Consider the following 57,048-nt stretch of genomic DNA (forward strand, 5'->3'; position numbering starts at 1 on the left):
CCTCGAACGTGGAGTTCGGGCGCGGCACCCCCGCCCTGGTCCCGCAGATCCGCCGCCTGCGCCCCGACCTGGTCTTCGTCGAGGAGTGCGAGTACACCTGCCAGGCCACGCTGGAGCGGGACTTCGCCCGCGCCTACCCCCACCGGCAGGCGGTGGCCGCGGGCGGCTCCCACGGCTCGCTCATCCTGAGCCGCTTCCCGCTGAAGGGCACGGCCGGCGTCCGCGGCACGATGGGCATGCCCGGCGCAGTGGCCGACGTACGCGGCCACGCCGTCCGCGTGCAGCTCGCCCACCCCATGCCTCCGCTCGTCCGCCAGGTGGGCCTCTGGCAGCGGGAGCTGGGCCGGCTCCGCGCCTTCGCAGCCGCCGACCCGCACACGCCCACGATCCTCGCGGGCGACTTCAACGCCTCCCAGGACCACGCGGCCTTCCGCCGCGTCCTGGACGCCGGCCTGACCGACGCCGCCCGCCTCGACGGCCACGACCGCACCCCCAGCTGGCCCGCCCGCACGTCCTCCGTCATCGGCGCCCAGATCGACCACGTCCTGCTCTCCACCCCGGACTTCTCCGCGACCGACGCCCGTTTCCTGCGCCTGACCGGTACCGACCATCGCGCCCTCGTTGTCGACATCACGCTCCACCAGCGCAGATGACCCGGGGCGGGCCGGACCGAAGCGGTCATAATGGGCGCATGTCCAGCGAGTTCCCCATCGGCCTCACCCCTCCCGACTGGCTGGTCCGGAACCTCAAACCCCACCGGGCACCCCTCAACTGGGCCGCGATGGCCCGGGCCGCACTCGCGATGGCACTCCCGCTGGCGATCGGACTCGCGGCCGGTCGGCCGACCTACGGCGCGCTCGCCTCCATGGGCGCCCTGTCCGGCGTCATCAGCGACACCGCCGACGCCTACCGCATGCGCATCGTCAACATCGCCGTCCCCCAGCTCTTCGGCGCGGTGGGCGTCACCGTGGGCACCCTGGTGTACGGCCAGGGCTGGTACGCGGTGGCCGCCGTCACCGGCGTCGCCCTGGTGTCCGGAATGATCTCGACGATCGGCGTGGTGTCCTCCGTGTCGGGACTGCTGCTGCTCCTGAACGCCGTGATCGGCGCCGGACTTCCGCTCCCCGGCCCCTGGTGGCTGCCCCCAGCCCTGATGAGCGGCGGCGGCCTGCTCGTCCTCGCCCTGGCGCTGCTCGCCTGGCCACTGCGGGCCGGGGTGCCGGAACGCGCGTCGGTGGGGACCGCGTACCGCACGGTGGCCGACCTGCTGGCAGCCTGCGCCGACCCGGACCCGGACCGCTACACCGCCATCCGCTTCGAGGTCACCCAGTCCCTCAACCAGGCCTACGACCTCATCCTCGCCCACCGCGCCCGCCACCACGGCCGCAGCCGCGAACTCACCCGGCTCCTAGCCCAGTTGAACGCGATCACTCCGGTGGTCGAGGCGGCCCCCGCCGTCCACCTCGCCGGCCGCCCGCTCCCGCCGGAGGTTCCGGAGGCGGTCCGCCACCTGGCCGAGGCCATCGAGACCGGCTACACCGGCCCGATAGCCCTGCCGCACCTCCCCGCCCCCACCACGGAGACGGCCCGGGCCGTCGACCACGCCCTGCGCCACACGGCCGAGGTCGTCACGGCCCCCGACGTGGACCCCCGGGGAATCGACGACCGCCTGGGCCGCCCCGCCACCCCGAGCATCCGCACGGCCCGCGCGGCCCGCAACGTGGTCCTCTCCGCGAACTCCTGGCGCTACGGCCTGCGCCTCGCGCTGTGCATCGGCATCGCGCAGGCCCTGGTCTCCCTCATCCCCGTCCCGCGCTCCTACTGGGTGGCCCTGACCATCACCTTCGTCCTCAAGCCCGACTTCGGCTCGGTGTTCTCACGGGCCCTGCTGCGGGCGCTGGGCACGGTGGCGGGCCTGGTGATCGCGGCGGCGGTACTGGCCGAGGTACCCCCCGGCTGGTGGGACGTCCCCGTCATGCTCGTCCTCGCCCCGCTGATCCCTGCCCTGACCCCCAGGGGCTACGGCTACCAGACAGCAGCGATCACCCCGGTGATCCTCCTCCTCTCGGACATCCTGAACCACAAGGGCACCGCCCTCCTGCTTCCCCGCCTCCTGGACTCCCTCATGGGCTGCGCGATCGCCCTGATCGCCGGGTACCTCCTGTGGCCGGAGAGCTGGCACACCCGGGTCGGCGACCGCCTGGCGGACGCCGTCGCGGACACGGCGGTCTACGTCGAGGCGGCGTTCCGCGCGGACACCGACCCCGCCGGCCGCGCCCGCATGCGCCGCCGCCTCTACCGCGACCTCTCGACCATCCGCACGGAGTTCCAGCGGGCCTTGACGGAACCCCCACCGACCGGTCGCCGCGCGGCGGCCTGGTGGCCCCTGGTGGTCGCGGTCGAGCGCATCGTCGACGCGACGACAGCGGCCCGAGTGCGGGTAAGACACGGAGCCCCGCCCCCGTCGGCAGCCGAAATCTCCCAAGTGTCGCTACAGCTGAGGGAGCTGTCGGACGGAGTACGAGAGGCGGAGACCCTGGTGGCAGTCCGCACAGACCTCACGGGCCCGTCGGGGAGCGTCCTGGAGCCCCTCCGTCAGGAAGTGGCTGCGGCGAGGGCGATCGCGTCGCCACACTGACATGCGGTCGAGACTCGGCTGAGACTCGCCCCTCCCCAAGATTGCAATCCCAGGCCGCTAACCTTACGTGTCCGTCCTGGCCAGGGATTGACGGGCATCAACTCACGCGAAGGGTTGCGCACATGGGCATTCTCACTCTCCTGCGGAACGCGTTCGGCCGGTCACGCAAAGCGCGTGCCGCCGACGCAGAGGGTGCGGAACAGGTTCCTTCGCAGGAGCAGCACCAGGAGCCGGCACCAATTCCCTCCCCGGCTACCGAGCCGACCCCCACCCCGACCCCCGAGATCCCCGAGCCCCGCTCGGCCTCGCCGGACGAGCACGATCTGGTCTCGGCAGCCTTCGACAACATCTCGGCCCCCAAGCCGGCAGAGGCCGAGCCGGCGGCCGAGGCCGAGCCCGAGCCGGTGGCGGAGCCCGTCACCGAGGTCGAGCCGATTGCGGAGCCCGAGCCGGTGGCGGAGGCCGAGCCCGAGGCGGCGGCTGAGACGGTAGCCGAGGTCGAGCCGGTGGCTGAGACGGTGGCCGAGCCCGAGCCGGTGGCCGAGGCCGCTCCGGAGCCCGAGCCGGTTGCGGAGACGGCGACCGAGCCGGTGGCCGAGGCCGAGCCGGCGGCGGAGCCCGTCGCCGAGGTCGAGCCTGTGGTGGAGACGGTGGCCGAGCCCGAGCCCGTCGTGGTGCCGGAGCCGGCCGCGGAGGCCACCCCGGAGCCCGAGCCGGTGATCGAGCCGGCGATCGAGCCGGAGCCCGCCACCGAGGCGGCACCGGAGCCCGAGCCCGTCTCAGAGGCCGCCCCGGCGGCTGAGCCCGAGCCCGTCGCGGTGCCGGAGCCGGCCGCCGAGGCCACCCCGGAGCCCGAGGCTGAGGCTGAGGCTGAGCCGGAGCCCGCCGCCGAGCCGGAGCCGCTGGCAGCCGAAGGCGAAGCCGAGGCGAAGGCCGCGAACGACGAGCCGCAGGCCGCCGACGGCGAGGACGCCCCGCAGGGGCCACCCGCACCCGACAACGAGACCCGCACGGGTGGTGCGGGTGGGAACGAGACCGCCGAAGGCGAAGCCGAGCCGGAGCCGGAGCCGGAGCCGGAGCCGGAGCCGGAGCCGGAGCCGGAGGCAACCTCCGAGGCGGAGCCGGAGCCGGAGCCGGAGGCAACCTCCGAGGCGGAGCCGGCCACGCTCAGCCCCGCAACCCCCCTCACCCGGGTCAAGTCCAGCACCCCCTCCCTCACCACCGCCTACAAGGCAGCCACCACCACCCTCAAGAAGACCGACCTCACCGGCACCCGAGCGAAGCTCTACCTCGTGCTCGACCGCTCAGCGAGCATGCGCCCGTACTACAAGGACGGCTCCGCCCAGGCCCTCGCCGACCAGACCCTCGCCCTCGCCGCCCACCTCGACCCCGAGGCCACGGTCCACGTCGTCCTCTTCTCGACGGAGGTCGACGGCACCACCGACCTCACCCTCACCCCGGACCACGAGACCAAGATCGACGACGTCCACGCCGCCCTCGGCCGCATGGGCCGTACCAGCTACCACGCCGCCGTGGAAGCCGTACTCACCCACCACGAGAAGACCGGGGACACCACCCCCGCCCTGGTGATCTTCCAGACGGACGGCGCCCCCGACGCGAAGACCCCGGCCACCCAGTCCCTCACCGAGGCCGCGAAGAAGCACCCCTCCGTGTTCTTCTCCTTCGTCGCCTTCGGGGAGCACGACAACAAGGCCTTCGACTACCTCCGCAAACTGAAGACCGACAACACGTCCTTCTTCCACGCCGGCCCGACCCCGCGCGAGCTGACGGACACGGAGCTGTACGAGGGCGTACTGGCGAACTGGCGCCCGTAAGCAACCACAACCGGCCGTAACGCCACATAACGCTCCGCACCCCCGTGCCGCCCGCTTCTCACCCCGTAAAACGGGAAGCGGGCGGCATACACATGTCGGCTACGATTTCAAGGTTCGTACACACAGCGACCGCGACCTGGGAGCAGCCCCCGATGGCTCGACACCTCATCACCAGCGCCCTTCCGTACATCAACGGGATCAAGCACCTGGGCAACATGGTGGGGTCCATGCTCCCGGCGGACGTGTACTCCCGGTACCTCCGCCAGCGCGGACACGACGTCCTGTACATCTGCGCGACCGACGAGCACGGCACCCCCGCCGAGCTGGCCGCCAAGGAGCAGGGCCTCCCGGTCGACGAGTTCTGCGCCCAGGCGCACGACGCGCAGAAGGCGGTCTACGACGGCTTCGCGCTGGCCTTCGACTACTTCGGCCGCAGCTCCAGCGCCGAGAACCGCGACATCACGCAGCACTTCGCCCGCAAGCTGAACGAGAACGGCTTCGTCGAAGAGCGCGCGATCCGCCAGGTGTACTCGCCCACCGACGGCCGCTTCCTCCCGGACCGCTACGTCGAGGGCACCTGCCCCCACTGCGGCTACGACAAGGCCCGCGGCGACCAGTGCGAGAACTGCACCCGCGTCCTCGACCCGACGGACCTGATCAACCCCCGCTCGGCGATCTCGGGCTCCACGGACCTGGAGGTCCGCGAGACCAAGCACCTCTTCCTCCTCCAGTCCAAGCTGGAGAACGAGGTCCGCGAGTGGGTCGCCCGGCACGACAAGGACTGGCCGCAGCTGGCCTCCTCCATCGCCCACAAGTGGCTGACCGAGGGCCTGCACGACCGCGCGATCACCCGTGACCTGGACTGGGGCGTCCCGGTCCCGGCGGACACCTGGCCGGAGCTGGCGGCCGCGGGCAAGGTCTTCTACGTCTGGTTCGACGCCCCGATCGAGTACCTGGGCGCGACCAAGGAGTGGGCCGACCAGGACCCGGAGAACCGCGACTGGAAGTCCTGGTGGTACGACGTCGACACCGACGTCCGCTACACGCAGTTCATGGCCAAGGACAACGTCCCGTTCCACACGGTGATGTTCCCGGCCACCGAGCTGGGCGTGCGCGAGCCCTGGAAGAAGGTCGACTTCGTCAAGGCCTTCAACTGGCTGACGTACTACGGCGGCAAGTTCTCCACCTCGCAGAAGCGAGGCGTCTTCACCGACCAGGCCCTGGAGATCCTCCCCGCCGACTACTGGCGCTACTTCCTGATCGCCAACGCGCCCGAGTCCGACGACTCGTCCTTCACCTGGGAGCACTTCACCGCCACGGTGAACAAGGACCTGGCCGACACCCTCGGCAACTTCGTCAACCGCGTCCTGTCCTTCTCCCGCAAGCGCTTCGGCGACGAGGTCCCCGCGGGCGGCGAGCCGGGCGAGGCGGAGACGCGGCTCGGCGAGGAGATCGCGCGCCTGCTCGCGGAGTACGAGGAGCACATGGAGGCCCTCCAGTTCCGCAAGGCGGCCGCCGCGCTGCGCGCCCTGTGGTCGGCCGGCAACTCCTACCTGGAGGAGAAGGCCCCCTGGCTGGAGATCAAGACCGACAAGGACGGCGCGGCCCTCACCCTGCGCACGGCGATGAACCTCATCCACCTCTACTCGGTGATCTCCGAGCCCTTCATCCCGGCGACGGCGAAGACCATGCGGGAGGCCTTCTCCCTGGCGGACGACACCGCGGCCTGGGCCACCCCGGAGGCGGCGAAGTCCCTCACCTCCGTCCCGGCCGGCACCCCCTTCACGGTCCCGCCGGTCCTGTTCGCCAAGCTGACGGACGAGGACCTGGAGACCTACAAGGAGCGCTTCGGCGGCCAGGAGGGGTGACGCCGTAACGGCCCCGCACCCGTCGTCGTACTACGTCACCACCCCCATCTCCTACGTCAGCGACGCTCCTCGCCCGGCCCGTGGCAATGAGGCCCGGAACCGCCATACGGTTTCGGGCCGCTAGGCTCCACCCCCGTGTCGCAACTCCCGAGCCTCGAACAGGCCACCATCGATGCGGTTCTCGGCCACGCAAGCCGTGCGACGCTGCCCTTCCAACGGGCCAACCGCCCGGGGCCGTACGCGACGGCCTTCTGGTTCAACGAGCTGGTGGCGAGCGACGGGGATGACGAAACGGTCCGCCAGTACCTGGTGACCGCCGCCGAGCAAACCCGCATGGAACTGGCCGAGGTGACCATACGGCCGGAGCTGTGCGACCCGGCACCCAGCGCGGAGAAGCTGCTGATGACCTCCTTCGCCGAAGGCTGGACGCACCTCGACGGTCTCGGCGTGGCCGTGATGCCCACCGGGGGCCTGCACACGTACGCGGACAGGAAGGGCTGGCGCTGGCGGACCGACGAGATAACCGACGGCATCGCGGCGCGCGCCGAGGACATCGCCAGTATCACGGCCGAGCCGGTCACGGCGTACGTCCTCGCCCACGACGTGGGTGCGGAGGGGGAACGGGACCAGGCGGTGGTGGTCGGCGCCCTCGCCCGCGCCGCCGACGGAACGATCCGCTGGAGCACCGAACTCCCGCAGGGCTGCGTGGGAGCCCCGGTCTTCTTCGGTCTCCGCCTGGAGGGCGACAGCTTCAAGCTGGTCTGCGCGGGAGTGGCCCTACCCACGGACGACCACGGGTTCGGCCATCACCCCGTAGCCACGTTCGACCGCATCCGAGCGGCCCTCGGCACCGCCGTCGCCCCCGGGGAGCGGCGCCGCTGGTGGCGCCGCCGCTCCTGAGGGGCCGCGGACCCATAGCCCCTCTCGGCAGGGACACGGACAGTGCCGGGGGCTGTAGCCACCTCGACGCAGGGGCACCGTCTGGGCCGAACTCGATGTCTCCGCACCGGAGCATGAAGAACCACGCTCCGGTGCGACCGGCCCTCTTCCCTGAGAAACCCGGGGAGAAAGAAACCCTGCCAAGCCCCACCCCTCCCGCCCGCCGCGCAAACTCACTCCAGCGAGTGAATATGCCCAACTCAGCTGGATTTGGGCCCGGTTGCCTGCCCTACGCTCAGCACCGGGAGTTGTCCCTGCTGGCGATCGGACTGGCCTGCCACATCCAGTCGCTCCCCACCGGCACCGCCATCGACAAGCCCCCGCCCCGCAAGCTCCTCCCCGCCGTACCCCAGCCCGCGCACCCCAGCCCCACCCTCAACCGCACGGCCACCGACCTCCTCGCCGGCCTCCGCCGTACAGACCCCCGCCTCCTCCTCTCCGTCGCCGACGCCGAACACCTCGCCCCCGGCGTCGCCGCCTGGCTGGAACGCGACCTCACTCCCACCGCCGTACGCCACGCCCTGACCAGGGACCTCCCCCAGGACCCGCTGCGCCGTCCGGCCGCCCTCCTGGCCCACCGCCGCGCCGCCCAGCTCCCGCCCCCACCGCCGTTCCGGACGCCGGCCGCGCGGCCCCCGGACCCACGGCACCCGTTCCAAACCTGCGACGGCTGCGCCTTCCGCTCTCCCCTGCCCGGCCACTGCCGCGACTGCCGATCCGACCTGATGGAGGCCGCCTAGCATGAACGTGGCCGACCACGGACGCGAGCTGATCCCCCGCCCCGAGCAGACCCCTGACGCCCTCCGTGCGGCCCTCGCCGTCGTTGCCCCAGGGCGCCTGGACGAGATGCAGGCCACGAAGGACGACGCCTTCGCCAAAGCCGTCGAGTGGCAGTCTTTGAGCCCTGTGCAGAGCTGGGTCCTCATCTGGGCCCGGGATATCGAGATCGCCCGCCGCCCCGACCTGTCCTCCCGCTTCGCTCAGGCGCAAAACACGCTGGAACACGAGGACCCTGCCACGGCTCAGGAAGCTCTGCGGCAGCTGAGCGCCGTCCTGGACGACGCCATGATGGCAGTACGCGGTTGAGCTGGAAGCGGGAGTACGCCTTCGGTGCGGAGAAAGCCGCCCGCACCGCTCCCGCCGGCGAACGTGTCTACGTCGTTCAGATCACCTGTCTGGGTTTCTGAACCACCGGAACGGACATGCGGTTGTGCCCAGTGGACAGCCGGAACGAGCGCAGGCCCGTATGCACTGCTGAAGCGACGGCCGGGGGCCAGGGGAAGGGATCAGTTGCTTCTGTCGGCGCTTCCCCCGGCCCTGATCGCTCAGCCGACGGACAGCACCCCGGCGCCAGTCGTCGTCGCCAGCTCGGTCGGCAGGTTCTTCGCGGACGTCTCCAGGCCCGCCGTCAGCGTCGGCGTCCAGTTCACCGTCGTCCTGATCTTCTTGGACGAGGCGGCGTTGTACGCGGCGACGAGGTCGGTGGCGGTGCCGTTGACGAGGTTGCCGCTGCCCGCGACGGAACCGGTGCCGTCGCCGCTCAGCAGCTTGGAGACCTTGCCGCCGCTCGGCACCTTCCAGTAGTTGTCCTCGGCGACGACCTGCGCCTTGGCACGGGAGTTGATGCTGTACAGCGGGGCGTACCCGTCGAGGGTCGTCGTGTCGTACACGTTGTTGTACACGTGGATCTGGCCGATACGGGCGAGCGGCGCCCGCTGCACGATGCCCTTCCACACGTTGTGGTGGATGGAGACGCGCAGCTTGCCGGTGCTGTCCGTGTCGCTGCTGCCGATCAGCATCGTCTTGTCGTGGTCGACGAACCGGTTGCGCTCGACGGTGACCAGGTCGGAGCCCTTGGTGATGTCGAGGGCGCCGTCGTGGATCTGGTACTCGCGGCCGTAGTACTTGGGGTTGGCGCTGTCGAGGCGGGGCGCGTCGGTGAACGTGTTGTGGTCCGCCCACACATGGCCGGCCCCACGCAGGGTCACGGCGTCGTAGGCGGAGTTCCAGTTGCCGTCGTCCCCGTCGGTCGGGTCCCACTGCGGGAAGCAGTCCTCGGTGGCGGAGAAGGCGAGGTTGCGGACGATGACGTTGTCGACGTCCTTCACCTGGAGGCTGCCGCCGGTGATCCCGGCGTTCGTCCCGGGCACGCCCACGATGCTGGTGTTGGCGGGCACCCTGAAGACGATGTTCTTCGCCTGCTTGGCCTGGGCGGCGGCGCGGGCCTTCTCCTGCGTACCGGAGGGCAGCTTGGATCGGCCGTAGGTGGCGAGGTCGTACGCCTTCAGGTAGGCGGAGAGCGAATAGCCGGTCCCCACCGCGTAGTCGGCGCAGGACAGCTTCTTGCCGCTGTCGTCGGTGTTGGCGTCGATGGTGCCCTTGATCTTGATGATCCGGGGCGTGGTGTCGGAGGCCGACCCCAGCGCCTTCACGAGCTGCGCCCGGGTGGAGACGGTGAAGGTGTGCGCGGAGTCGGCCTTCGCGCCGCCGGTGGTCCCCGTGCCGGAGGCGGCCCAGCCGTCCTTGGCGGGCAGCGTCTGGTGGTAGAGGTCGGCGGCGGTGGCGTTCGCGTTCATCACGAACACACCGGCGCCGACACCCGCGGCCACGACGGCGGCGGACACGGCAAGGGTGCGCCGCTTGCGGAGGGACCGGCGGTGGGAGGGAGCTGCCACGGAGGAGTCCTTAGGGTCTGCTGAAGATGCCTTACGACCCCTCAGTGGCCGCCGCTCCCGGGAAAGTTGCCGCGCCGTACCCATTTCCTTCCGGCTAGGCCAGGTACCCGAGGACGAGCGCTCCGACCACGGGCGCGGCGTAGACGAGCGGAAACGGAACGTGCGAGTACCACCGGGCCCGGGCCACGGTCACGGCAGCGCCGAGGAAGTACGCCACCAGCCCGGTCCCCGCCAGCACCCCGACGAACGGCACGAACAACCCCACCACCAGCCCCACGGCGCCGGCGGTCTTGGCCACCCCCAGCAGGGTCCACCACCCCTGCGGCACCCGGTAGTCGGTGAGCGCCTGCACGATCCACTGCGCCCGCAGGAGCAGCACGGTCCCGGAGAACCCGGCCATCAGTGCGGCGAGCAGGGTGACGACGATGTGGGCGGTACGCATGAGAGGCTCCCAACGAGCGATCACTGAGTGACGGACACCCCTCTGAACCGCGTCGTCGCGCGTGTGTGACAGGAAGCCAGAAAAATTCTCCCGTGAACATTCCCGAACCCCACCGCCGGCTCCTCGCGGACGTCGTCTCCGTCGGCAGCCCTTACGTTCTCGTGCTCGCCGGCGGTTACGCCCTGCAGGCGCACGGGCTGCTGGAGCGGCCGCACGCCAACCTGGACTTCGCGACCGAGAGCGCCGAGGCCATGGACCGGATCGCCGCTGCCGTCGGCGCGGCGCTGGAGGCGCGGGGGCGGCAGGTGCGGGCCGGGGCCGTCACCGCGCTCACCGCGCAGCTGACCGTCACGGACCCGCCGACCGGTGAGCCGTGCGTGCTCGCGCTGCACAAGGAGGTCTTCTGGCAGCCTCCGGAGCTGACCGAGTACGGCCCGGCCCTCTCCCTGGAGGATGCCGTCGGCACGAAGATCCGCGCCCTGTACGACCGGGGCGCGGCGGTCGACCTGATCGACGCGCAGGCGGCGGCGACCCGCTTCTCCCTCCCCGGCCTGGAGGAACTGGGCCGCCGGCACGCCCTCGACCCCTTCGACCTGCCTACCCTCCAGTCCCGCCTCACCGGCACCGACTGGTACGCGGATGCGGACTTCGTCCGTTACGGATTGGCCGAACAGCAGGTCACCGCCCTGCGCGCCTGGGCCCAGCACTGGTCCGACGACATCGCCGAGCGGCTGCTGGAGGACGGTGCCTCACCCGACACGGAGAACGGCATGGAGCACGACCCGGACGGTGAGGAGGACGGTGACGGCTGACGTGCACGACGGCGTCAGCTGCCGCTGTTCGTCTCGTCCGGGGCCACACCCAGGGTGAGACGGCCGCGCACGCCCCGCGCCATGTGCTTCTTGTCGTACGTCAGATACAGCAGCCCGCCCGCGTGGCCGTTGCCCGGGTAGATCGTGTCCTCGTCGAGCGTGGTGCGGGTCGTGGTGTTGGTGGAGTACGGCTCCACGTCCCCCGTCAGCAGCACCGCCTTCTCGGCGAAGAACAGCTGGCCGGTGTGGCAGGTGTGTCCGCCCTCGTAGCCGGCGTCGGTCCAGGTCCCGTCGACGTGCACCTTGACGTGGATGTGCACACAACGGCCCTGGTACCAGCCGGGGAAGACCGTCCGGAAGGTGACGTGGCCGTGCCGGTCCGTGCGCCAGGTGCCGCGCAGGTAGCGCTCGTCGTCGGTGGGCTCCTGGTGTCCGCCGCCCCCGCCGCCGGGTCCGCCGGAGGGCGGTGCGCCGGTCGGGGTGCCCGTGGGAGTCTCCGTCGGGGTGCCCGAGGGCGCCGGGCCGCCGCCCCCGCCTCCGCTGCCCATGGCCTCGTACCCGGAGTAGACGCCCAGGGCGTTGCAGTGCCAGATGTCGACCGCCGCGTCCCGCAGCGGCTTGCAGGTCTCCGCGTCGATCACTTTGAGCGTGAGCGCGAGGGGGATGCCCTCCTCGTCCTCGGTGACGTCCTGCCGGATCTTGTCGGCGTCGATGTAGTACGGGCCCTCGACCAGCTCGGAGGTCAGCGTGTAGCACGTGTCCTCCGCGGCCTCCTCCTGCGCGGAGGCGTTGACGGCGAAGGCGCCGCCGACCCCCACCGCCGTCACGGCCACGCCGCCGGCCGCCAGCACCGTACGGCGCGTCAACTGTCCTTTGTCCTGTACTTCCTGAGTCTCCGTCATGGCCAGGACCGTAGAAGCCGGGGGCCGCGCGGGAACATCGGAAAGAGCTGTGAATCGAGGTGCGCATGGGAAAGGGCTCGAAACCGATGCCGGTCTCGAGCCCTTACCGCCCTGCTTGTGCCTTACTTCGGCTGCGGCTTCCGGATGTTCAGGTGCAGCTCCCGCAGGCGGGTCTCGTCCAGCTCGGTCGGGGCGCCCATCATCAGGTCCTGGGCGTTGCCGTTGAGCGGGAAGGCGATCGTCTCGCGGATGTTGGGCTCGTCGGCGAGGAGCATGACGATGCGGTCCACGCCCGGGGCGATGCCACCGTGCGGCGGGGCGCCGAAGCGGAAGGCGCGGAGCATGCCCGCGAACTTCTCCTCGACGGTGTCCCGGTCGTAGCCCGCGATCTCGAAGGCCTTGAGCATGATCTCGGGCTCGTGGTTCCGGATCGCGCCGGAGGACAGCTCGACGCCGTTGCAGACGATGTCGTACTGCCAGCCGAGGATGTCCAGCGGGTCCTGGGTCTCCAGGGCCTCCAGACCGCCCTGCGGCATCGAGAAGGGGTTGTGGGAGAAGTCGATCCCGCCGGTCTCCTCGTCCTTCTCGTACATCGGGAAGTCGACGATCCAGCAGAAGCGGAAGACGCCCTCCTCGAAGTGGCCGGCGCGACGGGCCGCCTCGACGCGGACCGCGCCCATGATCTTGGAGACCTCGTCGAACTCGCCCGCGCCGAAGAAGACCGCGTGGCCGGGGGCCAGCGACAGACGCTTGGTCAGCTCCGCGACGTTGCCCTCGGTCAGGAACTTCGCGATCGGGCCGGACAGCGAGCCGTCCTCGGCCACGCGTACCCAGGCCAGACCCTTGGCGCCCTGCTCGACCGCGTACTCACCGAGCTGGTCGAAGAACTTGCGGGGCTGGGCGGAGACGTCCGGCACCGGCAGCGCACGCACGTGCTTGCCCGCGAACGCCTTGAACTCCGAGCCCTCGAAGACATCGGTGATGTCCACCAGCTCCAGCTTGGCGCGCAGGTCCGGCTTGTCGGAGCCGTACTTCAGCATCGCCTCGCGGAACGGGATGCGCGGGAAGGGGGAGGTGACGTGACGGCCGCCTCCGAACTCCTCGAAGAGTTCCGTCATCAGCTTCTCGACCGGCTGGAAGATGTCCTCCTGCTCGACGAAGGACATCTCGATGTCGAGCTGGTAGAACTCGCCCGGCGAGCGGTCGGCGCGGGCGTCCTCGTCGCGGAAGCAGGGCGCGATCTGGAAGTAGCGGTCGAAGCCGGAGATCATCAGCAGCTGCTTGAACTGCTGCGGGGCCTGCGGCAGCGCGTAGAACTTGCCCGGGTGCACGCGGGAGGGCACCACGTAGTCGCGGGCGCCCTCGGGGGAGGTGGCGGACAGGATCGGCGTCGCCATCTCGTTGAAGCCCATCGCCGCCATCTTGTGCCGCATGGCGGAGATCACGGCCGTACGCAGCATGATGTTGCGGTGCATGCGCTCGCGGCGCAGGTCCAGGAAGCGGTACTCCAGGCGCCGCTCCTCGTTGACCCCGTCCTCGGCGTTGATCGTGAAGGGCAGCGGGGCGGCCGCGCCGAGCAGCTCGACCTCGCCGACCTCGACCTCGATCTCACCGGTGGGCAGGTCGGGGTTCACGTTCTCGGTTCCACGTGAAACAACCCGGCCGTCGACGCGGACCGAGGACTCCTTGGAGATCTTGTCCAGGGCCTCGTAGGCGGGCGTGCCGGGACGGGCCACCAGCTGCGTGATGCCGTAGTGGTCACGCAGATCGATGAAGAGGATGCCGCCCAGGTCGCGCCGATTGTGCAGCCAGCCACTCAGCCGGACGTCGGTGCCGACGTCAGAGGCGCGGAGCTGGCCGCAGGTGTGGGACCTGTACCGATGCATCGTCGTTCATCGTCCTTCGTGGTGGGGTGATGAGTGCCGGGGCTGCCGCCCCGGCGGTAGCCGGACACGGGGCCCGGACCCATCAAGGGTACCGGCCAGGCCAAGATCGGCTCCCCACCATTTCCCCCGCCGGCCCGGCATCCGCTCCGGGCCCTCGGTGACACCTCCAACAGCGAAGCCCACCCCTCGGATCTTCCTACAGTGGCGCCTATCCAGACGATCTTCATAAAGTGGGGCAATGCGCACAGGCGAGTCCCTGCCGCCCGTGAACGACGTACTCGCATCTCTCGCGACCGGACTGTGGCACTGGGACACGGCCACCGGGCTGGTCACCGTGGACGCGGAGGCGGCGCGGCTGCTCGGTCTGCCCGCGGAGCCGGCCTCGCTCACGGAGGCCCAGACCCGGGCCCGCCTTCATCCGGTCGACTGGAACGAGATCACCGGGGTGGTGCAACTGGCGGTCGCCGAGGGCACGCTGGCCGAGGTGCGCATCCGGATCATGGACGAGCAGGGGCGGATCGTACGGGTCGTACGCAGCCGCTCGAAGCCGTCCTACGACCCCGAGCGGCACGCGTACGAGCTGATCGGCACCCTGCAGGAGGTCACCGAGCCGACCCCGGGCTCGCCGGCGGGCCGCAGGGCGGTCACGGGGGACTGGCGGCGCTCCCGGGAGGCCTTCCTGCTGGACGCGGGCCGGGCTCTGGCCGAGGCGCGGTCGACCGCGGAGGTGCTGCGGGTCGCGGCCGGACTGTCGATGCCCGGGTTCTCCCCGGACGGGCTCGCGGTGTTCGGCGTGGAGGGCGACCGGCTGACGATCATCGGCCACCACGGGCACCAGCCCGGCGACGACGGCCCGTTCTCCCACATGTCGCTGGCCACGGACTACCCGGCCGCCGAGGTCGTACGCACCGGCCGGGCCGTCTATCTCTCCTCCCCCGGGCACTACAAGAACCGCTACCCGGTCACCTGGCCGCTCGCCGAGAAGTTCGGCCGGCACTCGTGGGCGTTCCTGCCGCTGACGGCGGCCGGGCGCACGATGGGCGCCTGGATGGCGGCCTTCGCCTACCCGGTGGCCTTCACGCCCGACGAGCGGGCCGTCCTGACCACGGTCGCCCGGATGCTCGCGCAGGCCCTGTCCCGGGCCGGTGCCGCCGACTCCCAGCGGGAGCTCGCGGAGGGCCTGCAGCGCTCCATGCTGCCCTCGCTGGGCCCGGAGATCCCCGGGATGGGCATGGCCGCCCGCTACGTCCCTACCGGCGGCGGACTGCAGGTCGGCGGCGACTGGTACGACATGATCCCGCTGCCTGGGGGCACCAGGTCCGGGGGAGGCCGTTTCGCGGTGGCCATCGGGGACGTCCAGGGCCATGACGTGCGGGCGGCCGGCCTGATGGGCCAGCTGCGGATCGCGCTGCGCGCCTACGCCTCCGAGGGGCACCGCCCGGACGCCGTGCTCTCCCGCGCCTCCCGCTTCCTGCACGGCATCACCCACGACGAGCACATGACCGACGTGCGCTTCGCGACCTGCCTGTACGTGGAGGTCGACCCGGCGACCGGGAAGCTGGAGATCGCCCGCGCCGGGCACCCGGACCCGGCGATCCGGATGGCCGACGGCACGGTGATGATGCGGCCGACCACGGGCGGGCTGCCGCTGGGCATCGACCCGGACGCCGACTACCCGACGACCCGGTTCACGCTGCAGGCCGGCGAGACCATGATGATCTGCACCGACGGGCTGATCGAGACCGGCGGGCACGACATGGAGAGCGGCTGGCGGCGCATCCGCGCGATCCTGGAGGACCACCGCGGCGACATGGAGTCGCTGGCCGACGCGCTGGTGCAGGGCGTGCACGGGCCGTCCTCGCACCACACCACCGGCCCGCTGGCCGACCGCCGCGAGGACGACATCGCCGTACTGCTGCTGTGCCGGCCCGGGGACGACACGGCCGTACGGTCCGCGGTGCGGCGCACGCTGCTGTCGGTGGCGCAGGACGAGCCGGAGCGGATCGCCGAGGCCCGCCGGCACCTGCGCGAGCTGCTGCACGACTGGGCCTCGGGCGAGCAGGTGGACTCCGCGGTGCTGCTGGTCTCCGAGATGGTCACCAACGTCCTCGTCCACACCGACGCCGACTCGCTGCTGCTCGCCGAGGTCACCGGGGAGCCGGGCGGGCGCCGACTGCGGGTGGAGGTCACGGACGCCGGCGACGATCTCCCGCACCGGCGCCACCCGGGCGAGCTGGCCTCCTCCGGCCGCGGCCTGCTCCTGATCGAACTGCTCGCCCACGCATGGGGGGTGGACCCTCAAGGGGAGGGCAAGAGCATCTGGTTCGAGCTCTACGAGTCCGACGGCGCGGGCGCGCCGTAACGCGTGCGCAGTTCGTGGAAGACGGCGAAGGCGGCGGCGGTCAGAGGCACCGCGAGGAGCATGCCGAGGATGCCCGCCACGGACGCGCCGGCGGTGATCGCCAGCATCACCACCGCGGGATGCATCTGCACGGTCCGGCTCTGGATCACCGGCTGGAGCACATGCCCCTCGAGCACCTGCACCGCGACCACGACCCCGAGCGCCCACAGCGCGATGACGAAGCCGCGGTCGGCGAGCGCGACCAGCACGGAGATCGCGCCGGAGAGGAAGGCGCCGAGGTAGGGGATGTAGGCGGTGACGAAGACGAGCGCGGCGAGTCCGACGGCGCCGGGCACGCGCAGGATCAGCAGGCCGATGCCGATGAGGGTCGCGTCGATGAGGGCGATGACGGTGGTGCCGCGCATGAACCCCTCGACGGCCTCGTAGGAGCGCCGCGCCATGGCCTCCAGAGTGTCGGCGGTGTCCCCGGGCGCGACGGCCCGCAGGTTGTCGACGACGCGGTGGGAATCGCGCAGGAAGAAGAAGACGAGCAACAGCGCGAGAACGGCGATGGCGATGCTCTCGCCGACGACGCTGACCCCGCTGATGACGTTGGAGGCCGCCGTCCCGCCGAACTTGCTGAGCAGCTTGCGCGAGTTGGCGGCGAGGTCGTCGAGCCCGGTCCCCGCGGCTCCGAAGTGCTGCGCCACGGACCTGGCGGCCTCCCGGAGGGAGGCGATGATCTGGTCGCCGGTGTCGATGAGCGCGGCGACGACGATGTAGACGGCGCCACCGACGACGGCCACGACGGCCACACAGGTCACCCCGGCCGCGAGCGACCGCTGCACGCCCGCGGCCACGAGTCTGCGGTGCAGGGGCCCGAGCAGGGCGGACCCGAGCAGGGCGAGCAGCACCGGAATGACCGCGGTCCTGAACTCCCCGCACAGCAGCACCCCGACCCACCCGACGCCGGCGACGAGCAGCAGCACGACACACCAGGCGGCGAGCCGGCGGACGGGCTCGGGCAGCAACGACACGCTTCCAGCGGATCATGGGGGGCCACGGCTGTCCTGCCGCGGGACTCCGGGCGGGTGAGGCCGGGCGGGAGACACGGGCCGGGGGCCCAGGGGGCCGGAGCCTCCTGGACCCCCGGGGTGCAGCCCCTGGTCCTGGTACGTCAGTCCTGCGGGCCGGTCTCCGACATGCCGTGGACGGCCGGGATCGTGCCCAGGCGGCCCTTCTGGAAGTCCTCGAAGGCCTGCATCAGCTCGTCCTTGGTGTTCATGACGAACGGGCCGTAGTGGGCCATGGGCTCACGGATCGGCCGGCCGCCGAGCAGGACGACCTCGAGGTCCGGGGTGTGCGAGTCCTGCTTCTCGTCCGCGCGGACGGTCAGCGAGGAGCCGGTGCCGAACACCGCGGTCTGGCCCAGCTGGATCGGGCGGCGCTCGGTGCCGACCGAGCCACGGCCCGCCAGGACGTAGGCCAGGCCGTTGAAGTCCTCGCGCCAGGGCAGGGTGATCTCGGCGCCCGGGGCGAGGGTCGCGTGGATCATCGTGATCGGGGTGTGGGTGATGCCGGGGCCCTGGTGGCCGTCCAGCTCGCCCGCGATGACACGCAGCAGCGCGCCGCCGTCGGGGGACGTCAGCAGCTGGACGCTGCCACCGCGGATGTCCTGGTAGCGCGGGGCCATCATCTTGTCCTCGGCCGGGAGGTTCACCCACAGCTGCAGGCCGTGGAAGAGACCGCCGGACATGACCAGCGCCTCCGGCGGGGCCTCGATGTGCAGAAGGCCCGAGCCCGCGGTCATCCACTGCGTGTCACCGTTGGTGATCGTGCCGCCACCGCCGTTGGAGTCCTGGTGGTCGAAGATCCCGTCGATGATGTAGGTGACGGTTTCGAAGCCGCGGTGAGGGTGCCACGGGGTCCCCTTGGGCTCGCCCGGCGCGTACTCCACCTCGCCCATCTGGTCCATCATGATGAACGGGTCGAGGTGGCGGTAGTTGATCCCGGCGAACGCCCGGCGGACCGGGAAACCCTCGCCCTCGAAACCGCTCGGCGCGGTCGTGACGGCCAGCACGGGGCGTGCCACGGCGTCGGCCGGCGCGCTCACACGGGGCAGCGTCAGCGGGTTCTCGACGGTCACTGCAGGCATTTCGGTACCTCCTTGTGCGCCCACTTTAGTTGAGCGTTGAACTTTCTGCTACCCCCAACATCGACGGCCCGGAGGGCATTCCCTCCGGGCCGTCGATGTCGCACGGGCAGCCGGGCGCGTGGGTCGGCTGGGTCAGTTGCTGAAGTACAGGTACTTCCACGAGCCGTACGTCGTGGAGTTCACGGAGTCGCCGGACGAGCCGTTGACGTACACCGAGCGCATGCGGGCCCGGATGCCCGACTCGCCGGGCGCCCCGAGCTGGACGGCCGACTTCCCGCTCGTACCGAGCGGGAAGTACTGGGAGTCCCCCGAGTGCCACGAACCCTGGTAGTAGACCTGGAGATCGAAACGCTGCTTACGGCCCGGGTAGTAGCTCATCGTCGTGGTGAGCAGGGGGTCGGTGCTCTTGTGGAACCAGTAGTACGACGTCGAGCCGATCTTGGCCGTCCTGTAGTGCCTGGAGACGGCGGTGGAGATCTTGACCCGGGCGTACGCCGTGACCTTCGTGGTCTTCGGCTGGTAGCGGGAGTCGCCCGCGAAGACCGCGGTGACGGCGGTATCGCGGGACATGTCCAGGGTCACGGACAGGTTGCCGCTGGTGTTGACGGTGCCGGACTTCACCAGCCTCTTCGGCTTGTCCGAGCCGAAGGGGTCCGCGTAGATCTCGACCTTGCGGTTCTTGTACGTCGTGCCGAGGTGCGCGGTGAACCTCACATCGGCGCCGTAGTTGTACAGCTTGCCGTTGTTGTTCAGGGTCAGCGTCGTCGCGGCGCGGGAGACCGCGACCTTGTCGGAGGCGGTGGCCGATGTGTGCTCGGCGTCGCCCGCGTAAGTGACCTTGTACGTGACCGTGCCGCCGGCCGGCGGGGTGTCCGTGAAGGAGTAGGTGCCGTCCGCCTTCACCGTGACGGCGGGCAGCGCCTTGCCGCCGGGGCTGTCCAGGTCGGTCCGGGTGACCGCGAGCTTCGCGCCCGTCGGGAGCGGCACGTTCGCCGTGATCTTTCCCTTGACCGTGAGCTGCTTGGCACGGGTCGCGGAGGTGGGCGCGTCGGCCGTGAGGGTCGGCACGCTGAGCGTCGGGCCGGTGAACGCCTTCAGGGTGAAGGTGTTGCCCGTACCGGCGAGGGCGAACAGCCGCGAGGAGTCGGGGGCCCACGCCACCTCGCCGATGCTGGACGACGTCCCCGTCTCGAAGCGGCGCACCGGTACGTCGGCGCCCTGCTTGTAGACGTTCACATGACGGTCGTAGGCCTGGGCGACCAGACCGCTCGGCGAGACGTCGGCGGACCAGCCCGTCTCCGTCAGGCCCCCGGCCTCCGTGAAGGTCCCGTCGGCGTACGAGAGCTTCCGGGAGCCGTTCAACAGCACCTGGGAGCCGCCGGCCACGAGGTCGACGTCGGCGAAGTTGTACCCGCCGTCGCTCTTGGCGACCACCTGCGGGGTGGCTCCGGAGACGTCGAGCACGTTCACCGCGCCCGGGCTGTCGCCGCTGTCGAGGAAGGCCAGCCGACCGGGTGCGGACGGGTCGGCGTCGAGGACCGCCGCGTTGTAGTACGGGGCGACCGTGTCCGGGAGCTGTCCGAGTGTCACCGCTGCGGCCGCGTCGGCGGCGGGGTCGACGGAACCCAGGTTGCCGTGGAAGGCACTGTCCTCGCCCGTGATCCGGTACGAGAACCAGAGCCGTCCGCCCGCGAAGGCGACCTCGCGTGGGTCGACGCCGTCGCCGAGGGCGTAGTGGGTCTTGACCTGCAGGGTGGCGGCGTCGAGGGCGACGATCTCGTGGCTGGTGGGCAGCGCCGCGTACAGGGTGAGGCCGTCGTCGGAGAGCGCGAGATCGCTGGGGCGGCCGAAGCCGACGTTCACGCCGACCAGGGTGCCCTTGTAGTCGGTGGCCAGGATTCGTCCGTTGTCCTGGTCGGCGACGAAGACACGCTGGAGAGCGCCGTCCGTGACGAGCCCCACGGGCTGGGTGAGGACTGCCGACTCGGCCGAGGCGGAGCCCGCCGCGGCAACGCTCAGCGCGACCGAGCCGAAGAGGACCGCGAGCGCCGTCGCGGCCGAGGTGCTGCGCATGCGCACAGTGATGAACCCCCACAGGAGATCCCGGGGTCGCCGGGAGATGAGAGCGCCGCGCGACACCCGGACGCGACCGCGGAAGAACGGTGGCACGCGGGGCGCGGCTGCCTGAGGCACCCTATGGCATGCCTGTGACAAACGAGGGAGCGCATGTCCGCCGGACCGGCGGTCGGCCGTCTGCGCAGCGGTGGCGTCTAGCCGTACATGCGCCGCATCGCGAAGTCGACCATCTGCTCCACCGCCTTGGCGTCGAACACCATCCGGTGCTCGCCCTCCATGTCCAGGACGAAGCCGTACCCGGTCGGCAGCAGGTCGATCACCTCGGCGCCGGTGATGACGAAGTACTTGGACTCCTTGCCCGCGTACCGGCGCAGCTCCTTGAGCGAGGTGAACATCGGGATCACCGGCTGCTGGGTGTTGTGCAGGGCCAGGAAGCCGGGGGTGTCACCGCGCGGGCAGTACACCTTCGACGTGGCGAAGACCTGCTGGAAGTCCTCCGCGGACACCTGCCCGGTGGTGAACGCGCGCACCGCGTCCGCGAGCGAGGGCGGGGACGGCTCGGGGTACAGCGGCGCCTGCTGGCCGTAGCCGCCGACACCGCCGGGCATCGGCTGCTGCGGCGGGGCGTACTGCTGCTGAGCGCCAACGTTCTGGTCGTAGCCGTACATGGGCGCAAGAGTACCGAGCCGCGACGCCACCCGAACGGCCGTAGCTTGAGACGTGTCACAGATGACCGGATCGGGGTTGCTTCTTATTACCGACGGGTAGCATCATCGGAGCTACTTGTTGGTACGTGAACGATGCGAGGAGTCAGTGCCTCGCCGAGTCCTATACGGAGCCGTCACCATGGGGCACTACAAGTCCAATCTCCGCGACATCGAGTTCAACCTCTTCGAAGTACTCGGCCGCGACAAGCTGTACGGCACCGGTCCCTTCGAGGAGATGGACACCGAGACCGCCAAGAGCGTGCTCGAGGAGCTGACCCGCCTCGCCGAGAACGAGCTGGCCGAGTCCTTCGCGGACGCCGACCGCAACCCGCCGGCCTTCGACCCGGAGACGAACACCGCGCCGGTCCCGGCGTCCTTCAAGAAGAGCTACAAGGCCTTCATGGACTCCGAGTACTGGCGGCTCGGCCTGCCCGAGGGCATCGGCGGCACCACGGCTCCCCCGTCCCTGATCTGGGCGTACGCGGAGCTGATCCTCGGCTCGAACCCGGCCGTGTGGATGTACTCCTCCGGTCCGGCGTTCGCCGGCATCCTCTACGACGAGGGCAACGACGTACAGAAGAAGATCGCGCAGATCGCCGTGGAGCGGACCTGGGGTTCGACCATGGTGCTCACCGAGCCCGACGCGGGTTCGGACGTCGGCGCCGGCCGTACCAAGGCGGTCCAGCAGGAGGACGGCTCCTGGCACATCGAGGGCGTGAAGCGCTTCATCACCTCCGGTGAGCACGACATGGAGGAGAACATCCTCCACTACGTGCTGGCGCGTCCCGAGGGTGCCGGCCCGGGCACCAAGGGCCTGTCCCTCTTCCTCGTCCCGAAGTACCACTTCGACTTCGAGACCGGCGAGCTGGGCGAGCGCAACGGCGTCTACGCCACCAACGTCGAGCACAAGATGGGCCTGAAGGCCTCCAACACCTGCGAGATGACCTTCGGCGACCGCCACCCCGCCAAGGGCTGGCTGATCGGCGACAAGCACGACGGCATCCGCCAGATGTTCCGCATCATCGAGTTCGCCCGCATGATGGTCGGCACGAAGGCGATCTCCACGCTGTCGACGGGCTACCTGAACGCGCTGGAGTACGCCAAGGAGCGCGTCCAGGGGCCCGACCTCGCGCAGTTCATGGACAAGGCCGCGCCCAAGGTCACCATCACGCACCACCCCGACGTGCGCCGCTCGCTGATGACGCAGAAGGCGTACGCGGAGGGCATGCGCGCCCTCGTCCTCTACACCGCCTCCGTCCAGGACGCCATCGCGGTCAAGGAGGCGGGCGGCGAGGACGCCAAGGCCGAGCACGCGCTCAACGACCTGCTCCTGCCGATCGTCAAGGGCTACGGCTCCGAGAAGGGCTACGAGCAGCTCGCCCAGTCGCTGCAGACCTTCGGCGGCTCCGGCTTCCTGCAGGAGTACCCGATCGAGCAGTACATCCGCGACGCCAAGATCGACACCCTGTACGAGGGCACCACGGCGATCCAGGGCCAGGACTTCTTCTTCCGTAAGGTCGTCCGCAACCAGGGCGCGGCCCTGAACTCCCTCGCCGAGGACATCAAGAAGTTCCTGGCGCTCGGCACCGGCGGCGAGGAGCTGGCGGGCGCCCGCGAGCACCTCGCGAAGGCGGCCGTGGAGCTGGAGGCGATCGTCGGCCTGATGCTGACCGACCTCGCGGCCACCGAGCAGGACGTCAAGAACATCTACAAGGTGGGCCTGAACACCACCCGCCTGCTGCTCGCCACCGGTGACGTGATCGTCGGCTACCTGCTGGTCAAGGGTGCCGCGGTCGCCGCCGAGAAGCTGCAGACGGCCACCGCCAAGGACAAGGCGTTCTACACGGGCAAGATCGCGGCGGCGAAGTTCTTCGCGGCCAACGTCCTGCCGGGCGTCACCCTGGCCCGCAAGATCTCGGAGAAGGTCGACCTGGACCTGATGGAGCTGGACGAGGCCGCCTTCTAACCTTCCCGAGGACCCGCTCCGCACCCACTGATCGCCTGCGTGGGCCCGCTCCCGTACCGGGGGCGGGCCCACGCACGTCGTTAAGGTAAGCCCATGAGCGCACCAGCCCGCTTCGACCGCGGCCACACCGACGACCTGATGTCCTTCCTGGCGGCGAGCCCGTCGCCGTACCACGCCGTGGCGAACACCGCCGAGCGGCTGGAGAAGGCGGGCTTCAGGCAGGTCGCCGAGACGGACGCCTGGGACGGGTCGAGCGGCGGCAGGTACATGCTGCGCGGCGGGGCGATCATCGCCTGGTACGTTCCCGAGGACGCCCAGCCGCACACGCCGTTCCGGATCATCGGCGCGCACACCGACTCGCCCAACCTCAGGGTCAAGCCGCAGCCGGACGCCGGGGCGCACGGCTGGCGGCAGGTCGCGGTGGAGATCTACGGCGGCCCGCTGCTGAACTCCTGGCTCGACCGGGACCTGGGCCTGGCCGGGCGGCTGACCCTGCGCGACGGCAGCACGGTCCTGGTCGACGTGGACCGGCCGCTGCTGCGGGTGCCCCAACTCGCCATCCACCTGGACCGTTCGGTGTCCTCGGAGGGCCTCAAGCTCGACAAGCAGCGCCATCTGCAGCCGGTGTGGGGGCTCGCCGACGACCTGCGCGACGGCGAGCTGATCGCCTTCCTGGAGGTGGAGGCGGGTCTCACGGCCGGCTCGGTGGCGGGCTGGGACCTGATGACGCACCCGGTGGAGCCGCCCGCCTACCTCGGCCGGGACCGCGAGCTGGTCGCCGGTCCCCGGATGGACAACCTGCTGTCGGTGCACGCGGGCGCGGCCGCCCTGGCCTCCGCCGCGACCTCCGGCGCCCCGCTCACCCACATCCCCGTGCTGGCCGCCTTCGACCACGAGGAGAACGGCTCGCAGTCGGACACCGGCGCGGACGGCCCGCTGCTCGGCACCGTGCTGGAGCGCTCGGTGTTCGCCCGCGGCGGCTCGTACGAGGACCGGGCCCGCTCCTTCGCCGGCACGGTCTGTCTGTCCTCCGACACCGGCCACGCCGTCCACCCCAACTACGCGGAGCGGCACGACCCGACGCACCACCCGCGGGTCAACGGCGGCCCCATCCTCAAGGTCAACGTCAACAACCGCTACGCCACGGACGGTTCGGGCCGTGCGGTGTTCGCCGCGGCCTGCGAGAAGGCGGGCGTGCCGCTGCAGACCTTCGTCTCCAACAACTCGATGCCCTGCGGCACCACGATCGGCCCGATCACCGCGGCCCGGCACGGCATCCGGACCGTCGACATCGGCGTGGCGATCCTGTCGATGCACAGCGTGCGCGAACTGTGCGGCGCCGACGATCCGTTCCTGCTCGCGAACGCGCTGACGGCGTTCCTGGAGGACTGAGTCCCACCGCCCGTTCCCCTGCGAAACCGTTATTTTTGAACCTGTTCAAACATGGTTGCCGCAGCGTACGATGCGCTTCATTCTTCAACGATCTGCGTATCCGGTCTCGTGGGGGGACTACACGTGCGAAAGAGATCCCTGGCGCTCGCCTGCGCCTCCGTCGCTGCCGGCCTGCTGCTCGGGCCGGTGCCGGCCGCGCACGCGGCGGTGGCGCCGGTGCTGTACTGGGCGGGCAGCGGCGAGAGCCCGGCCTCCGGCCTGGTGTCACTGTCCGCCTCGTCCGACAGCGCCATCACGTCCATCACGGCCCATCTGTACGCGCCGGACTCCGCCGCCGACGCCCCGGAGGTCGCCGAGGTCAGTGACTTCACCCTGACCTCCGGCACCGACCAGCAGGGCACCTGGCAGACCTCCAGCCCGCTGCGCATGGCCGACCTCGGCACCTACCGTGTCGTGGTCGACCTGACCGACGCCGACGGGGACACCTCGTCGACCGAGGACAAGTGGGGCTACGACTACTGGCTCCGGGCGAACCTGACCGGCTACCAGGTCACCCCCGATCACCCGGACTACGAGCACCAGGACGTCTCCGTCTCCGGCCGCTACACGGTCACCGACCCGCGCACCGGCGAGACGACCGTGCCCGACGGCCAGGTGACCGTCGCCACCGGCAACACGGGCGAGCAGCAGAAGGTCCCGCTGGACGCCGACGGCCGCTTCTCCCTGACGTACCGGCAGACCTACGAGTACGGCGGCACCGTCAGCCCGTGGCTGTACCTGGCACAGCCGGAGCCCATGTACCAGGGCAGCAACTCCGACAACGTGAGCGTCACACCCGTCCGGTCCGACACCCGGGTCACCCTCGACGCCGCCGAACTGGACGTCAAGGAAGGGAAGGCTGCGACCGTCTCCGGCACGGCCGAGGTGTACGTCGGCGGTGTCTGGAAGCCGCTCGCCGGGGCCGACGTCGACGAGGTGTGGCAGAGCGACATCGGCAGCGCGGGTGCTCACCCCGTCACGGGCGCCGACGGCCGCTTCTCCGGGCAGCTGACCATGTCGAGCACCGGCTCCGTCGAGGTAGAGGTCCGCAGCGGCACCTATGTGAAGACGAGCCCGCTGCAGAAGGTCAAGGTCTACGTCGCCGAGAAGACGTCCCTGACCAACTTCACGGCGAGCCTGAACAAGTACTCCGAGCTGACCGCCAAGGGCATGCTGCACACCGGCTCCAGCGTCCCCGCATACATGGACAACAAGGTCGAGCTGCAGTACTCGGCCGACGGGAAGACCGGCTGGAAGACGGTGAAGACCGTCGTCCCGGGCAGCTCCGACCCCGAGTCCGGCGCGCCGTTCAAGGGCACGTTCGACGCGCCCTACAAGGGCTACTACCGGGCGCACTTCAAGGGCAGCCGCAACTGGCAGGAGTCGTACAGCTCCGTCGTGTACGCCAAGCGCACCCCGACCCGGATCACCGGCGGCAACGCCTCGCCCGAGCCGGTCCACAAGGGCCGCACCATCACCTACAAGGGCAAGCTGCAGTACTACGGCTCGGGCGCCTGGAAGGCCTACGGCGGCCAGAAGGTGAAGATCCTCTTCCGCCCCAAGGGCTCCTCCAGCTGGTACGACATGGGCAACGCCACCACCCGCTCCGACGGCACGTTCAGCAAGGGCTCCACGGCGTCGAAGGACGGCACCTGGGTCGCGGTGCTGCTGTACCCGAACAGCACGCACCTGGTGAGTTCCGGATACGAGGACTACGTGGACGTGGTCTGAGCCGCTGTCAACAGCCGCCCCGGGCATGACCGGGGCGGCACCGGGTACCCGGAAGGCTCCGCAGATTCCGGACCGGAAGGGGAGGCGACGACTCATGGGCCTCGGCGGATGCATCATCCTCATCGCCGTGGGAGCCATCCTCACGTTCGCGACCGACTGGCACATGCAGGGAGTCGACCTCAACATCGTCGGCCTCATCCTGATGGCCGTCGGGCTCATCGGCACCGCCACGTTCAGCGGCATCGCACGGCGCCGACGGATCGTGGTGCCGTCGACACCGGTGGTCGAGGAGGAACCCCACCACCACCATCACCGCGGCGACGGCTACAGCGACGGGTACGGCGTGTGAGCTTCCCCGGTCACCGCTCGGCTACGGCCTGTCCGTCCCGGGCAGAACGAGCGGCAGCCGGTCCGCCCCGCCCTCGGTGAGGCGGACCGGCACGCCCCAGTCCTGCTGGTGGACGTGGCAGGCCGGGTACTCGACGGACGGATCGTCGTCGCAGGACGCCGCCACGGCGGAGACGTGCAGGACACCTTCCGTGACGGCCGGGCTGAACTCCAGGGTGCGGGACAGGTCCGTGCCGGTGCCCTCACCCGTCAGGAGCAGCGCGGGCGGGGTCGAAGAGACCAGGAGCCGGGTCGAGGGGCTGGATCGGGTGTCGAGCTTCTGGCCCGACGGGACCTGGAAGACGACGTCCAACCGGATTTCGCCGGGGGCGACTTCGGTGGCCGCACGCCGGGTGCGAGGGGCGGCCGCCGCCACCCGTACCACCTCCTCCGGCAGCCGCAGCCGGGTCGGACGGTGCCGGGCCGACTCCACGACCACGTCTGCTTCACCGCCCGTGTCGTGGGGGGACCCCGACCATCTCGGAGGAGAGCACGGAACTCCGCTTCGTGGGCCCTGAAGAACTCGACTCCCTGCCCATGCACCACACACAGCGCCTGCGCATGACCCACTTCCTTGAGCGCCGACCCACTCCGTACCGAGGGTGATCTTCCGGTCTCCGATCCCGGCACGGCGTGAGCCGTCCCCCTAACGAGACTGCGCCCAATGAACGGACATCGTGCTGGGATCGGGACCGCAGGGCACGAGCCGCCTGAACTTCGCGGCACTTCGTCACCGCTGTTCTGCCGATGGCTTCGGCAGTTGGCCCGGACAAGCTCACTTGGCCGTGTCCGCAGCTGCCGACGTCGCCCAGTGGATCTGGATGCGCTGCTCAGGGATGATCCTTTGACCCCGAACTCCCTTGCTCACCTCTACTCGGTCGATGGCGAGAGACAACCGACCGCGCCTGTCATCGTTCGTTGCTTCCTTCCATGCCTCTCGCAAGGTGACGACGTCGAGCATCGGAGAGACGTCCACTGACGGTGTGGGGAGCTTGAGGAGCTCTCTGCGCAGGCCGTCGATGCGCATCCCGAGCCACCCTGTGAGCCGGTCGTAACGCTCAACGGCCGCAGCGCCCTTGAACTCACCGCGCACATAGCGTGCGTCTTCAAGGTCCGCCAAGCGGGCTTCCTCATCCTGGATTTCGGCGTTGAGAGCATCACGTTTGGCGAATGTCTCCGGATCAATCCGGTGGACCCAGCGGTCAGCGATCGTGACAAGGAGTGGGTCATCCGGTTCGAGCGCCGGAAGCTTGGTGAGGAATCGCTCGGTCACATAGCTGTCCACGGCATCAGCCAGCGCCGAGGCTCCGACGCATTGATTGCCCGCGCGACGCGCCATGCATTGGTAGCTCAGACCCACTCGGTGCATACGGCGTCCGCAGTCAGCGACCCCGCAGAAGATCAGGCCCGTGAGCAGCGCTGTGCCCTCCGGCCTCGGTCGTCGTTTACCCGCGTGCACGAACGTCCGCGACTCGAGCTGCCGGACGATCTGGTCCCGCTCACCAAGGGTGATGATCCCCTCCCCGATCTCCACGGTGTTCAAGGTCTCCGGGTCCCGGTACGGGAAGACCCTGCCCGTGTACTTTCGCTCACCGTCGTCCGACTCCACGGTCTCGGTTTCCGGCATAAGGCCGGCGAAGGCAGGTGAGCGGAGAAGCTGCATGATGCTTGCCGCGTTCCATTGCCCTCCGCGCGGAGAGAGGATCTCGTACTCGTTGAGCAAGCGAGCGATCTTTACCAGTGACGTACCGGTCAGCGCTTCATCCGCGATCAAGCGTGCGTAGACGGCGTGTTCGGGGTCATGGACGAGCTTCTTGGTCTTCGAGTCGATGAGCAACCCGTACGGGGGTTGCCCGCCGATCCACTGGCCCTTGCTGCGCAGGTACCGCTTCGCGTGTCCGACCCGGGTGCCGAGGTTCTTGGACTCCGAACAGGCAAGTTCGGCGAGCATCGCGACAACCATGCGCGCCGAGTCATTTGAGGTGTCCAGCCCGTCGACAACCGAGACGAGACGTCCCCCGGCCTTCTCAATGTCATCCAGCACCTTGCCGACCAGGCCGATGCCCTTGCGGGACAATCGGTCCAGCTTCCAGACGATCAACGTGCCGACGACACCGGCTGTGACTGCAGCAAGTGCAGCATCGAAGCCCTTGCGTTCAACGGTCTTGTAGCCGGAGCGCCCTCTGTCCATGTGGACCTTGCGGACGGTCAGTCCGCTGCGTTCGGCCCAGGTACGGCAGTCGGCTTCCTGGCGTTCGATTGCGGTCTTGCCGTCGCGATCGAGGGACAGGCGTAGGTACAGATCACAGATCGTGTCTTGGTGCACACACTCAGTGTGGTGAAGAGTTCGGTGCCCTGTTGTCTATTTCTAGAAAGTCCAGGACGACGATGCGTCCGCGCAAGTCGGCCAGGGTGTACTGCTTGTCGCCCGTGTTCAACCAGCCCCGCACCCCGCCGCCCCTCAGCCCCTCGGGTCCGCAGCCCCTCAGTCCTGGCGGATCACGTCCGTGCCGGGGCCGCCGGAGAGCGTGTCGCGGCCGGGGCCGCCGTACAGCTTGTCGTTCCCGCTGTTGCCGTAGAGCTTGTCGTTGCCGCCGTTGCCGTACAGGACGTCGTTGCCCTTGCCGCCGTACAGCGTGTCGGCGCCCGATCCGCCGGAGATCCTGTCGTTGCCGTCGTCGCCGGACAGGTACTGGCCGTGGGCGCCGCCGCGCAGCACGTCGTCACCCTTGCCGCCCTGCGCGATGACGAGGTCGCCGTCGGCCCGGACGGTGTCGTCGCCGTCACCGCCGAAGGCCAGCGCCGTCGCCCCCACCGTGAGCGTGTCGTCGCCCGCGCCGCCCGAGACGTCGCTGCCGTCGAGGCGTCCGGTGTCGGTGATCCTGTCGTTTCCGGCGCCCAGGGAGATCCGGGCGAAGTAGTACACCTGGTCGGTTGCGTTGTCGTAGGCGACCGTGTCGTCGCGGTCGCCGAGATCCATCGTCAGGGCGGCGTACGGGTCCTGGCTCTCCTCGGTGGTGACCGTGCAGGAGACCTTCGTGCGGTCCGCGCTGTCGGGGTGGGCGCAGCCGTGGCCCGCGGTGATCGGGACGACGTCGTCGATGACGTAGGTGATGCCCGCACCGCCGCCGGTGAGCGACGCGGTGACCGTGGCCTTGTTGGTCTGGCCGGCGGCGGCCTTGTAGGCGAGCTGCCAGCCGTACTGGTTGACCGCGGCGGTGGCCGGAGCCGTCGCGGCCCCCGCGCTGCCGGCCAGGGTGAGCGGTACGGCCAGTGCCGTGCCGAGGGTCAGGGTGACGGCTCGTACGACCCGGCGGCGGGCGGGACGAGAGGACATGGGCGGACCTCCGGAAGGAACGTGCGGAGCCTGTGCGACTTGTGCAACGTCCGACTCGGCGCCCATCGGCTTGGTTGGGCAACTTCCTTGCAGGAACTGGAAGTTCACCTGCGCGACACCTCTCGTCCCGCCGGATTCCGGTGCCGGGTCAGGTGAGCGCGTGGCCGGTGGTCGCGTCCACGTGGTCCGGCACCTCGTCGTGCCGGTCGCCCACCGAGAAGGTGCCGGTGGGCTCGAAGACCAGCATCTCGGTGGGCACCGGCGCGTACGGCTTGTGCCAGGTGCCGCGCGGGACGGTGAACACCGAGCCCTCGAAAAGGACGACCGTGCGCTCGCCGGCCGGCTCCCTGAGGGAGATGTGCAGTTCGCCGTCGAGGACCAGGAAGAACTCGTCGGTGTCGTCGTGCACGTGCCAGACGTGCTCGCCCTCGACCTTGGCGACGCGGACGTCGTAGTCGTTGACCGCGGTGACGATGCGCGGGCTCCACTGCTCGGAGAAGGAGGCGAGGGCCGCCTGAAGGGAGATCGGTTCCATGCGTTCATCGTCCGGGGGGCCGGGCCGGCCGACGAGTGCTAGAAATCGCACATGTCGCAAGAATCCTCGCACCGCGTCGTTCTCGTCGTCGACGAGAACTCCAACCCGTTCGAGATGAGCTGCGCCATCGAGGTCTTCGGGCTGCCCAGGCCCGAACTGGGGCGGAAGCTGTACGACTTCCGGCTGTGCGCCGCCGAGCCGCACACCCGCATGCGGGACGGTTTCTTCACGCTGACCGGGGTCGCCGGACTGGAGGCCGCCGCCGAGGCCGACACACTGATCGTGCCGAACCGGCCCGACACCGAGGTCCCGCGCGCGGAGCGCGTCCTGGACGTCGTACGCCGGGCACACGCGCGTGGCGCCCGGCTGGTCGGCTTCTGCTCGGGCGCGTTCACGATCGCCGAGGCGGGGCTGCTGGACGGGCGCCGGGCGGCCTGCCACTGGATGTGGGAGCAGTCCTTCCGGGCCCGTTTCCCCGAGGTGCGTCTGGAGCCGGACGTCCTCTTCGTGGACGACGGCGACATCCTCACGGCGTCGGGCAGCGCGTCGGCGCTCGACCTGGCCCTGCACGTCGTACGGCGCGACCACGGCGCCGAGATCGCCAACCACGTCTCCCGCCGCCTCGTCTTCGGCCCGCACCGGGACGGCGGCCAGCGGCAGTTCGTGGAACGCCCGCTGCCCCCGGTCCCCGACGAGTCGCTCGGCCCGCTGCTGGCCTGGGCGCAGGAACGGCTGGGCGAGCCGCTGACGGTGGCGGACCTGGCCGCCCGCGCGGCCGTCTCCCCCGCGACCCTGCACCGCCGCTTCCGCGCCCAGCTGGGTACGACCCCGCTGGCCTGGCTCACACGGGAGCGGGTCGCGCTCGCCTGCCGGCTGATCGAGCGGGGAGAGGAGCGCCTGGACGTCGTGGCGGCCCGCAGCGGCCTGGGCACGGCGGCCAACCTGCGGGCGCGGCTGCGCCGCGAGACGGGGCTGAGCCCGTCGGACTACCGCAGGCGGTTCGGACCGGAGCCCGTCGCTCCTCCGCCCGGCCCCTCTTCCTCCGGCTCCTCTTCCTCCGGCCCCGTTCGCCGCGGGTCTGTGCCCCCCGGTTCCCTTCCCTCGGGTTCCGTGATGATCCCGCCGGGCCGGGGAACGGTACCCGCATGAGACTCCTCGTACGCGACCGGCTCCTCGGCGTCGGTGACGACTACTGGATCGAGGACGAGCACGGCCAGAAGGTCTTCCTCGTCGACGGCAAGGCCATGCGGCTGCGGGACACCTTCGAGCTGAAGGACGCCCACGGGCGCGTCCTGATCGACATCCACCAGAAGATGTTCGCCCTGCGCGACACCATGGTGATCGAACGGGACGGCGAGGGCCTGGCCACCATCAAGCGCAAACGGCTGTCCCTGCTGCGCAACCACTACCGGGTCGCGCTCGTGGACGGCACCGAGCTGGACGTCAGCGGCAAGATCCTCGACCACGAGTTCGCCATCGAGTACGACGGCGAACTCCTCGCGGTGATCTCCCGCCGCCGGCTGCACCTCAGGGACACGTACGGCGTCGACATCGTGCGCGACGACGCGGACCCGGCCCTGCTGATCGCGGTGGCGGTGTGCGTGATCCATCTGGCGCAGCGGGAGCGGGAGGACGACTAGGGCCTGTCTGACAATTCCCGTCGTCCGCCCGGAGGGCGGGACCCGCGGCGTCTGGTGCGTGCGATCGCAAGGCGCCGGAGCGCCCTCGTGGCGGAGCCACGTGGGCGGTTCGGCAACGCGGCGAGCGTGCGTGCCAGACGCCGCGGGGCAGGCGGGAATTGTCAGACAGGCCCTAGGGCTCCGCCCCGGCTGTTCAGCGGCGCGGCGGTTCCAGGCCCAGCATCCGGTCCTTCAGGGCCGGGAACTGTTCGCGGGTCGCCGTCACCTTCGCCGGGTCGAAGTCGACCGTGAGGATCTCCTCGCCGGCGCCCGCCTCGGCGAGCACCTCGCCCCAGGGATCCACCACGATCGAGTGACCCGCCTGGGGAACTCCGGCATGCGTCCCGGCCGTTCCACACGCGAGCACGAACGCCTGGTTCTCCACCGCCCGCGCCTGGGCCAGCAGCGTCCAGTGCGCGCGTCGCCGCTCGGGCCAGCCCGCCGGGATCACCAGCGTCTCGGCGCCGGCGTCGACGAGGGAGCGGAAGAGTTCGGGGAAACGGAGGTCGTAGCAGGTGGCCACGCCGAGGGTGGTCCCGGGCAGCCGGACCGTCACCAGGTCACGCCCGGCGCTCATCAGCACGGCCTCGCCCTGGTCGAAGCCGAAGCGATGGATCTTGCGGTAGGCCGCGGCCAGCTCGCCGGAGGGGGAGAAGACGAGAGAGGTGTTGTAGAGGGGGCCGTCACCCGCGGCGGAGCCGCGGTCGGATGCGGTCCGTTCCGGGATGGAGCCGGCGTGCAGCCACACGCCCGCGTCACTCGCCGCCTTGGCCATCACCTCGTACGTCGGCCCTTCGAGCGGCTCGGCCTCCGGGCCGAACTCCTCGTAGGCGAAGGCGCCGGTGGTCCACAACTCGGGCAGAACGACCAGGTCGGACCCGGCCTGCTCGCGGACCAGCGAGGCCACCCGCTGCCGCCGTTCGGCAACCGATTCGTCCTCGTCTACGGCAATCTGGATCAGCGAGGCGCGCACACTACCACCGCCCTGGCATTCGAGTCGTCCACACGGGCCTACGATCGTCACACGAAAGCACTGCCGGGGTGCCTCACAGCAGCGTAACTTGGGGGTCCCCCCGGTTCGAGCGAAGCCGAGAATTGGGGGAGTCTCAAGACACCCGCCGAGTGCAGCCACCTCCCACTGGCAACGCCGCCACAACCACCCGAGTACCAACCGCCGAGGGGTCCCGTTCCGTGAGTCTGCATCCCACCCTCCAGCCCTACGCCGACGCCTGGACCCACTCCATCGACGCGATATCCGAGTTGGTCGGCACGCTCCCGGAGGGCGAGTGGAACCGGCGGACGCCCTGCCCGGGCTGGTCCGTCCGTGACGTGGTCTCGCACGTCATCGGCCTGGACTGCGAAATGCTCGGCGACCCGCGTCCCATCCACACCCTCCCCCGTGACCTCTACCACGTCACCAACGAGCACCAGCGCTACATGGAGATGCAGGTCGACGTCCGCCGTCACCACACGGCGCCGGAGATGACGGCCGAGCTGGAGTACACGGTCATCCGCCGCAACCGCCAGCTGCGCAACGAGTCCCGCGACCCCGGCACCAAGGTGCGCGGCCCGCTGGGCACCGAGGTCACCCTCGAACAGGCGATGCGCACCCGCGCCTTCGACCTGTGGGTCCACGAGCAGGACCTGCGCGCGGCCCTCGGCCGCCCCGGCAACCTCGACTCGCCGGGCGCGCACATCACCCGCGACGTCCTGCTGTCCGCGCTTCCCAAGGTGGTCGCCAAGGACGCGAACGCGCCGCGCAGTTCGGCCATCGTCTTCGACGTGCACGGCCCGATCGAGTTCCTGCGCACCATCCGCGTGGACATCCAGGGCCGCGGCACCCTGGAGACGGCCCCCGCCCTGGGCCCCGCCGCCACGTTCACCCTCGACTGGGAGACGTACGTCCACCTGGCCTGCGGCCGCGTGACCCAGGAGGCGGTCGCGGACCGGTTGAAGACGGAGGGCGACCCGGACCTGACGGCGGCGATCCTGCGCAACTTCACGGTGACGCCGTAGGCCTGCCGGCGGCCGGACGCCGCGGCCGGGCCGGGTCGATGCTCCGCGTGCTCCGAGCGGCACCGGGCGCCCGCGGGCTCGGCCTCGGCGTCGGGCACCTGGCGAGGGGCCGGCGGAACTCCGCGGCGCGGGGCCCCTCGGACCGCGCGGAGCCCGCCGTCGACGAAGGATCCTCGACCGACCGCACGACGGACAGCCGCCGGCGGCGAACACCCCCACCGGTTGCTCAGCCTCTCTGCCGACCGGAAACGGGCGGTGCGCGGGCGGGAGAACGCACTCACGCGGGCACGTGCACCGTCTCCACCCGGCTCGCCACCAACCGCTCCCGCTCCCGCCGGGCCGCCCGCCCCCGCAGCCGCAGAATCTGACTCACTCCCACCGCCTGCAGCACGAACACGACGGAGAAGGCCACCGAGTAGTCGTCCCCGGTCGCGTCCAACAGCACCCCGACCGCGAACAGCGTCGTCATGGAGGCGACGAATCCACCCATGTTGGTGATTCCCGACGCCGTCCCCTGTCGCTCGGGCGGGTTGGCCGGCCGCGCGAAGTCGAACCCCAGCATCGACGCCGGCCCACACGCTCCGAGCACCGCGCAGAGCACCACCAGCAGCCACATGGGCGCACGCTCACCGGGCCAGAGAAGGGTCAGCGCCCACAGTGCCGCCGTCGCCCCGACCGTGCCCAGCGCCAGCGGCAGCCGGGCGGCGTGGTGCCGGGCGACGATCTGGCCGTAGACCAGACCGATCACCATGTTGCACAGGACGACGAGCGTCAGCAGCTCACCGGCCGTGGCCCGGGACAGCCCCTGCGCCTGGACCAGGAACGGCAGCCCCCACAGCAGCAGGAACACCATCGCCGGGAACTGGGTCGTGAAGTGCACCCACAGCCCCAGCCGGGTCCCGGGTTCCCGCCAGGCCGCGGCGATCTGCCGGCGGACGTAGGCCGCACCCTGGTGCGGGACCGGCTCCGGCTCGTGCCCCTCCGGGTGGTCCTTCAGGAACAGCAGCGTCAGGACGAGCACGACCACTCCGGCCAGCGCACTGCCCGCGAACGCCGGGGTCCAGCCGAGGCCGTGCAGCAGCCGGGCCAGCACCAGGGTCGAGACCAGGTTGCCCGCCATGCCGACCAGGCCCGCGAGCTGCGCGACCAGCGGCCCGCGCCGGGCCGGGAACCAGCGGGTGCCGAGCCGCAGCACGCTGATGAAGGTCATCGCGTCACCGCACCCGAGCAGCGCCCGCGAGGCGAGCGCCGTGCCGTAGGAGGGCGAGAAGGCGAAGCCGAGCTGACCCGCCGTGAACAGCACTGTGCCGATGCCGAGCACCTTCTTGGTGCCGAGCCGGTCGACGAGCAGGCCCACCGGTATCTGCATGCCGGCGTAGACCAGCAGCTGGAGGATCGAGAAGGTCGAGAGGGCGGAGGCGCCCACGTGGAAGCGGTCGGCCGCGTCCAGCCCGGCGACACCCAGCGACGTACGGAAGATGACGGCGACGAAGTAGACCGAGACACCGATGGACCACACCGCGACGGCGCGGCGGCCACCCGGGGGGTCACCCGGCAGGGTGGCGTTGCTCATCGGACCTCACCCCGCGCGAGGTGCGAGAACCAGCTCACATGCCGGTGCACGACCCCGACGGCCGCCTCCGCGTCCCCGGAGCGCAGCGCCTCGAGGATCTCCTCGTGCTCGGCGAGCGTCTTGGCGATCCGGTCGGGGTGCGAGTGCATGACCGCGACGCCCATCCTGAGCTGCCGGTCGCGCAGCTGGTCGTAGAGCCGGGACAGGATCTCGTTGCCGCCGCTGCGCACGATCTCGGCGTGGAAGCAGCGGTCGGTCTTCGCGGCTGCGGCCAGGTCACCGGCCGCGGCCTGCGTCCTCTGCTGCTCCAGCAGCTCCGCCAGCCGCTCCAGCAGCACCGGCGGGGCGGGTACGGCCTTGCGGGCCGCGTGCTCCTCCACCAGCAGCCGGGTCTCCACCACGTCGGCGATCTCCTGCGCGGAGACCGGCAGGACCAGGGCGCCCTTCTTCGGGTACAGCCTGATCAGGCCCTCCACCTCCAGCCTGAGCAGCGCCTCCCGTACAGGTGTGCGCGAGACCCCCACGGCCTCGGCCAGTTCCCCCTCGGTGAGCAGCGTCCCGCCCTCGTAGCGGCGGTCCAGGACGCCCTGCTTCACATGGCTGTAGACACGGTCGGCGGCGGGTGGTTGCTTCGTGGGCGTGGCCATGCCCACAGGATAGATACAACACGTACGCATGGGTGGGCTCGTCCATCATGCGGACGTGACGCACATCTCTCCCAGCGACTGCACAACCATCTGTGCTACTTACGTGTCACACACGTGCGGCCTTGCTCCCTTGCCACCTCAACTCGGCCGCACTTCTGGGGCATTTAAGACAATCGGGGTATATCACTTTGATTACCGGAATTAAGAGCATCCGCGTCCGCAGAGCCGCCGCCGTCGCCGTCACGGCCGGCGCAGTGCTCGCCACCGGAGCTCTCACCGCGGCTCCCGCACAGGCCGTGACGACGCCCACCATCACCGCCAAGAGCGGGTTCCTGATGAACAGCGCCACCGGCACGACTCTCTTCAAGAAGTACGAGAACACCCACCGGCTCACCGCCTCCACGACGAAGATCATGACCGCGAAGGTCGTGCTCTCGCAGTCGAACCTGAACCTGGACACCAAGGTCACGATCAAGAAGGCTGTCAGCGACTACATGGTCGACAAGGGCTACCCCTCGTCGGCCCACCTGATCGTCGGCGACAAGGTCACGGTCCGTCAGTTGCTGTACGGGATGATGCTGCCGTCCGGCTGCGACGCGGCGATGGCCCTCGCCGACAAGTTCGGCTCCGGTACGTCGGTCAGCGCGCGCGTGAAGTCGTTCATCTCGAAGATGAACACGACGGCCAAGAACCTCGGCATGACGAACACGCACTTCGACTCGTTCGACGGCCTCAGCAACGGCTCCAACTACTCCTCGGCGAAGGACCTGACGCTGCTCGCCCGCAGCGCGATGAAGAGCACCACGTTCAAGACCGTCGTGAAGACCAAGTCGTACACGGCGAAGACGATCGCGAGCTCCGGCGCCACGCGCACGATGGGCACGTGGACCAACACCAACACCCTGCTCGGCTGGAACGGCGTGCTTGGCATCAAGACTGGATCGGGCACCGAAGCCCACTACTGCCTCGTCTTCGCCGCCACGCTGAACGGCAAGTCGGTCATGGGCGCCGTCCTGACCGCACCCTCAGCGACCGATCGCACGTCGGACGTCAAGAAGCTCGTCAACTACGGCTACGCCAGGATCAGCTGACGCCACCCGGGGTACGGGGCCCGTCGCACGGAACCACGGATGCGGCGGGCCCTTCGCATGCCCGGGGCACTAGGGTGACCCCGACATGGACATGCAAGGGGGCAGTTCCGAGCCGTGGGAGACGGCCGCCGTGCTCGTCCGGGCCGCGCAGGGCGGGGACGCCCTGGCCATGGACGAACTGCTGACGCTGGTGACGCCGTACGTGACCCGGCTGTGCCGCCCGATCGCGCCGGACGACGTGCCCGACGCCGTACAGGAGTCGCTGGTCGCGGTCTTCAAGGGCCTGCGCGGCCTGCGCGACCCGCTGGCCCTCTACGGCTGGGTGCGCACGGTCGCCGTCCGCGAGGCGGTCCGGGTCGCCCGGCGCACCGCGGTCGAGGAACCGGCCGACCCCGCCGACCTGTCCCGGCTCGGCGGACTGCGCACCGGCACCGACGGCGAGCTGCCCGCCGACGTCCGGGACGTGCTCGGCCGCCTGCCGGTCCGGCACCGCGCGGTCCTGGTCCTGCGCGAGCTGGAGGGCCTGGACGAGGCCGCCGTGGCCGAACTGCTCGGGGTCCCCACGGGCACCGTCAAGTCCCGGCTGCACCGGGCCCGTTCCGCGTTCCGGAAGGCGTGGTCGCGATGAACACCGATCCCGTACGGCGCCTGCGCGTCCTGGCCGCCGGTCTGCATGCCGGCCTGTACAGCGAGGAGCACCTCGCGCTCCCCTACGAGCAGGTCTGGGCGGTCGCCTCCGACCTCTCGGCCGAACTGCCCCATCTGGTCCCTTTCCTGAGAGAGTTCCGCGTCCCACCGGGCGACACGGACCGCAAGCCGGCCCTGGCCGTGGGCCGCTCGGGCCTGCGCGAGGCCTTCGAGGTACGCCTCGCCCCCGGCTGGTGCCTGATGCAGTCCCGTCTGATCGTGGGCGGCATGGCGGCCGTACCGGAGGGCGCCGGAACACGCTTCGCGGTCCTCGGCGCCACCCGCCCCACCGCCCTGCGCCCGGTCCAGTGGCTCTACGGCCGGACGCTCGGCGAGCCGCGCGGGCGGGCGTTCGTCCACCGGCTCACCGAGCGGGCGGCACTGCGCTAGCGCGGCACGGCGAACAGTTCCCCGATCCCCTCGACGACCGCCGCCGGCCGCTCCTGCGGCAGGAAGTGCCCGGCCCCCGGCACCAGCCGCACGGTCAGCTCGTCGGCGTACGGCTCCGACCCCGCGAGCAGTGCCGGCGGGAACACGACGTCCCGCTCCCCGCCCAGCAGCAGCGTGGGCACGGTCAGCCGGTGCCGGCGCCAGGTGCCGCGGACCAGCGCGGGAATGTCGTGCAGCACGTACTGCCAGAACAGCGACTGTCCGGCGTCCGCGCTCGCAGCGGTCGCCGCCGCGTACTCGGCGAGGTCGGCGTCCGTCCACACGGCCGGGTCGGCCACCTGGTGACGCAGCAGGAAGCGGGTGAAGCCGGGCCAGCGCCGCAGCACGGCCCGCCCGAGCACCGGGTACTCGACGAACGCGGTGTACCACATCCGCCACAGGTTGGGCAGGACCGCCCGGTGCCGGGGCCAGGGGTGGGGCATGTTGAGCGCCAGGTATCCCGTGAACCGCTCCGGCGCCCGCAGACACAGCCGGAACCCCAGGTACGCGCCCCAGTCGTGCCCCACCAGCCCGACCCGCTCCAGCCCGAGCGCGTCCAGCAGCGCGAGGGCGTCCTCGGCCAGGGCGTCCATGTCGTAGCCACGCGGGGTGGGTTCGGACCAGCCGAAGCCGCGCAAGTCCGGGCAGATCAGCCGGTACCCGTCCGGAAGCAGGGCGGCGACCTTGTGCCAGGCGTACCAGTGCTGCGGGAAGCCGTGCAGCATCAGCAGCGGAGTGCCGGTGCCGCCGTACTCGGCGAGGTGCAGCCGGGTGCGACGGACCTCCAGCCGGCGGTGCTCGGCGCGTATGTCCTCCGGCATCGGCCGGTCGGACACAACCACGGTGTGCGGTGCCATCCATGACCCCTCTCGGGCCGGTGCGGCCCCCCGTCGGGTCCGCGTCGCCGGGTCAGGAGTAGGGGTGGGTGCGAAAGGTTCCCTCCATTTTCTCTTCTCGTCTCTCTTTCTCGTCCTTTCTCACCAGAACCGGGGCGGGCTCTCTCACGGGAGCTGGTCGTAGGTCCTGAAGGTGTAGGAGGCGTCGTAGGACATCAGGTTGTGGTCGGCCGCCGGCAGGCCGAGCCGTCGGTCGAGGGACGGGGTGAGCGGCCCGCAGTGCTCGGCTGCCGGAGCGGTGAAGGTGTCGTCGTACGCCGAGAACTCGATCACCGGCGGATCCTGGGAGACCCACTTGGAGGGGCCCGAGCGCTTCAGCTGGAAATCGACGGGCGCGCTCGCGCCGATGGTGCAGCCGTGCGGCAGCAGCGGGCCTGCGAGCCGGAAGCGGAGGCTGAACCGGCCGGTGTAGAAGTCGGACCGGCCACCGTACTCCGGCTGTATCGCCATCCCCAGGGCCGGCGCGTGATCGCCTGCGGGGGTGCCGGTCAGCCCGCCCGGCACGGCGGTCGGCGCGCTGTGCATCGCTCCCCACACCTGCCCGTTGCTGCCGTCCGGCAGGGGACCCTCGGCGTGCGTCATGGTGATCGGGGCCAGGTCCACCGTGACCTTGCCGATGGTCAACCGCGGGGCGGCGGTGTGCACTTCGCATCTCCAGCGGGCCGGTTCGACACCGTCGGGCAAAGCGGGGCAGTCGCTGAAGTCGGTCGCGGACGGGGCGGTGGAACGAGGCGCGGAGTAGGCGACACCCGACGCGCACACCGCTGCGGTACCGGCGAGGACGGCGGCGCCCGCGACGGCGGCGACACGGCGGGCGGTGGCGGAAGTCGGGCGAACAGCAGGGGATTTCGTCATGCAACCAGCGTGCCGCCACCGTCACTCGACCACCATCCGTGACATCCCCGGCCCGACCCGGAGTCGCCCCTGATAGGCCGTCAGGGTCCTGGCCAAGGCCTCCCACGAGACGCGCTCCTTCGCAACCCGGGACAGAAGACAGCTCAGCCGAGTCCCGGAATCCTCCGGAGTTCGGTGACGCGCAGCAGACGGCCGAGGACGAGGTACGTCACGGCCAGGGCGAGGGTGCCGGCGGTCGTGGTGAGGGCCGTCACCACCGTACCGCTGCCGCCCAGCACCGCCGCGCAGCCCCGCGCCACCGCCCAGCCCACCGCGGCGGCCGCGGCACCCGCGCCCAGCAGCCTGGCGTACGTGCCGCGCAGTGTGCCGTCGTCCAGGCGGCCTCCGGTCCTGCGGGCAGGATGTACAGGCTGGTCGGCAGGGTGTTCGCCGTGTTGTACGTGCTCGCCAGCAGACCGTTGCCGAGCGCCGCGCCCTGCAGCACCTGCCGGATCAGCCCGGTCGCCCGCGACACGACGGTGGCCCCGGCCATCATCACCGAGGACAGCCCACCCTTCTCCGCCCCGGTCCGCCTCTTCGCATGCCGCGCCGTACTCTTTGCCCCCGTCACCATGCGGTCAACTTACGGCAGTTGGGATCAACCTCGCTCAACAGCGGTCTGCGCCAGTGGAATCGGTGATCTTCCCTCGCAATGGTGAACATCCAGGTTGCAGTTGGCATATTCGAATTCCTCCGCCCTACCTTCCGCAGCGGAGGTGGTTCACATGAACGAACCCAACAAGCAGGCGAAGCCCGTCGGCCGGCACGAAGCCATCGACATCAGCGACTTCGTGTACGCGGCCACCGGAGCCCGGGTACGACGGCTGACCATGCCGGACGGAGCGCATTGGTTTCCGGCGGTGGACGTCTGCAGGGAACTCGGACACACCAACTCGAGGAAGGCTCTCGCCGACCATGTCCCGGAAGAGCACCGAGAGATTCTCGAGACCGTAACTGGAGGTTACAGTCTCAGCATTCCCGCAGGTCGGGAGTGGCGCCGAGACATGAATCTCATCAGTCTCCAGGGCCTGATCCTCCTCGTCCAGTCCTGCACGAAGGCCGCCTGCGCCCCTTTCAAGCAGTGGGTCGCCGAGGTCATCGAGACCGTGCAGCGAGAGGGTTCCTACGCTCTCGAAGAGGCCGAGGTGCAGCCCGCCGAACCGGGCGCGCCCATCGCGTACGCCATGCCGGAACAGGTCGCGGAGGCCATCGTCCGGCTTGAGGCGCACAACCTTCAGCTGGACGAGGAGCTTGCGAACGGGCAGCGCGAATCGATCGAGCTGCACAAGGAGATGCTGGCCGTCCAGCGGGAGACGCTGGCGACGCAGAAGGCCACACTCGCGGTGCAACAGGCCATGGTCCGGGCGATGGAACGCATCGCGGACCGGTTCGACGCCCTGACCCTCGCCCGCGCCGCCCCCACCGGTCACCCCACCACGGAGACCGTGCTGGCCAACTGGCGGCAACGGCTGTCCGTGACGGAGGACGTGTGGACGGTTGCTGTGGTGATCGCCCCGGTTCTCGTCGAGAACGGTGAGCTGCGCGAGCCGCTCGAATCGATCGCAGCCCGTACGGGTCTGTCGGTGCGCCGCGTCAACGAATGCCTCCGCCTGCTGCGCAAGCACGCCTGCATCTGTTCGCGGGGCGCGGCTGAGAACGGCGCGCCGGTGTATGTGCTGAACCAGCCCTGAGAGAGGGGGCGGCCGCAAGACAAAGTTGCGGCCGCCCCCTTCAGGCCTCAGAGGCTACAGGGCCGAGGACCCTCAGGCCCAGGTGATCAACCGCTTCGGCTGTTCCAGGATGGCCGCCACGTCGGCGAGCACCTTGGAGCCGAGTTCGCCGTCGACCAGGCGGTGGTCGAAGCTGAGTGCCAGGGTGGTGACCTGGCGCGGCTTGACCTTGCCCTTGTGGACCCACGGCTGGAGCTTGATCGCACCGACCGCGAGGATCGCGGACTCGCCGGGGTTGAGGATCGGTGTGCCGGTGTCGACGCCGAAGACGCCGACGTTGGTGATGGTCACCGTGCCGCCCTGCATCGCCGCGGGGGACGTCTTGCCCTCGCGGGCCGTCGCCACCAGCTCGCCCAGGGACTCGGCCAGTTGCGGGAGCGTCTTGGCGTGGGCGTCCTTGATGTTCGGGACGATCAGACCGCGGGGGGTGGCCGCCGCGATGCCCAGGTTCACGTAGTGCTTGAGCACGATCTCCTGGTGGGGCTCGTCCCAGGACGCGTTGATGTCCGGGTTGCGCTTGATGGCGACCAGCAGGGCCTTGGCGATCAGGAGCAGCGGGTTCACCCGCAGTCCCTGGAACTCCTTGTCCTGCTTGAGTTCCTCGACCAGCTTCATCGTGCGGGTCACGTCCACCGTCACGAACTCCGTGACGTGCGGCGCCGTGAACGCGGAGCCGATCATGGCCTGCGCCGTCGCCTTGCGGACGCCCTTGACCGGGATGCGGGTCTCGCGGGCGCCGTCGTACGCCACGGCGGGAGCGGTCGCGGCCGGCACGGCGGGAGCGGCCACGGCGGGGGCGGTGACCGGGGCTGCCACGGCCGGCTCGGCGGCCTTGGGGGTCGCCGCGGCGTGGACGTCCTCGCGGGTGATCACGCCGTCCGGGCCGGACGGAGTGATCGTGGCGAGGTCGACGCCGAGGTCCTTCGCCAGCTTGCGCACCGGCGGCTTGGCCAGCGGGCGGGCCTGGGCGGGGACGGCGGCGCCGTGCCCGTTCAGCTCGGTCTGGAGGGCCTGGGCCGCGGCCGGGACCGTGACCTCAGGGCCCTTGCGCGGGCGGCGCTTGGTGGAGGTGGTCGCCACGCCGTAGCCGACCAGGACCGGCTGGCGGCCCTCCGGCTTGGGCTCCTCCGCCTTGGGCTGTTCGGCCTTGGGCTCCGCCTTCGGCTGCTCGGCGGGAGCCTCCGCCGGTGCGCCGCCGGCCACGTCCACCGCGATGATGGCCGTGCCCACGTCCACCGTGGTGCCCTCGGGGAAGTGCAGCGAGCGGACCACGCCGTCGTAGGGGATGGGGAGTTCGACGGCCGCCTTGGCGGTCTCGACCTCGCACACCACCTGGCCGTCGGTGACCGTGTCACCCGGCTGGACGTACCACTTGAGGATCTCGGCCTCGGTGAGTCCCTCGCCCACGTCGGGCATCTTGAACTCGCGTACGGAAGCTTCCGTCATCGTCGTCACGAACCCTCTCCTCAGTACGCCAGGGCACGGTCGACGGCGTCGAGCACCCGGTCCAGACCCGGCAGGTACTCCTCCTCCAGGCGCGCCGGCGGGTACGGGGCGTGGTAGCCGCCGACCCGGAGCACCGGGGCCTCCAGGTGGTAGAAGCATCGCTCCGTGATCCGGGCGGCGATCTCCGCACCGGAGCCGAAGAACACCGGGGCCTCGTGCACGACGACCAGGCGGCGGGTCTTCTCGACCGAGGCCTGGATGGTGTCGAAGTCGAGGGGGCTGACCGAGCGCAGGTCCAGCACCTCCAGGGACTTGCCCTCCTCGGCGGCCGCGGCGGCGACCTCCTGGCACAGCTTCACCATCGGCCCGTAGGCGGCCAGGGTCAGGTCCGTGCCCTCACGGACGACCTGCGCCTTGTGCAGGGGGCCGGGGATCGCCTCGGTGCTGACCTCGCCCTTGTCCCAGTAGCGGCGCTTGGGCTCGAAGTAGATCACCGGGTCGTCGCTCTGGATGGCCTGCTGCATCATCCAGTACGCGTCGGACGCGTTGGAGGGGCTGACCACCTTCAGGCCCGCCACGTGCGCGAACAGCGCCTCGGGGGACTCGGAGTGGTGCTCGACCGCGCCGATGCCACCGCCGTAGGGGATGCGGATGACGACCGGCATCTTGACCTTGCCCAGCGCACGGGCGTGCATCTTCGCCAGCTGCGTGACGATCTGGTCGTAGGCCGGGAAGACGAAGCCGTCGAACTGGATCTCCACCACCGGGCGGTAGCCGCGCAGGGCCAGGCCGATCGCGGTGCCGACGATGCCCGACTCGGCGAGCGGGGTGTCGATGACGCGGCTCTCGCCGAAGTCCTTCTGCAGGCCGTCGGTGACCCGGAAGACACCGCCCAGCTTGCCGACGTCCTCGCCCATGACGAGGACCTTGGGGTCCGTCTCCAGTGCGCGGCGCAGCGACTCGTTGATCGCCTTGGCCAGCGCCATGGTCTTGGTCTCGGCTGCCATGATCAGACCCCCTCTGCCTCTACGTCCGCGAACGACGCCTGGTAGGCGGCGAACTGGGCTCGCTCCTCGTCGACGAGCGCGTGCCCGTCCGCGTACACGTTCTCGAAGATGGCGAAGTGGTCCGGGTCCGGCATGGAGCGGACCGCTTCGCGCACTCGCCTGCCCAACGCCTCGGACTCGGCCTCGAGTTCCGCGAAGAATCCCTCGTCCGCGTGGTTTGAGGCCTCGAGGAACCGGCGAAGGCGCAGGATCGGGTCCTTCGCCTCCCAGGACTGCCGCTCCTCGTCGCCCCGGTAGCGGGTCGGGTCGTCGGAGGTGGTGTGGGCACCCATGCGGTAGGTGTACGCCTCGACCAGGGTCGGGCCCTCGCCGTTGCGGGCGCGCTCCAGCGCCCACTTGGTGACCGCGAGGCAGGCCAGCACGTCGTTGCCGTCCACGCGCACGCCCGGGAAGCCGAAGCCCTGGGCGCGCTGGTAGAGCGGCACACGGGTCTGCTTCTCGGTGGGCTCGGAGATGGCCCACTGGTTGTTCTGGCAGAAGAAGACCACAGGCGCGTTGTAGACCGCGGAGAAGGTGAACGACTCGGCCACGTCGCCCTGGCTGGAGGCGCCGTCGCCGAAGTAGGCGATGACGGCCGAGTCCGCGCCGTCCTTGGCCACGCCCATCGCGTAGCCGGTGGCGTGCAGCGTCTGGGAGCCGATGACGATCGTGTACAGGTGGAAGTTGTTGCCGTTCGGGTCCCAGCCGCCGTTGTTCACGCCGCGGAACATCCCGAGCAGGTTGGCCGGGTCGACCCCGCGGCACCAGGCGACGCCGTGCTCGCGGTAGGTCGGGAAGACGTAGTCGTCGTCGCGCAGGGCGCGGCCGGAGCCGATCTGGGCGGCCTCCTGGCCGAGCAGCGAGGCCCACAGGCCCAGCTCGCCCTGGCGCTGCAGGGAGGTGGCCTCGGCGTCGAACCGTCGGGTGAGCACCATGTCGCGGTACAGGCCACGCAGCTCTTCGGGGGTGATCCCGGCGACGTAGGCGTCGTACTCGGCGTTCTTGACCCGCTTGCCCTCGGGCGTCAGGAGCTGCACGAGTTCCGGGTCGGTGCTCTTCTTGGTGGTGCGGGTGGTGCGCTTGGTGCCGGTGGTCCCGGTACTGGTGCCGGTGGTGCCGGCCTTGCCTGCGGCGCTGCGTCGCGGCTTGCGCGCGGCACTGCTGTCCACGGTCACGTGTGCTCCTCCGTCGGTCCGGCCCCCGGGGTTGCCGGTAGGCCAGTGCGGCTCACCTGTTCTCGACCACCGGGCACGGGGTGGGTGCCACTCGGCCGGGAACAGGCGTGACAGGTGCCCCGGCGAGCGCCCTGCAACTTTCACGTTACCCAGTGCTCCACATTTCTGTGAAACCCCTCCTGACCTGCGTTTTTGCTTGGATTTCCAAGTAAATCCGCAGAGGCTGGAAGGCCGCTGGTCACAGCCTTGCAGGAGGCCGGAGCAACGGCACGTTATCCCGGCCACCCCGGGCACGGGAAGAGCCAATGTGTGACACTGCCCTCGTGCGCGAAGAGTGAAAAATCCGGGTATTCCTGCTGGACGACCGCGCGGTCGTGCGCCGCGGAGTCCACGAAATGCACTCCGTCGAAGCGGACGTCGAGGTGGTCGGCGAGGCCGGTACGGCGGCCGACGCACTGGTGCGGATTCCGGCCACCCGGCCCGACGTCGCGGTGCTCGACGTACGGCTCCCGGACGGCAACGGCGTCGAAGCGCACCGGGAGATCCGGCCCCGGGACGAGACGGTCGGGTGCCTGATGCCGGCCTCATTCGCGGACGACGGGGCCCTCTTGGACGCGACGGCAGCCCGGCCGGGTTCACCGGGCAGGAGCGCGAGATCCTCGAACTGATCGGCGAAGGGCTCACCAGTCGGCAGTTCGGCGACCTGGTGCATCTCACCGAGAAAACGATCAAGAATTGCGTTTCCGGCGCGCTCCCCGAACTCGGCGTGCAACGGCATTCCGAGGCGGCCGCCCATGTGGCGCGCATGCGGGCGGAAAGGCACGGAAGCCATTGAGAGACCGGTCAGGTTTTACCGGGCCTTTACTCGAAAACCGGCCTTTCGTCGGACCTTTCGAGGGGCCGCGTTCATCACGGTGCACTGCGTGACCAAAAGCGACCAGCGGCGACTGCCTGTGATAACCCCCAGCTCACGGCCGCTTTTCGTGCCCTAACATCTGGCGCGTGCCGCGCTCATGTGTACCACCCCCCGTACCCCACGCGCCCCCTCTGGGCGCCCTGCTGCGCCTGTACGCCGCCGGTTCCGCCCTCACCTGCGAACCCGTCGACCAAGGCCTGCTCAACCGCGGCTACCGGCTGTGCACCACCCGCGGCCGCTACTTCCTCAAGCACCACTTCGACCCGGACACCGCCGATCCGGCCGCCATCGAACACCGCCACCGGGCCACCCAGCGCCTGGCCGATCTCGGCGTCCCGGTCGCCCAGCCGCTCGCCCACCGAGAGGGCCGTACGGTCGCCGTCGTCGGCGGCCACGCCTACGCCCTGCATCCGTGGATCGACGGCAGGCACCGCCACGGCGGGCAGCTGACCCGTGGAGAGAGCGCACGCCTGGGGGCGCTCCTGGGCGCTGTGCACGCCTGTCTGGAGCGCGTGATGCCCCCCAAGGGGCGCACGCGCCCGGCCACGAGCCCGCATCCCGTGGAGAGCGCCGACCCGGCGGACACCTTCGCCCTCATCGACGACCTGCTCGCCCATGTCCACCGCCACCGCCCCGCCGACGCCTTCGACGAACTGGCCCGCCACCGCCTGCTGGAGCGCCGCGCCCTCCTGGAGCAGCACGCCGAGCGGCGCCCCCCGCGCGGCGGCTCGGTGGGCTGGGTGCACGGCGATTTCCACCCCTTCAACCTGCTCTACAAGGGGGACGCCCCGGCCGCCATCGTCGACTGGGACCGGCTCGGCGTGCAGCCCCGCGCCGAGGAGGCCGTACGCGCCGCCGCGATCTTCTTCGTACGGCCCGCGGGAGCGCTGGACCTGCCCAAGGTGCGGGCGTACGCGCGCACGTACCGGCGTGCGGCCGGCGCCACTCCCTCGGAGCTCGCGGCGGCCGTGCACCGGGTGTGGTGGGAGCGCCTGAACGACTTCTGGATGCTGCGCTGGCACTACGAACGCGGCGACACGCGCGCGGACTGCCAGTTCCCGGCCGCCTCGGCGCTCGCGGTGTGGTGGACCCGGGAGTACGACGCGGTGTGCGACGCCTTCGTCGAGTGAACTAGCCGTCGTTGCTCAGGGCGCCGGAGGGGCGGACGGCGCCGGCGGCCTTCAAGTGGTGCCGTTGCCGACCGTGGTGCCGTCCGTGGTGCCGGTGTCCGTGCCGCCGACCGTGGTGCCGGTGTCCGTGCCACCGTCCGTGGTGCCGGTGTCCGTGCCACCGTCCGTGGTGCCCGTGTCCGTGCCACCGTCGGTCGGGGTGGTCGCCGGATCCGTCGGCTCCGGCGTCGTCGGCTCGGTGGTCGGGTCGGTGGGGGCCGTGTCGGACGGGGCCGTCGACGGTGTGTACGACGGCGTCCAGTCCGAGCTGCCGCCCGTGTTGGAGTTGTCGTCCGTGGACGTGTCCGTGGGCTGGCCGGTGTCCTCGTCGGACGGCGTCTTGGAGGGCTTGTGGTCCTTCGTGGTCTGCGAGTGGCTCGGCGTCGGATCGGTGCCCGCGTCCTTGCCGTCTCCCGTGTTCTGCAGCGCGATCGCGACACCGGCCGCGATCGCGACCACCGCGAGGACGGCGAGGATCCACAGCTTGCCGCGGCCGCTGCCCCTGTTGCCGTGTCCCTCGAAGCCGCCGTCGTCGCCGTTGCCGTACCCACCGGGCAGGATCGGCTGCGGGATCTGCGTGGTGCCGGCCCCGAACTCGCCGGGGTGCTGCATCGCGGTCGTCCCCGCGAAGCCGCCCGCCGGAGTGTGCCGGCCCTCGTGCGTCGTCACCGGGCCGGTGTTCCAGGTGCCGGTGTGGCCGCCCTGGTCGTACAGCATCTGCAGGCCGTACTGGACCATGCCGCGCATCTCTTCGGCCGTCTGGAACCGGTCGTCGGGCTCCTTGGCCAGCGAGCGCATCACCAGGCCGTCCAGCTCCGGCGGGCAGGCGTCGGCGAACTGGGACGGCGGGGTCGGGATGTCCTGTACGTGCTGGTAGACCACCGACAGCGGGGTCTCACCGGTGAACGGGGGCCTGAGCGCGAGAAGTTCGTACAGCAGGCAGCCGGTCGCGTAGAGGTCGGAGCGGTGGTCGACGGCCTTGCCGAGCGCCTGTTCGGGCGACAGGTACTGCGGGGTGCCCATGACCATGCCGGTCTGCGTCATCGTTGTCGAAGCACCGTGCAGGGCGCGGGCGATGCCGAAGTCCATCACCTTGACGGCACCGTTGTGGGTGATGATGACGTTGGCCGGCTTGATGTCGCGGTGCACGATGCCGTGCTGGTGCGAGTAGGCGAGCGCCTCCAGTACACCGGAGACGATGATCAGGGCCTGCTCGGGGCCCGGCGCCTCGGCGTTCAGCAAGAGGTCGCGGATGGTGCGGCCCTCGACCAGCTCCATCACGATGTACGGCACGGACTGGCCGCCCACGTAGTCCTCGCCGGAGTCGTACACGGCGACGATCGCGTGGTGGTTGAGACCGGCCACCGACTGGGCCTCGCGCGTGAAGCGGGCCTTGGACGTCGGGTCCTCTGCCAGGTCGGCACGGAGCAGCTTGACGGCGACCGTGCGGCCCAGCCGGACGTCCTCGGCGGCGAACACCTCGGCCATGCCACCCCGGCCCAGCCGGTGGGTCAGCCGGTACCGGCCGTCGCCGACGAGCCCGCCGTTGCCCCACATCTCCGGCGTGTCTGACATGCCGCCGCCAGTCGCCTCGGGGTCGGACGGGCCCTGGGCGCTGTGCGTCTGTGCCATCGGTCCTCGCCGTCGTTTCTGCCCGCGGTGCGCGCGGTGTTGTTACGGTCTCCGTCGGCCACGCTACAGCCTTCGCATGGGCCGCCGGTCCGGATCCGGTACCGGGACCGGCCCGAGACTGACCGGTCATGAAACCTCTAGCACGCGCTCTCGTGCAAATTCTGTGTGCTGGTCGCACGGCCGCTGTAACGCTTCCGCGACGCTTCTTTCGCGTACGGTCACGGAACGGGCACCGAGCTTGACGTGTCAGTGCCCTGGGGCAGACTTGGCCGGGAATGACACATTCGATCAAGGCTCGTTCGCTCAATGACGGCGCCGGACGGCCAGTGGGGGACGCGGAGAAATGAGCCAGGACGGCGCACAGGGCCGGTACGCGGGAAGGTCGCTGGCCGGCGGTCGCTACCAGCTGCGTGACTTGCTCGGTGAAGGCGGCATGGCCTCGGTTCACCTGGCGTACGACGCCGTGCTGGACCGCCAGGTCGCGATCAAGACGCTCCACACCGAGCTGGGCCGGGAGCAGGCCTTCCGGGAGCGCTTTCGCCGCGAGGCCCAGGCAGTGGCCAAGCTCACGCACACCAACATCGTCTCGGTCTTCGACACCGGCGAGGACGAGCTGGACGGCGCGACGATGCCGTACATCGTCATGGAGTACATCGAGGGCCGCCCGCTCGGCTCGGTGCTCGACGCGGACGTACGGCAGTACGGTGCGATGCCCGCCGACCAGGCCCTGAAGGTCACCGCGGACGTGCTGGCCGCGCTGGAGATCAGCCACGAGATGGGGCTGGTCCACCGCGACATCAAGCCGGGCAACGTGATGATGACCAAGCGTGGCGTCGTCAAGGTCATGGACTTCGGCATCGCCCGCGCCATGCAGTCCGGCGTCACCTCCATGACCCAGACCGGCATGGTCGTCGGCACCCCGCAGTACCTCTCGCCGGAGCAGGCCCTGGGCCGCGGCGTGGACGCCCGCTCCGATCTGTACTCGGTCGGCATCATGCTGTTCCAGCTGGTCACCGGGCGGCTGCCGTTCGACGCGGACTCCCCGCTGGCGATCGCGTACGCGCACGTCCAGGAGGAGCCGGTCGCCGCCTCCTCGATCAACCGTTCCCTTCCGCCCGCTGTGGACGCGCTGATCACCCGCGCGCTGAAGAAGAACCCGAACGAGCGCTTCCCGACCGCCGAGTCCATGCGCGACGAGTGCCTGCGCGTCGCCGCCGCCCTCCAGGGCGCGGCGCCGAGCATCGTGCCGGGCGCCGGCCCGACGCAGAGCGGCTCGGGTGTCGGTTCCGCGGTGTTCCCGCCGGTCGACCAGGCGACCCCGGCGCCCACCGGCCCGGTCCAGACGCCGTACCAGCCGACCCCGGCTCCGGGCCCGTACGGCACCCCGGCGCCGACCCCGGCCCCCGCGCCGGCGTACGGCTACCCGCAGCAGGCCGGCTACCAGACCCCGCCAGTGGGGTACGGGCAGCAGGCCGCCGCGACCCCACCGCCCTACAACCTCACGCCCCAGACCGCGGTGCAGTCCTCCGGCGCAGGCGGCGGCAAGAGCAACAAGCCGGTGATCATCGGCTCGATCGTGGTGTCCCTCGTCGCGGTGGTCGGCCTGATCGTCGCGCTGACACTGAACGGCGGCGACGAGGACAACAAGGGCGGCGGCGACGCCAGCCCCTCCGCGTCGGCCCACGCGGACGGCTACCGGGGTCCGGACACGACCAAGACGGTCGAGAAGACCGACTGCACGGAGCCGCAGGAGTCGTACAACGACCCGAAGAAGATCACGCTCCCGGACTTCCGGTTCAAGTACATCAAGTCGGTCAAGGACTGCGCGGCCGCCGCGGGCTGGCGCATCACGACCAAGAACGTCGACGAGAACACGTACGGCGAGGGCGCGGTCATCGACCAGTTCCCCAAGCAGGGCACGGACGTCGACCCCAAGAACGTCGAGATCCAGCTCAACGTGTCGTCGGGCAACCCCTAAACGGCCACCGGCCGCACCACGGCCGACACGGCCGCAGAACGGCAGACATGAGGAAGGGCCCGGCGGACTTACGCCGGGCCCTTCGTGCTGAGGTCAGCCGGGGGTCACAGGTACGGTCCACCCGAGCGGCCGCCCGTGTGGTGATCGTCGCCGTCGTGGCCCACGCCCGGCGGCAGCGCCCGGCGCATCTGCTCCAGCTGGGCCCGCGCCGCCATCTGCTGGGCGAACAGCGTCGTCTGGATCCCGTGGAACAGACCCTCCAGCCAGCCGACCAACTGGGCCTGCGCGATCCGCAGTTCCGCGTCGCTCGGGGTTCCGTCGTCGGTGAACGGCAGCGAGAGCCGCTCCAGCTCCTCGACCAGCTCCGGCGCCAGCCCGTCCTCCAGCTCCTTGACCGAGCTGCGATGGATCTCCTTCAGCCGGGCCCGGCTCGCATCGTCCAGGGGAGCCGCGCGCACCTCCTCCAGAAGCTGCTTGATCATGCTGCCGATCCGCATGACCTTGGCCGGCTGCTCGACCTGCTCCGTCACCGGGGTCTCGCGGGAGTCCTCGTCTCCGCCGCCGCCAATCGCCATGCCGTCCTGGCCCACGACCAGGATCTGGGGATTCTCAGGCGACCGTTCGTTCCTCGGCATCTCCATGCCGCCATTCTCTCGCACGCCTACACCTCATCACCGTGGTGCCCCCTCATGGGGCTGATCCACCGTTTAGACCTGTCGGCCTAATCCGGAATGCCATGTCTGCCATGAAATGTGAGGCTGGCTTTCGTCGATGTTCGACGATTTGGCTCTGGGAGGTCACCGACGTGACTCCATGGCTGCGACTGACGCTCCGCCTTCTGCGGCTGCTGCTCGTCCTCGCGGCAGCCGTACCGGTCTGCGGCACGGCCACCGCGTACGGCGCGGAGACCGCCCCACCGGACTCCCCCGCGCCCTCGGCGTCCCCGTCCCCCTTGCGGGCCTCGGCCTCGCCGGCGGCACGGTTCACCGACTCCGACCCCGACTCCGCGTCCGACTCCGCCTCGCCCTCCGCACCCGCCGAGCCGTCCCGGGCCGGGAGCCGTGCCGGTGAGGGCAGGCGGCGGCCGGGACGGCCGGACGGACCGGCCGCCGAGGAGGAGGGCGACGACGACACCGGCACAGTCCCCAGGGCCCCCGACACCGATCCGGAGGACGGCTACCCGGAGGAGGCGGAGACCGCGGTCACCCCGGACCAGGCGCCGGCGGCCTCCGAATCACCCGCGGAGGCCGGACTGAACCCCGCCCGGCCCCCGCAGCAGCCCGCGGGCCAGAACGCCGTGCACCAGGGCCAGGCCTCCGCCGAACCGACCCTGCAGATCCTGCCGCTGGGCTCCGGTCTGGTCCTCATCGGTCTGGGCCTGGGGCTGGCGTTCGTGGGCCTGCGGGTACGGCGCAGCTGATCCGACCGGCCTGCTACGGCGCCACCAGCAGCACCTTGCCGACGTGCCCGCTCGCCTCCAGCACCCGGTGTGCCTCGGCCGCCTCCGGCATCGGCAGTTCGCGGTCGACGACCGGGCGGACCTGGCCCGCGGCGAGCAGGGGCCACACATGCTCGCGCACGGCGGCCACAATGGCGGCCTTCTCGCTCAGCGGCCGGGCCCGCAGCGAGGTCGCGCTGATGGCGGCCCGCTTGTTCAGCAGGGCGGCGATGTTCAGCTCACCCTTGATCCCGCCCTGCATGCCGATGATCGCGAGCCGCCCGTTGACGGCGAGGGCGTGGACGTTGCGGTCCAGGTACTTCGCGCCCATGTTGTCGAGGATCACATCGGCGCCCGCGCCGTCCGTGGCCTGCCCGATCTCGGCGACGAAGTCCTGCTCGCGATAGTTGATCAGCATGTCCGCGCCCAGCTCGGCGCAGTGCTCCAGCTTCTCCTTCGTCCCGGCGGTCACCGCGACCTTGGCGCCGACGGCCTTGGCCAGCTGGATCGCCATCGTGCCGATACCGCTGGAGCCGCCGTGCACCAGCAGCGTCTCGCCCGGGCGCAGATGGGCGATCATGAAGACGTTGGACCAGACCGTGCAGACCACCTCGGGGAGTGCGGCCGCCCGCTTCAGGTCGACACCGCGGGGCACGGGCAGCAGTTGCCCGGCCGGAACGACGACCTTCTCGGCGTAGCCGCCGCCCGAAAGCAGCGCGCACACCTCGTCGCCGACGGCCCAGCCGGAGACCCCGGGGCCGAGCGCGGCGATCCTGCCGGAGCACTCCAGGCCCGGGTACGGGGACGCGCCGGGCGGCGGGTTGTAGAAGCCCTGCCGCTGCAGGATGTCGGCACGGTTGACGGCACTGGCCACCACCTCGACCAGCACCTCCCCCGCACCGGGCACCGGATCGGGCACCTCGTCCCACACCAACGCCTCGGGACCACCAGGTTCGGGAATCGTGATCGCATGCATGGGCGCGACGCTACTCCCCGCCGGTGTCCTCTTCGGGGCAGGCCCGCTCAGTCGCGGGGCAGCGGGCGGGTGTGCGGGGCGACATGCGCGCCAGGGGTCGCCCGGACGATGGTGATCAGGCGGTCCGTCAGCTGGAGGGTGCCGATGGACGGGTCGTCGTAGCCGAGCACCCGGTGCCCGCGTACGACGCTCACCACGAGGTCGTCCGTCTCGCGCGGGGACTTGCCCGCCTCGGCCCGGACCACCGGGCGTTCGATGAGGTCGAGCCCGCTGCCCTGCTGGATCAGGTCCTCCATGACCATGCCGGCCGCGGGGCTGAGCACGGACAGTCCGAGCAGCCGGCCGGCCGCGCCGGAGCTGGTGATGACGGCGTCGGCGCCGGACTGCTTGAGCAGCGGCGCGTTCTCCTCCTCGCGCACGGCGGCCACGATCTTCGCGCTCCGGTTGAGCTGCCGGGCCGTCAGAGTGACGAGGACGGCGGTGTCGTCGCGCTGCGGGGCGACGATGATCTGCCGGGCCCGGTGCACCTCGGCGCGATTGAGCACCTCGCTGCGGGTGGCGTCGCCTATGACGCCCGCGTAGCCCTCGGAGGTCGCCGCGTCGATCACCTTGGAGCTGGGGTCGACCACGACCACCTGTTCCTTCATCAGTCCCGTCGCGCAGACGGTCTGGACGGCCGACCGTCCCTTCGTACCGAAGCCGACGACGACGGTGTGGTCGCGCAAGGTGGACCTCCAGCGGTTCAGACGCCATTCCTCCCGGGTGCGCTCGGTGAGGACCTCCAGCGTGGTGCCGACCAGGATGATCAGGAACAGCACCCGCAGCGGCGTGATCACGAAGATGTTGGTGAGCCGGGCGCCGTCGCTGACCGGGGTGATATCGCCGTACCCGGTGGTGGAGAGCGTGACTGTCGCGTAGTAGAAGGCGTCGAGGAGGTCGATCGAACCGTCGGCGTTGTCGTTGTAGCCGTCGCGGTCGACGTAGACGATCAGCGCGGTGGCGACCAGCACCGCGAGGGCCATGAGCAGCCGTTTGACGACCTGGCGGATCGGGCGCTCCACCACTTTCCTCGGGAGTTTCACCCGATGGGTCACCAGATGCTCGTCCGCTTGGCGGGCGATGGCGTCATGGCCCGGAAGTTTCACGTGAAACACACCCCGATTCCGGCCGCCGCCCACGGCAGGTCCAGCAGCTCCGTCTCCTCGCCCTGCCGGGCCCCGCCCGGCGATACGACGGCCAGCGCGTCGGCCGCGGCGATGCCGCGCAGCATGGCCGGGCCGTTGTAGTGCAGCGGTACGGCACGGTCGCCGCGCAGCACCACGGGGACGAGCCGGGTGTCGTACGGGTGTCCCTGCACCGCCTCGCCGAGCGGCAGCGTGTACGGCTCGGGGGCGGGACGGGCGGCGAGGGTGCGCAGCAGGGGCTCGGCGAGCGTGAGCAGACCGGAGACGGCCGCGAGGGGGTTGCCGGGCAGGCCGACCAGGTGCTGGTTCTCCTTGGTGCGGGCCAGCAGCATGGGGTGGCCGGGGCGCACCTTGACGCCGTCGACGAGGAGTTCGGCGCCCATGCGTTCCAGGCTGGGGTGGACATGGTCGACGGGTCCCGCCGCGGTGCCGCCGGTGGTGACGATCAGGTCGGCGCCGGAGGCGGTGAGCGCCTTGTGCAGGGCCTTGGCGTCATCGCCCAGTCGGCGCACGGCGGTGACCTCGGCGCCCATCGCGCGCAGCCACGGCGGCAGCATGGGGCCGAGCGCGTCCCGGATCAGCCCGTCGTGCGGGAGTCCTTCGGTGAGCAACTCGTCGCCGAGGACGAGGACTTCGACACGAGGGCGGGGGACGGCCGTGACGGTGTCGTACCCGGAGGCCGCCGCGAGGCCCAGCACGGCCGGGGTGACGAGGGTGCCGACGGGGAGCAACTGGTCGCCATTGCGGCACTCCTGGCCGCGCGGGCGGATGTCCTGGCCGTGGCTGACCTCCCGGGTGGCGTGGAGGCGCCCCTGGGTGTCGGTGCGGCCGTGTTCGGTGCGCAGGACGGCGGTGGTGTCGGCCGGGATGCGGGCGCCGGTCGCGATGCGGACGGCCTCGCCGTCGGTCAGCGGCTCGGGCTGTGCGTGTCCGGCGAGCACGCCCTCGTCGCGGATCTCCCAGGGTCCGGGTCCGGCGACCGCCCAGCCGTCCATCGCCGAGGTGTCGAACGAGGGCAGGTCGGTGAGGGCGTCGAGGGGCGCGGCGAGGACCAGGCCGAGGGCGTCGGCGAGGGGGACGGAGACGGGGGTGCGGCGGCTGCCCGAGCGGGCGGCGCGGGCGGCGATCTCGCGGGCGCGGGGCCAGGGGGTGGCCTTGTGCCGTTCGTGCCGCTGCCGGCCCCCGGTGGAAGGGGGCATGGGTCCGCTGCTGTCGTCCTTGGGTTCCCTCACGAGGGCCAGGGCCTCCTCGACGTCGAGGTCGTCGCTGTCCTCGGCGGGCGCTTCGGCCCGGATGCCGGGGGCGGTCATCCGGCGTCCGGGGCGGACGCGCCCCCGCTGTTCTCTTCCTCCCAGCGCAGCGCCAGGGCGACGGCCTTGCGGGCGGCGTCGGCGACGGCTTCGGGGCCGCCGCCGCTCTGGGCTGCGGCGTAGCCGACGAGGAAGGTGGTCAGGGGCGCGGCGGGTCGGGCCACACCGTGGGCGGCATCACGGGCCAGGTCGAGCAGGACGCCTGTGTCGACGTCCAGGTCGATGCCCAGCTCGTCCTTGACTGCGGAGATCCATTCATCCAACACGTGCCCATGCTCCCTGATGCGTGCCCTGGCGTCGGCGATGTCGTCCCAGGTGTCGCAGTCGAAGGACGCGAGCGGGTCCGGGACGCGGGTGAGGTCGAGGGCGCCGGTCAGCCGGCGCAGGGGCAGGCCGGTCAGGCCGTCGGGTCCGGCCGCGAGGGCGGCCAGTTCGCGGCGCAGGGCGGCGGTGCGGTAGGCGGCCACGAGCGG

At 70.6% G+C, this 57,048-nt stretch carries 48 protein-coding genes and 4 pseudogenes (2 of these 52 running past the window's edge); 25 read left to right on the forward strand and 27 right to left on the reverse strand.

Translation table 11 applies throughout. From position 1 onward, the window contains the following. The 7 genes from ACIRVH_RS14265 to ACIRVH_RS14295 form a co-directional block, all read left to right on the forward strand. On the forward strand, positions 1-653 hold the 3' portion of the coding sequence (locus ACIRVH_RS14265; RefSeq protein WP_403952272.1) for an endonuclease/exonuclease/phosphatase family protein. The gene continues 307 nt to the left of window position 1, outside the view; only the last 653 of its 960 coding nucleotides appear in the window; the start codon falls outside the window, past its left edge; the stop codon is at positions 651-653. A gap of 38 nt (positions 654-691) precedes the next feature. Next, entirely contained in the window at positions 692-2,638 is a 1,947-nt protein-coding gene (locus ACIRVH_RS14270; RefSeq protein WP_403952274.1) for an FUSC family protein, read from the forward strand. 122 nt (positions 2,639-2,760) lie between these two features. After that, complete coding sequence (locus ACIRVH_RS14275) at positions 2,761-4,473, forward strand: VWA domain-containing protein (protein WP_403952277.1); 1,713 nt, start codon at positions 2,761-2,763, stop codon at positions 4,471-4,473. A gap of 152 nt (positions 4,474-4,625) precedes the next feature. Continuing rightward, complete coding sequence (metG, locus tag ACIRVH_RS14280) at positions 4,626-6,341, forward strand: methionine--tRNA ligase (RefSeq protein ID WP_403952280.1); 1,716 nt, start codon at positions 4,626-4,628, stop codon at positions 6,339-6,341. Between the two features lie 135 nt (positions 6,342-6,476). Further along, positions 6,477-7,241: a hypothetical protein gene (locus tag ACIRVH_RS14285; protein WP_403952283.1), complete on the forward strand. Its 765-nt coding sequence runs from the start codon at positions 6,477-6,479 to the stop codon at positions 7,239-7,241. 287 nt (positions 7,242-7,528) lie between these two features. Continuing rightward, complete coding sequence (locus tag ACIRVH_RS14290) at positions 7,529-8,020, forward strand: hypothetical protein (RefSeq protein ID WP_403952285.1); 492 nt, start codon at positions 7,529-7,531, stop codon at positions 8,018-8,020. A 1-nt stretch (position 8,021) separates the two neighbouring features. Beyond that, positions 8,022-8,366, forward strand: coding sequence for a hypothetical protein (locus ACIRVH_RS14295; protein ID WP_403952287.1), 345 nt, complete (start codon positions 8,022-8,024; stop codon positions 8,364-8,366). Between the two features lie 239 nt (positions 8,367-8,605). On the opposite strand, the gene ACIRVH_RS14300 is transcribed toward ACIRVH_RS14295, so the two are convergent. Next, positions 8,606-9,955, reverse strand: coding sequence for a polysaccharide lyase family 1 protein (locus ACIRVH_RS14300; RefSeq protein WP_403952290.1), 1,350 nt, complete (start codon positions 9,953-9,955; stop codon positions 8,606-8,608). Between the two features lie 94 nt (positions 9,956-10,049). Beyond that, a complete protein-coding gene (locus ACIRVH_RS14305; protein WP_403952292.1) occupies positions 10,050-10,397 on the reverse strand; it encodes a DoxX family protein in 348 nt (115 codons plus the stop codon). Positions 10,398-10,489: 92 nt separating this feature from the next. On the opposite strand from ACIRVH_RS14305, the gene ACIRVH_RS14310 reads away from it, so the two are divergent. Next, positions 10,490-11,209 carry a hypothetical protein gene (locus ACIRVH_RS14310; RefSeq protein ID WP_403952295.1) on the forward strand — a complete coding sequence of 240 codons (720 nt, stop codon included), beginning with the start codon at positions 10,490-10,492 and terminating at the stop codon, positions 11,207-11,209. Positions 11,210-11,223: 14 nt separating this feature from the next. Here ACIRVH_RS14310 and ACIRVH_RS14315 read toward each other — a convergent pair whose 3' ends face one another. Together ACIRVH_RS14315 and aspS are read right to left on the reverse strand one after the other, a co-directional pair. Then, entirely contained in the window at positions 11,224-12,111 is an 888-nt protein-coding gene (locus ACIRVH_RS14315) for an intradiol ring-cleavage dioxygenase (RefSeq protein ID WP_403952297.1), read from the reverse strand. Between the two features lie 122 nt (positions 12,112-12,233). Continuing rightward, the gene (aspS, locus tag ACIRVH_RS14320; protein WP_403952300.1) at positions 12,234-13,997 is read right to left on the reverse strand and encodes an aspartate--tRNA ligase; all 1,764 of its coding nucleotides are present in this window, start codon (positions 13,995-13,997) and stop codon (positions 12,234-12,236) included. Between the two features lie 238 nt (positions 13,998-14,235). On the opposite strand from aspS, the gene ACIRVH_RS14325 reads away from it, so the two are divergent. Next, positions 14,236-16,359 (forward strand): SpoIIE family protein phosphatase, encoded by a 2,124-nt coding sequence (locus ACIRVH_RS14325; protein WP_403952302.1) that lies wholly within the window; start codon positions 14,236-14,238, stop codon positions 16,357-16,359. Here ACIRVH_RS14325 and ACIRVH_RS14330 read toward each other — a convergent pair. The 4 genes from ACIRVH_RS14330 to ACIRVH_RS14345 all read right to left on the reverse strand — a co-directional run bounded on the left by ACIRVH_RS14330 (position 16,329) and on the right by ACIRVH_RS14345 (position 21,237). Beyond that, complete coding sequence (locus ACIRVH_RS14330; RefSeq protein ID WP_403952305.1) at positions 16,329-17,375, reverse strand: AI-2E family transporter; 1,047 nt, start codon at positions 17,373-17,375, stop codon at positions 16,329-16,331. The genes ACIRVH_RS14325 and ACIRVH_RS14330 overlap by 31 nt on opposite strands. Positions 17,376-17,515: 140 nt before the next feature. Next, positions 17,516-18,493, reverse strand: coding sequence for a pirin family protein (locus ACIRVH_RS14335; protein ID WP_403952308.1), 978 nt, complete (start codon positions 18,491-18,493; stop codon positions 17,516-17,518). 132 nt (positions 18,494-18,625) lie between these two features. Continuing rightward, the gene (locus tag ACIRVH_RS14340) at positions 18,626-20,566 is read right to left on the reverse strand and encodes an Ig-like domain repeat protein (protein ID WP_403952310.1); all 1,941 of its coding nucleotides are present in this window, start codon (positions 20,564-20,566) and stop codon (positions 18,626-18,628) included. A 197-nt stretch (positions 20,567-20,763) separates the two neighbouring features. Next, complete coding sequence (locus tag ACIRVH_RS14345) at positions 20,764-21,237, reverse strand: SseB family protein (protein ID WP_403952313.1); 474 nt, start codon at positions 21,235-21,237, stop codon at positions 20,764-20,766. A gap of 178 nt (positions 21,238-21,415) precedes the next feature. Here ACIRVH_RS14345 and ACIRVH_RS14350 point away from each other — a divergent pair, with 178 nt between their 5' ends. The 4 genes from ACIRVH_RS14350 to ACIRVH_RS14365 all read left to right on the forward strand — a co-directional run bounded on the left by ACIRVH_RS14350 (position 21,416) and on the right by ACIRVH_RS14365 (position 26,753). After that, positions 21,416-23,242 (forward strand): acyl-CoA dehydrogenase, encoded by a 1,827-nt coding sequence (locus ACIRVH_RS14350; protein WP_403952316.1) that lies wholly within the window; start codon positions 21,416-21,418, stop codon positions 23,240-23,242. 93 nt (positions 23,243-23,335) lie between these two features. Beyond that, complete coding sequence (locus ACIRVH_RS14355) at positions 23,336-24,634, forward strand: M18 family aminopeptidase (RefSeq protein ID WP_403952318.1); 1,299 nt, start codon at positions 23,336-23,338, stop codon at positions 24,632-24,634. Positions 24,635-24,757: 123 nt separating this feature from the next. After that, on the forward strand, positions 24,758-26,404 hold the full coding sequence (locus tag ACIRVH_RS14360) for a hypothetical protein (RefSeq protein ID WP_403952321.1): 1,647 nt from the start codon (positions 24,758-24,760) through the stop codon (positions 26,402-26,404). A gap of 94 nt (positions 26,405-26,498) precedes the next feature. Then, complete coding sequence (locus tag ACIRVH_RS14365) at positions 26,499-26,753, forward strand: DUF6458 family protein (protein WP_403952323.1); 255 nt, start codon at positions 26,499-26,501, stop codon at positions 26,751-26,753. Positions 26,754-26,774: 21 nt separating this feature from the next. On the opposite strand, the pseudogene ACIRVH_RS14370 reads toward ACIRVH_RS14365, so the two are convergent. Beyond that, positions 26,775-27,242, reverse strand: a pseudogene (locus ACIRVH_RS14370) (alkyl hydroperoxide reductase); the annotation flags it as partial. Here ACIRVH_RS14370 and ACIRVH_RS14375 point away from each other — a divergent pair. Further along, positions 27,228-27,397: pseudogene (locus tag ACIRVH_RS14375) on the forward strand (DNA mismatch repair protein MutT); the annotation flags it as partial. The pseudogenes ACIRVH_RS14370 and ACIRVH_RS14375 overlap by 15 nt on opposite strands. A 169-nt stretch (positions 27,398-27,566) precedes the next feature. Here the strand turns inward: ACIRVH_RS14375 and ACIRVH_RS14380 are convergent. From ACIRVH_RS14380 to ACIRVH_RS14390, 3 genes are all read right to left on the reverse strand, one after another. Further along, the gene (locus ACIRVH_RS14380; RefSeq protein ID WP_403952324.1) at positions 27,567-29,117 is read right to left on the reverse strand and encodes a recombinase family protein; all 1,551 of its coding nucleotides are present in this window, start codon (positions 29,115-29,117) and stop codon (positions 27,567-27,569) included. Between the two features lie 159 nt (positions 29,118-29,276). Further along, positions 29,277-30,128, reverse strand: a complete 852-nt coding sequence (locus ACIRVH_RS14385) for a calcium-binding protein (RefSeq protein WP_403952326.1) — start codon at positions 30,126-30,128, stop codon at positions 29,277-29,279. Positions 30,129-30,276: 148 nt separating this feature from the next. Further along, the gene (locus tag ACIRVH_RS14390; protein WP_403952328.1) at positions 30,277-30,663 is read right to left on the reverse strand and encodes a cupin domain-containing protein; all 387 of its coding nucleotides are present in this window, start codon (positions 30,661-30,663) and stop codon (positions 30,277-30,279) included. Positions 30,664-30,714: 51 nt separating this feature from the next. On the opposite strand from ACIRVH_RS14390, the gene ACIRVH_RS14395 reads away from it, so the two are divergent. Further along, a complete protein-coding gene (locus tag ACIRVH_RS14395; RefSeq protein WP_403952331.1) occupies positions 30,715-31,812 on the forward strand; it encodes a GlxA family transcriptional regulator in 1,098 nt (365 codons plus the stop codon). After that, positions 31,809-32,303 carry an LURP-one-related/scramblase family protein gene (locus tag ACIRVH_RS14400; protein ID WP_403952334.1) on the forward strand — a complete coding sequence of 165 codons (495 nt, stop codon included), beginning with the start codon at positions 31,809-31,811 and terminating at the stop codon, positions 32,301-32,303. The genes ACIRVH_RS14395 and ACIRVH_RS14400 overlap by 4 nt, the downstream gene beginning before the upstream one ends. Before the next feature lie 193 nt (positions 32,304-32,496). On the opposite strand, the gene ACIRVH_RS14405 is transcribed toward ACIRVH_RS14400, so the two are convergent. After that, on the reverse strand, positions 32,497-33,315 hold the full coding sequence (locus ACIRVH_RS14405) for a carbon-nitrogen family hydrolase (protein ID WP_403952336.1): 819 nt from the start codon (positions 33,313-33,315) through the stop codon (positions 32,497-32,499). Positions 33,316-33,533: 218 nt separating this feature from the next. Between ACIRVH_RS14405 and ACIRVH_RS14410 the strand changes: the two genes are divergently transcribed. Then, positions 33,534-34,358, forward strand: a complete 825-nt coding sequence (locus ACIRVH_RS14410) for a maleylpyruvate isomerase family mycothiol-dependent enzyme (RefSeq protein WP_403952339.1) — start codon at positions 33,534-33,536, stop codon at positions 34,356-34,358. 277 nt (positions 34,359-34,635) lie between these two features. Here ACIRVH_RS14410 and ACIRVH_RS14415 read toward each other — a convergent pair whose 3' ends face one another. Beyond that, the gene (locus ACIRVH_RS14415) at positions 34,636-35,931 is read right to left on the reverse strand and encodes a nitrate/nitrite transporter (RefSeq protein ID WP_403952341.1); all 1,296 of its coding nucleotides are present in this window, start codon (positions 35,929-35,931) and stop codon (positions 34,636-34,638) included. After that, entirely contained in the window at positions 35,928-36,578 is a 651-nt protein-coding gene (locus tag ACIRVH_RS14420) for a GntR family transcriptional regulator (protein ID WP_403952343.1), read from the reverse strand. Before ACIRVH_RS14420 ends, ACIRVH_RS14415 begins: the two co-directional genes overlap by 4 nt. A gap of 188 nt (positions 36,579-36,766) precedes the next feature. On the opposite strand from ACIRVH_RS14420, the gene ACIRVH_RS14425 reads away from it, so the two are divergent. The 3 genes from ACIRVH_RS14425 (at position 36,767) to ACIRVH_RS14435 (ending at position 38,746) form a co-directional block, all read left to right on the forward strand. Then, a complete protein-coding gene (locus ACIRVH_RS14425; protein WP_403952346.1) occupies positions 36,767-37,669 on the forward strand; it encodes a D-alanyl-D-alanine carboxypeptidase family protein in 903 nt (300 codons plus the stop codon). Between the two features lie 85 nt (positions 37,670-37,754). Next, positions 37,755-38,297 (forward strand): RNA polymerase sigma factor, encoded by a 543-nt coding sequence (locus ACIRVH_RS14430; protein WP_403952348.1) that lies wholly within the window; start codon positions 37,755-37,757, stop codon positions 38,295-38,297. Then, on the forward strand, positions 38,294-38,746 hold the full coding sequence (locus ACIRVH_RS14435; RefSeq protein WP_403952350.1) for a hypothetical protein: 453 nt from the start codon (positions 38,294-38,296) through the stop codon (positions 38,744-38,746). The genes ACIRVH_RS14430 and ACIRVH_RS14435 overlap by 4 nt, the downstream gene beginning before the upstream one ends. Here the strand turns inward: ACIRVH_RS14435 and ACIRVH_RS14440 are convergent. From ACIRVH_RS14440 to ACIRVH_RS14450, 3 genes and pseudogenes are all read right to left on the reverse strand, one after another. After that, positions 38,743-39,642, reverse strand: coding sequence for an alpha/beta fold hydrolase (locus ACIRVH_RS14440; RefSeq protein ID WP_403952353.1), 900 nt, complete (start codon positions 39,640-39,642; stop codon positions 38,743-38,745). The genes ACIRVH_RS14435 and ACIRVH_RS14440 overlap by 4 nt on opposite strands. Before the next feature lie 144 nt (positions 39,643-39,786). Further along, positions 39,787-40,536, reverse strand: a complete 750-nt coding sequence (locus tag ACIRVH_RS14445) for a hypothetical protein (RefSeq protein WP_403952356.1) — start codon at positions 40,534-40,536, stop codon at positions 39,787-39,789. A gap of 388 nt (positions 40,537-40,924) precedes the next feature. Further along, a pseudogene (locus ACIRVH_RS14450) lies at positions 40,925-41,149 on the reverse strand (murein biosynthesis integral membrane protein MurJ); the annotation flags it as partial. Positions 41,150-41,300: 151 nt separating this feature from the next. Here ACIRVH_RS14450 and ACIRVH_RS14455 point away from each other — a divergent pair. Next, positions 41,301-42,266 carry a Bro-N domain-containing protein gene (locus ACIRVH_RS14455; RefSeq protein WP_403952358.1) on the forward strand — a complete coding sequence of 322 codons (966 nt, stop codon included), beginning with the start codon at positions 41,301-41,303 and terminating at the stop codon, positions 42,264-42,266. A gap of 72 nt (positions 42,267-42,338) precedes the next feature. Here ACIRVH_RS14455 and ACIRVH_RS14460 read toward each other — a convergent pair whose 3' ends face one another. Genes ACIRVH_RS14460 through pdhA form a run of 3 tightly spaced genes read right to left on the reverse strand, consistent with a single transcriptional unit; the run spans position 42,339 to position 45,972 of the window. Beyond that, positions 42,339-43,760, reverse strand: coding sequence for a dihydrolipoamide acetyltransferase family protein (locus ACIRVH_RS14460; RefSeq protein WP_403952360.1), 1,422 nt, complete (start codon positions 43,758-43,760; stop codon positions 42,339-42,341). A gap of 11 nt (positions 43,761-43,771) precedes the next feature. Further along, the gene (locus tag ACIRVH_RS14465) at positions 43,772-44,758 is read right to left on the reverse strand and encodes an alpha-ketoacid dehydrogenase subunit beta (protein WP_403952362.1); all 987 of its coding nucleotides are present in this window, start codon (positions 44,756-44,758) and stop codon (positions 43,772-43,774) included. A 2-nt stretch (positions 44,759-44,760) separates the two neighbouring features. Beyond that, positions 44,761-45,972: a pyruvate dehydrogenase (acetyl-transferring) E1 component subunit alpha gene (gene pdhA, locus ACIRVH_RS14470; protein WP_403952365.1), complete on the reverse strand. Its 1,212-nt coding sequence runs from the start codon at positions 45,970-45,972 to the stop codon at positions 44,761-44,763. Positions 45,973-46,313: 341 nt separating this feature from the next. Here pdhA and ACIRVH_RS14475 point away from each other — a divergent pair. Together ACIRVH_RS14475 and ACIRVH_RS14480 are read left to right on the forward strand one after the other, a co-directional pair. After that, a pseudogene (locus ACIRVH_RS14475) lies at positions 46,314-46,807 on the forward strand (response regulator transcription factor). 167 nt (positions 46,808-46,974) lie between these two features. Continuing rightward, positions 46,975-48,018: a phosphotransferase gene (locus ACIRVH_RS14480; protein ID WP_403952367.1), complete on the forward strand. Its 1,044-nt coding sequence runs from the start codon at positions 46,975-46,977 to the stop codon at positions 48,016-48,018. 51 nt (positions 48,019-48,069) lie between these two features. On the opposite strand, the gene ACIRVH_RS14485 is transcribed toward ACIRVH_RS14480, so the two are convergent. Further along, the gene (locus ACIRVH_RS14485; RefSeq protein WP_403952368.1) at positions 48,070-49,689 is read right to left on the reverse strand and encodes a protein kinase; all 1,620 of its coding nucleotides are present in this window, start codon (positions 49,687-49,689) and stop codon (positions 48,070-48,072) included. Positions 49,690-50,032: 343 nt separating this feature from the next. Here ACIRVH_RS14485 and ACIRVH_RS14490 point away from each other — a divergent pair, with 343 nt between their 5' ends. Beyond that, a complete protein-coding gene (locus ACIRVH_RS14490; protein WP_403952370.1) occupies positions 50,033-51,667 on the forward strand; it encodes a protein kinase in 1,635 nt (544 codons plus the stop codon). A 104-nt stretch (positions 51,668-51,771) separates the two neighbouring features. Here the strand turns inward: ACIRVH_RS14490 and ACIRVH_RS14495 are convergent, their stop codons facing one another. Continuing rightward, the gene (locus ACIRVH_RS14495) at positions 51,772-52,308 is read right to left on the reverse strand and encodes a bacterial proteasome activator family protein (RefSeq protein WP_403952373.1); all 537 of its coding nucleotides are present in this window, start codon (positions 52,306-52,308) and stop codon (positions 51,772-51,774) included. A gap of 164 nt (positions 52,309-52,472) precedes the next feature. On the opposite strand from ACIRVH_RS14495, the gene ACIRVH_RS14500 reads away from it, so the two are divergent. Then, positions 52,473-53,087, forward strand: coding sequence for a hypothetical protein (locus ACIRVH_RS14500; RefSeq protein ID WP_403952376.1), 615 nt, complete (start codon positions 52,473-52,475; stop codon positions 53,085-53,087). A 13-nt stretch (positions 53,088-53,100) separates the two neighbouring features. Here ACIRVH_RS14500 and ACIRVH_RS14505 read toward each other — a convergent pair whose 3' ends face one another. The 4 genes in view from ACIRVH_RS14505 to ACIRVH_RS14520 are tightly spaced (at most 47 nt apart) and all read right to left on the reverse strand, a layout consistent with a single transcriptional unit that may run on beyond the window. Next, positions 53,101-54,081, reverse strand: a complete 981-nt coding sequence (locus ACIRVH_RS14505; RefSeq protein WP_403952378.1) for an NAD(P)H-quinone oxidoreductase — start codon at positions 54,079-54,081, stop codon at positions 53,101-53,103. A 47-nt stretch (positions 54,082-54,128) separates the two neighbouring features. Continuing rightward, positions 54,129-55,226, reverse strand: a complete 1,098-nt coding sequence (locus ACIRVH_RS14510) for a potassium channel family protein (protein WP_403952380.1) — start codon at positions 55,224-55,226, stop codon at positions 54,129-54,131. Then, positions 55,223-56,575 (reverse strand): molybdopterin molybdotransferase MoeA, encoded by a 1,353-nt coding sequence (locus ACIRVH_RS14515; RefSeq protein ID WP_403952382.1) that lies wholly within the window; start codon positions 56,573-56,575, stop codon positions 55,223-55,225. The genes ACIRVH_RS14510 and ACIRVH_RS14515 overlap by 4 nt, the downstream gene beginning before the upstream one ends. Beyond that, a protein-coding gene (locus tag ACIRVH_RS14520) for an NTP transferase domain-containing protein (RefSeq protein ID WP_403952385.1) crosses the window boundary here: on the reverse strand, positions 56,572-57,048 show its 3' portion. Its footprint extends 414 nt past the window's final position; only the last 477 of its 891 coding nucleotides appear in the window; the start codon falls outside the window, past its right edge; it ends in the stop codon at positions 56,572-56,574. Before ACIRVH_RS14520 ends, ACIRVH_RS14515 begins: the two co-directional genes overlap by 4 nt.

Source organism: Streptomyces sp. NPDC101165, from assembly GCF_044768135.1.
GTDB lineage: Bacteria > Actinomycetota > Actinomycetes > Streptomycetales > Streptomycetaceae > Streptomyces.

Coding starts and splice junctions, on each gene's coding strand:
- ACIRVH_RS14415 (WP_403952341.1), bottom strand. CDS start 35,931: ATGAGCAACGCCACCCTGCCGGGTGACCCCCCGGGTGGCCGCCGCGCC.
- ACIRVH_RS14275 (WP_403952277.1), top strand. CDS start 2,761: ATGGGCATTCTCACTCTCCTGCGGAACGCGTTCGGCCGGTCACGCAAA.
- ACIRVH_RS14455 (WP_403952358.1), top strand. CDS start 41,301: ATGAACGAACCCAACAAGCAGGCGAAGCCCGTCGGCCGGCACGAAGCC.
- ACIRVH_RS14390 (WP_403952328.1), bottom strand. CDS start 30,663: ATGGAACCGATCTCCCTTCAGGCGGCCCTCGCCTCCTTCTCCGAGCAG.
- ACIRVH_RS14355 (WP_403952318.1), top strand. CDS start 23,336: ATGAGCGCACCAGCCCGCTTCGACCGCGGCCACACCGACGACCTGATG.
- ACIRVH_RS14340 (WP_403952310.1), bottom strand. CDS start 20,566: ATGCGCAGCACCTCGGCCGCGACGGCGCTCGCGGTCCTCTTCGGCTCG.
- ACIRVH_RS14495 (WP_403952373.1), bottom strand. CDS start 52,308: ATGGAGATGCCGAGGAACGAACGGTCGCCTGAGAATCCCCAGATCCTG.
- ACIRVH_RS14365 (WP_403952323.1), top strand. CDS start 26,499: ATGGGCCTCGGCGGATGCATCATCCTCATCGCCGTGGGAGCCATCCTC.
- ACIRVH_RS14435 (WP_403952350.1), top strand. CDS start 38,294: ATGAACACCGATCCCGTACGGCGCCTGCGCGTCCTGGCCGCCGGTCTG.
- ACIRVH_RS14385 (WP_403952326.1), bottom strand. CDS start 30,128: ATGTCCTCTCGTCCCGCCCGCCGCCGGGTCGTACGAGCCGTCACCCTG.
- ACIRVH_RS14315 (WP_403952297.1), bottom strand. CDS start 12,111: ATGACGGAGACTCAGGAAGTACAGGACAAAGGACAGTTGACGCGCCGT.
- ACIRVH_RS14445 (WP_403952356.1), bottom strand. CDS start 40,536: ATGACGAAATCCCCTGCTGTTCGCCCGACTTCCGCCACCGCCCGCCGT.
- ACIRVH_RS14465 (WP_403952362.1), bottom strand. CDS start 44,758: ATGGCAGCCGAGACCAAGACCATGGCGCTGGCCAAGGCGATCAACGAG.
- ACIRVH_RS14395 (WP_403952331.1), top strand. CDS start 30,715: ATGTCGCAAGAATCCTCGCACCGCGTCGTTCTCGTCGTCGACGAGAAC.
- ACIRVH_RS14420 (WP_403952343.1), bottom strand. CDS start 36,578: ATGGCCACGCCCACGAAGCAACCACCCGCCGCCGACCGTGTCTACAGC.
- aspS (WP_403952300.1), bottom strand. CDS start 13,997: ATGCATCGGTACAGGTCCCACACCTGCGGCCAGCTCCGCGCCTCTGAC.
- ACIRVH_RS14345 (WP_403952313.1), bottom strand. CDS start 21,237: ATGTACGGCTACGACCAGAACGTTGGCGCTCAGCAGCAGTACGCCCCG.
- ACIRVH_RS14430 (WP_403952348.1), top strand. CDS start 37,755: ATGGACATGCAAGGGGGCAGTTCCGAGCCGTGGGAGACGGCCGCCGTG.
- ACIRVH_RS14335 (WP_403952308.1), bottom strand. CDS start 18,493: ATGCCTGCAGTGACCGTCGAGAACCCGCTGACGCTGCCCCGTGTGAGC.
- ACIRVH_RS14295 (WP_403952287.1), top strand. CDS start 8,022: ATGAACGTGGCCGACCACGGACGCGAGCTGATCCCCCGCCCCGAGCAG.
- metG (WP_403952280.1), top strand. CDS start 4,626: ATGGCTCGACACCTCATCACCAGCGCCCTTCCGTACATCAACGGGATC.
- ACIRVH_RS14485 (WP_403952368.1), bottom strand. CDS start 49,689: ATGGCACAGACGCACAGCGCCCAGGGCCCGTCCGACCCCGAGGCGACT.
- ACIRVH_RS14325 (WP_403952302.1), top strand. CDS start 14,236: ATGCGCACAGGCGAGTCCCTGCCGCCCGTGAACGACGTACTCGCATCT.
- ACIRVH_RS14350 (WP_403952316.1), top strand. CDS start 21,416: ATGGGGCACTACAAGTCCAATCTCCGCGACATCGAGTTCAACCTCTTC.
- ACIRVH_RS14440 (WP_403952353.1), bottom strand. CDS start 39,642: ATGGCACCGCACACCGTGGTTGTGTCCGACCGGCCGATGCCGGAGGAC.
- ACIRVH_RS14515 (WP_403952382.1), bottom strand. CDS start 56,575: ATGACCGCCCCCGGCATCCGGGCCGAAGCGCCCGCCGAGGACAGCGAC.
- ACIRVH_RS14490 (WP_403952370.1), top strand. CDS start 50,033: ATGAGCCAGGACGGCGCACAGGGCCGGTACGCGGGAAGGTCGCTGGCC.
- ACIRVH_RS14305 (WP_403952292.1), bottom strand. CDS start 10,397: ATGCGTACCGCCCACATCGTCGTCACCCTGCTCGCCGCACTGATGGCC.
- ACIRVH_RS14505 (WP_403952378.1), bottom strand. CDS start 54,081: ATGCATGCGATCACGATTCCCGAACCTGGTGGTCCCGAGGCGTTGGTG.
- ACIRVH_RS14270 (WP_403952274.1), top strand. CDS start 692: ATGTCCAGCGAGTTCCCCATCGGCCTCACCCCTCCCGACTGGCTGGTC.
- ACIRVH_RS14400 (WP_403952334.1), top strand. CDS start 31,809: ATGAGACTCCTCGTACGCGACCGGCTCCTCGGCGTCGGTGACGACTAC.